At 70.9% G+C, this 57,671-nt stretch carries 47 protein-coding genes and 1 pseudogene (2 of these 48 only partly in view); 25 read left to right on the top strand and 23 right to left on the bottom strand.

Annotated elements, in window-relative coordinates; all coding sequences use genetic code 11:
- On the top strand, positions 1 to 801 hold the end of the coding sequence (locus tag ACQEU8_RS08870) for an MFS transporter (RefSeq protein ID WP_433098608.1). It extends 891 nt beyond the left edge of the window; 801 of the gene's 1,692 nt are visible here — the last part of the coding sequence; the start codon falls outside the window, past its left edge; its stop codon occupies positions 799 to 801.
- 44 nt (positions 802 to 845) lie between these two features.
- Here ACQEU8_RS08870 and ACQEU8_RS08865 read toward each other — a convergent pair whose 3' ends face one another.
- The 4 genes from ACQEU8_RS08865 to ACQEU8_RS08850 all read right to left on the bottom strand — a co-directional run bounded on the left by ACQEU8_RS08865 (position 846) and on the right by ACQEU8_RS08850 (position 8,464).
- Positions 846 to 2,333, bottom strand: a complete 1,488-nt coding sequence (locus ACQEU8_RS08865; RefSeq protein ID WP_433098605.1) for an amino acid permease — start codon at positions 2,331 to 2,333, stop codon at positions 846 to 848.
- 87 nt (positions 2,334 to 2,420) lie between these two features.
- The gene (locus tag ACQEU8_RS08860; protein WP_433098603.1) at positions 2,421 to 3,770 is read right to left on the bottom strand and encodes a diaminopimelate decarboxylase; all 1,350 of its coding nucleotides are present in this window, start codon (positions 3,768 to 3,770) and stop codon (positions 2,421 to 2,423) included.
- 222 nt (positions 3,771 to 3,992) lie between these two features.
- Entirely contained in the window at positions 3,993 to 5,765 is a 1,773-nt protein-coding gene (locus ACQEU8_RS08855; protein WP_433098601.1) for a PucR family transcriptional regulator, read from the bottom strand.
- A 71-nt stretch (positions 5,766 to 5,836) separates the two neighbouring features.
- Positions 5,837 to 8,464: a SpoIIE family protein phosphatase gene (locus tag ACQEU8_RS08850; protein WP_433102243.1), complete on the bottom strand. Its 2,628-nt coding sequence runs from the start codon at positions 8,462 to 8,464 to the stop codon at positions 5,837 to 5,839.
- 382 nt (positions 8,465 to 8,846) lie between these two features.
- On the opposite strand from ACQEU8_RS08850, the gene yhfZ reads away from it, so the two are divergent.
- The 10 genes and pseudogenes from yhfZ to ACQEU8_RS08800 all read left to right on the top strand — a co-directional run bounded on the left by yhfZ (position 8,847) and on the right by ACQEU8_RS08800 (position 19,034).
- Positions 8,847 to 9,791, top strand: a complete 945-nt coding sequence (gene yhfZ / locus ACQEU8_RS08845; protein WP_433098599.1) for a GntR family transcriptional regulator YhfZ — start codon at positions 8,847 to 8,849, stop codon at positions 9,789 to 9,791.
- 109 nt (positions 9,792 to 9,900) lie between these two features.
- Positions 9,901 to 10,275: a PRD domain-containing protein gene (locus ACQEU8_RS08840; RefSeq protein WP_433098597.1), complete on the top strand. Its 375-nt coding sequence runs from the start codon at positions 9,901 to 9,903 to the stop codon at positions 10,273 to 10,275.
- Between the two features lie 118 nt (positions 10,276 to 10,393).
- Positions 10,394 to 10,750 carry a DUF2620 domain-containing protein gene (locus ACQEU8_RS08835; RefSeq protein WP_433098595.1) on the top strand — a complete coding sequence of 119 codons (357 nt, stop codon included), beginning with the start codon at positions 10,394 to 10,396 and terminating at the stop codon, positions 10,748 to 10,750.
- Positions 10,751 to 10,792: 42 nt separating this feature from the next.
- The gene (locus ACQEU8_RS08830; RefSeq protein WP_433098593.1) at positions 10,793 to 12,160 is read left to right on the top strand and encodes a YhfT family protein; all 1,368 of its coding nucleotides are present in this window, start codon (positions 10,793 to 10,795) and stop codon (positions 12,158 to 12,160) included.
- A gap of 117 nt (positions 12,161 to 12,277) precedes the next feature.
- Positions 12,278 to 13,279, top strand: a complete 1,002-nt coding sequence (locus ACQEU8_RS08825; protein ID WP_433098591.1) for a phosphotriesterase family protein — start codon at positions 12,278 to 12,280, stop codon at positions 13,277 to 13,279.
- Between the two features lies 1 nt (position 13,280).
- Positions 13,281 to 14,432, top strand: a pseudogene (locus ACQEU8_RS08820) (aminotransferase class V-fold PLP-dependent enzyme); the annotation flags it as partial.
- Positions 14,433 to 14,709: 277 nt separating this feature from the next.
- A complete protein-coding gene (locus ACQEU8_RS08815) occupies positions 14,710 to 15,873 on the top strand; it encodes an alanine racemase (RefSeq protein WP_433098589.1) in 1,164 nt (387 codons plus the stop codon).
- A gap of 186 nt (positions 15,874 to 16,059) precedes the next feature.
- Positions 16,060 to 17,331, top strand: coding sequence for a phosphopentomutase (locus ACQEU8_RS08810; RefSeq protein ID WP_433098587.1), 1,272 nt, complete (start codon positions 16,060 to 16,062; stop codon positions 17,329 to 17,331).
- A 176-nt stretch (positions 17,332 to 17,507) separates the two neighbouring features.
- Positions 17,508 to 18,332 carry an aldo/keto reductase gene (locus ACQEU8_RS08805; RefSeq protein ID WP_433102241.1) on the top strand — a complete coding sequence of 275 codons (825 nt, stop codon included), beginning with the start codon at positions 17,508 to 17,510 and terminating at the stop codon, positions 18,330 to 18,332.
- 105 nt (positions 18,333 to 18,437) lie between these two features.
- Entirely contained in the window at positions 18,438 to 19,034 is a 597-nt protein-coding gene (locus ACQEU8_RS08800) for a DUF4291 domain-containing protein (protein ID WP_433098585.1), read from the top strand.
- A 120-nt stretch (positions 19,035 to 19,154) separates the two neighbouring features.
- On the opposite strand, the gene ACQEU8_RS08795 is transcribed toward ACQEU8_RS08800, so the two are convergent.
- From ACQEU8_RS08795 to ACQEU8_RS08755, 9 genes are all read right to left on the bottom strand, one after another.
- Positions 19,155 to 20,111, bottom strand: coding sequence for an MASE1 domain-containing protein (locus tag ACQEU8_RS08795; protein WP_433098583.1), 957 nt, complete (start codon positions 20,109 to 20,111; stop codon positions 19,155 to 19,157).
- A gap of 113 nt (positions 20,112 to 20,224) precedes the next feature.
- Entirely contained in the window at positions 20,225 to 21,097 is an 873-nt protein-coding gene (locus ACQEU8_RS08790; RefSeq protein WP_433098581.1) for a PP2C family protein-serine/threonine phosphatase, read from the bottom strand.
- A 152-nt stretch (positions 21,098 to 21,249) separates the two neighbouring features.
- Complete coding sequence (locus tag ACQEU8_RS08785; RefSeq protein WP_433098579.1) at positions 21,250 to 21,648, bottom strand: hypothetical protein; 399 nt, start codon at positions 21,646 to 21,648, stop codon at positions 21,250 to 21,252.
- A 144-nt stretch (positions 21,649 to 21,792) separates the two neighbouring features.
- Positions 21,793 to 23,271: an amino acid permease gene (locus tag ACQEU8_RS08780; protein ID WP_433098577.1), complete on the bottom strand. Its 1,479-nt coding sequence runs from the start codon at positions 23,269 to 23,271 to the stop codon at positions 21,793 to 21,795.
- A gap of 190 nt (positions 23,272 to 23,461) precedes the next feature.
- Positions 23,462 to 24,484 carry an ornithine carbamoyltransferase gene (gene argF, locus ACQEU8_RS08775; RefSeq protein ID WP_433098575.1) on the bottom strand — a complete coding sequence of 341 codons (1,023 nt, stop codon included), beginning with the start codon at positions 24,482 to 24,484 and terminating at the stop codon, positions 23,462 to 23,464.
- Between the two features lie 60 nt (positions 24,485 to 24,544).
- Positions 24,545 to 25,798 carry an arginine deiminase gene (locus ACQEU8_RS08770; RefSeq protein WP_433098573.1) on the bottom strand — a complete coding sequence of 418 codons (1,254 nt, stop codon included), beginning with the start codon at positions 25,796 to 25,798 and terminating at the stop codon, positions 24,545 to 24,547.
- 67 nt (positions 25,799 to 25,865) lie between these two features.
- Positions 25,866 to 26,810, bottom strand: a complete 945-nt coding sequence (gene mmuM / locus ACQEU8_RS08765; RefSeq protein ID WP_433098571.1) for a homocysteine S-methyltransferase — start codon at positions 26,808 to 26,810, stop codon at positions 25,866 to 25,868.
- Entirely contained in the window at positions 26,807 to 27,730 is a 924-nt protein-coding gene (locus ACQEU8_RS08760) for an LLM class F420-dependent oxidoreductase (protein ID WP_433098569.1), read from the bottom strand. The genes mmuM and ACQEU8_RS08760 overlap by 4 nt, the downstream gene beginning before the upstream one ends.
- A 91-nt stretch (positions 27,731 to 27,821) precedes the next feature.
- Positions 27,822 to 28,418 carry a TetR/AcrR family transcriptional regulator gene (locus ACQEU8_RS08755; protein ID WP_433098567.1) on the bottom strand — a complete coding sequence of 199 codons (597 nt, stop codon included), beginning with the start codon at positions 28,416 to 28,418 and terminating at the stop codon, positions 27,822 to 27,824.
- Positions 28,419 to 28,502: 84 nt separating this feature from the next.
- Here ACQEU8_RS08755 and ACQEU8_RS08750 point away from each other — a divergent pair, with 84 nt between their 5' ends.
- The gene (locus tag ACQEU8_RS08750) at positions 28,503 to 28,907 is read left to right on the top strand and encodes a nuclear transport factor 2 family protein (protein ID WP_433098565.1); all 405 of its coding nucleotides are present in this window, start codon (positions 28,503 to 28,505) and stop codon (positions 28,905 to 28,907) included.
- Positions 28,908 to 29,025: 118 nt separating this feature from the next.
- Here the strand turns inward: ACQEU8_RS08750 and ACQEU8_RS08745 are convergent, their stop codons facing one another.
- The 3 genes from ACQEU8_RS08745 to ACQEU8_RS08735 all read right to left on the bottom strand — a co-directional run bounded on the left by ACQEU8_RS08745 (position 29,026) and on the right by ACQEU8_RS08735 (position 31,212).
- Positions 29,026 to 29,481 (bottom strand): DUF6099 family protein, encoded by a 456-nt coding sequence (locus tag ACQEU8_RS08745; RefSeq protein ID WP_433098563.1) that lies wholly within the window; start codon positions 29,479 to 29,481, stop codon positions 29,026 to 29,028.
- A 103-nt stretch (positions 29,482 to 29,584) separates the two neighbouring features.
- Positions 29,585 to 29,959, bottom strand: coding sequence for a nucleotide pyrophosphohydrolase (locus tag ACQEU8_RS08740; protein WP_433098561.1), 375 nt, complete (start codon positions 29,957 to 29,959; stop codon positions 29,585 to 29,587).
- A complete protein-coding gene (locus tag ACQEU8_RS08735) occupies positions 29,956 to 31,212 on the bottom strand; it encodes an AAA family ATPase (RefSeq protein ID WP_433098559.1) in 1,257 nt (418 codons plus the stop codon). The genes ACQEU8_RS08740 and ACQEU8_RS08735 overlap by 4 nt, the downstream gene beginning before the upstream one ends.
- 262 nt (positions 31,213 to 31,474) lie before the next feature.
- Here ACQEU8_RS08735 and ACQEU8_RS08730 point away from each other — a divergent pair, with 262 nt between their 5' ends.
- The 4 genes from ACQEU8_RS08730 (at position 31,475) to ACQEU8_RS08715 (ending at position 35,843) form a co-directional block, all read left to right on the top strand.
- Positions 31,475 to 32,302 (top strand): enoyl-CoA hydratase family protein, encoded by an 828-nt coding sequence (locus ACQEU8_RS08730; protein WP_433098557.1) that lies wholly within the window; start codon positions 31,475 to 31,477, stop codon positions 32,300 to 32,302.
- A gap of 7 nt (positions 32,303 to 32,309) precedes the next feature.
- Positions 32,310 to 34,658, top strand: coding sequence for a bifunctional salicylyl-CoA 5-hydroxylase/oxidoreductase (locus tag ACQEU8_RS08725; RefSeq protein ID WP_433098555.1), 2,349 nt, complete (start codon positions 32,310 to 32,312; stop codon positions 34,656 to 34,658).
- Between the two features lie 170 nt (positions 34,659 to 34,828).
- Positions 34,829 to 35,584, top strand: coding sequence for a hypothetical protein (locus ACQEU8_RS08720; protein ID WP_433098553.1), 756 nt, complete (start codon positions 34,829 to 34,831; stop codon positions 35,582 to 35,584).
- 31 nt (positions 35,585 to 35,615) lie between these two features.
- Positions 35,616 to 35,843, top strand: a complete 228-nt coding sequence (locus ACQEU8_RS08715; protein ID WP_433098551.1) for a DUF3099 domain-containing protein — start codon at positions 35,616 to 35,618, stop codon at positions 35,841 to 35,843.
- 118 nt (positions 35,844 to 35,961) lie between these two features.
- On the opposite strand, the gene ACQEU8_RS08710 is transcribed toward ACQEU8_RS08715, so the two are convergent.
- Positions 35,962 to 36,774 carry a PaaX family transcriptional regulator gene (locus tag ACQEU8_RS08710; protein ID WP_433102239.1) on the bottom strand — a complete coding sequence of 271 codons (813 nt, stop codon included), beginning with the start codon at positions 36,772 to 36,774 and terminating at the stop codon, positions 35,962 to 35,964.
- 114 nt (positions 36,775 to 36,888) lie between these two features.
- Positions 36,889 to 38,682, bottom strand: a complete 1,794-nt coding sequence (locus tag ACQEU8_RS08705; RefSeq protein ID WP_433098549.1) for an AMP-binding protein — start codon at positions 38,680 to 38,682, stop codon at positions 36,889 to 36,891.
- Between the two features lie 188 nt (positions 38,683 to 38,870).
- On the opposite strand from ACQEU8_RS08705, the gene ACQEU8_RS08700 reads away from it, so the two are divergent.
- From ACQEU8_RS08700 to ACQEU8_RS08685, 4 genes are all read left to right on the top strand, one after another.
- On the top strand, positions 38,871 to 40,130 hold the full coding sequence (locus ACQEU8_RS08700) for an acyl-CoA dehydrogenase family protein (RefSeq protein WP_433098547.1): 1,260 nt from the start codon (positions 38,871 to 38,873) through the stop codon (positions 40,128 to 40,130).
- Positions 40,127 to 40,555, top strand: coding sequence for a RidA family protein (locus ACQEU8_RS08695; RefSeq protein WP_433098545.1), 429 nt, complete (start codon positions 40,127 to 40,129; stop codon positions 40,553 to 40,555). The genes ACQEU8_RS08700 and ACQEU8_RS08695 overlap by 4 nt, the downstream gene beginning before the upstream one ends.
- A 196-nt stretch (positions 40,556 to 40,751) precedes the next feature.
- The gene (locus ACQEU8_RS08690; RefSeq protein ID WP_433098543.1) at positions 40,752 to 41,909 is read left to right on the top strand and encodes an NAD(P)/FAD-dependent oxidoreductase; all 1,158 of its coding nucleotides are present in this window, start codon (positions 40,752 to 40,754) and stop codon (positions 41,907 to 41,909) included.
- 110 nt (positions 41,910 to 42,019) lie between these two features.
- A complete protein-coding gene (locus tag ACQEU8_RS08685; protein WP_433098541.1) occupies positions 42,020 to 42,313 on the top strand; it encodes a hypothetical protein in 294 nt (97 codons plus the stop codon).
- 90 nt (positions 42,314 to 42,403) lie between these two features.
- Here the strand turns inward: ACQEU8_RS08685 and ACQEU8_RS08680 are convergent, their stop codons facing one another.
- A complete protein-coding gene (locus ACQEU8_RS08680; RefSeq protein ID WP_433098539.1) occupies positions 42,404 to 43,933 on the bottom strand; it encodes a helix-turn-helix domain-containing protein in 1,530 nt (509 codons plus the stop codon).
- Between the two features lie 624 nt (positions 43,934 to 44,557).
- On the opposite strand from ACQEU8_RS08680, the gene acnA reads away from it, so the two are divergent.
- Positions 44,558 to 47,278, top strand: a complete 2,721-nt coding sequence (gene acnA / locus ACQEU8_RS08675) for an aconitate hydratase AcnA (RefSeq protein ID WP_433098537.1) — start codon at positions 44,558 to 44,560, stop codon at positions 47,276 to 47,278.
- A gap of 66 nt (positions 47,279 to 47,344) precedes the next feature.
- Here the strand turns inward: acnA and ACQEU8_RS08670 are convergent, their stop codons facing one another.
- From ACQEU8_RS08670 to ACQEU8_RS08655, 4 genes are all read right to left on the bottom strand, one after another.
- Positions 47,345 to 47,953 carry a hypothetical protein gene (locus tag ACQEU8_RS08670; RefSeq protein ID WP_433098535.1) on the bottom strand — a complete coding sequence of 203 codons (609 nt, stop codon included), beginning with the start codon at positions 47,951 to 47,953 and terminating at the stop codon, positions 47,345 to 47,347.
- Positions 47,916 to 50,156: a hypothetical protein gene (locus ACQEU8_RS08665; protein WP_433098533.1), complete on the bottom strand. Its 2,241-nt coding sequence runs from the start codon at positions 50,154 to 50,156 to the stop codon at positions 47,916 to 47,918. Before ACQEU8_RS08665 ends, ACQEU8_RS08670 begins: the two co-directional genes overlap by 38 nt.
- 9 nt (positions 50,157 to 50,165) lie before the next feature.
- Positions 50,166 to 50,591, bottom strand: coding sequence for a hypothetical protein (locus tag ACQEU8_RS08660; RefSeq protein ID WP_433098532.1), 426 nt, complete (start codon positions 50,589 to 50,591; stop codon positions 50,166 to 50,168).
- Positions 50,592 to 50,950: 359 nt separating this feature from the next.
- On the bottom strand, positions 50,951 to 54,364 hold the full coding sequence (locus ACQEU8_RS08655) for a GH92 family glycosyl hydrolase (RefSeq protein WP_433098531.1): 3,414 nt from the start codon (positions 54,362 to 54,364) through the stop codon (positions 50,951 to 50,953).
- Between the two features lie 203 nt (positions 54,365 to 54,567).
- Here ACQEU8_RS08655 and ACQEU8_RS08650 point away from each other — a divergent pair, with 203 nt between their 5' ends.
- From ACQEU8_RS08650 to ACQEU8_RS08635, 4 genes are all read left to right on the top strand, one after another.
- Complete coding sequence (locus ACQEU8_RS08650; protein WP_280634732.1) at positions 54,568 to 54,702, top strand: hypothetical protein; 135 nt, start codon at positions 54,568 to 54,570, stop codon at positions 54,700 to 54,702.
- Between the two features lie 26 nt (positions 54,703 to 54,728).
- Positions 54,729 to 56,153: an N-acetylglucosamine/diacetylchitobiose ABC transporter substrate-binding protein gene (gene ngcE, locus ACQEU8_RS08645; RefSeq protein WP_433098529.1), complete on the top strand. Its 1,425-nt coding sequence runs from the start codon at positions 54,729 to 54,731 to the stop codon at positions 56,151 to 56,153.
- Between the two features lie 116 nt (positions 56,154 to 56,269).
- On the top strand, positions 56,270 to 57,277 hold the full coding sequence (locus tag ACQEU8_RS08640) for a carbohydrate ABC transporter permease (protein WP_433098527.1): 1,008 nt from the start codon (positions 56,270 to 56,272) through the stop codon (positions 57,275 to 57,277).
- Positions 57,278 to 57,295: 18 nt separating this feature from the next.
- A protein-coding gene (locus tag ACQEU8_RS08635) for a carbohydrate ABC transporter permease (protein WP_433098525.1) crosses the window boundary here: on the top strand, positions 57,296 to 57,671 show its 5' portion. Its footprint extends 590 nt past the window's final position; the window shows 376 of its 966 coding nt (coding positions 1-376); it begins with the start codon at positions 57,296 to 57,298; its stop codon lies beyond the right edge, outside the window.

The raw sequence follows: 57,671 nt of genomic DNA, 5'->3' as shown, positions 1-57,671 counted from the left end.
TTCTTCGCGGTCGTCTTCCATCTGACGTACTACTTCCAGAGCGTCCAGGGGAAGAGCGCTCTCACCGCGGCGGTCGGGCTGCTGCCGCTGACCGCTGCCGTCGCCCTCGCCGCGCCGCTCGCCGGCTGGGTGATGGAACAGCTCGGCCTGAAGGGCACGCTGATCCTGGGTCCGGTGCTGTTCCTCGGTGCCCTGGTTCTCTTCCTGCGGATCGACGCGGACACCTGCGGGTGGCAGCTGGCCACGCCGCTGGTACTCACCGGGCTCGGTGCGGGCTTTCTGCTGGTGGCCGCCGTACGGACGATCGTCGGCAACGCCCCGGTGGCGCGGGCCGGTGTCGCTTCCGGCATACAGCAGTCCATGCAGCAACTGGGCGGCACCCTTGGCGTCGCACTGTTCGGCAGCCTGCTCGGCTCGTCGGTGAACGCGAACTTCCCCGCCGCGCTCCGCGCCGAGCTCGACGGTCAGGGCCGCGCCGCTGCCGCGCTCGCCGGCAACGACAGCGTCCGCGAGTCCGTCGCCCTCGGCTTCCCGTTCTCGGCCAGGGACACCGTCGAGGAGCAACTCTCCACCGTCGCACGGCAGAAGGGCGACGCCATGAGCACCGACCGGCTCGACCACCTGGCCGACACGGTGACCCGGGTGGCACACCACACCTTCATCGACGGCATGCATCTGGTCTTCACCGTCTCAGCAGTCACCGCGGTCCTCGCGGGCCTGCTCGCCCTGCTGGTCCGCGACACCGAGCCGCAGCGTGAGCAGCCGGCCGCGGCGCCGGGGAACACTTCGCGGATCTCGTAGCGCGGGACCCGGGCGACGGCCTGGCCCACGGCGGCGGCGTGCGTTCAGCTCCCCGGAGGGTGGTCCGCTCCGCGTGCTGCCGCCATCGCCGTCACCCGGTGCCGTACGGCGTACCAGCCCGCCCACAGCGCGGCCGCGATCAGCGGCAGGCACGCCACCGTCCAGCTGCCGATGTCCCCGTCGGAGGCCATCAGCACCACGACGAGCAGCAGGAAGGCGAGCGTCAGATACGAGGTGAACGGTGCGCCCGGAAGGTGGAAGCCGCCGTCCGGGATCCGGCCCTGCCGCACCCGGCGGCGCAGCGCGAGCTGGCACAGCACGATCATCGCCCAGGTGCCGATCATCGTGATGGCGGAGAAGTTCAGGACGATGGAGAACGCACGCTCGGGAACGACGTAGTTGAGGGCGATGCCGAGCAGATAGCAGGCCGCGGTGAGCAGGATGCCGCCGAACGGTACCTGACGGCGGTTCATCTTCGTCGTGAAGTGCGGAGCCGATCCGGCGAGCCCCATGGAGCGAAGGGTGCGCCCTGTCGAGTACAGCCCGGAGTTGCAGCTGGAGAGCGCGGCGGTCAGCACCACGAAGTTCATGATCTGGTCGGCGCCGGGGACGCCGATGCGGCTCATCAGGGTCACGAAAGGCGACTCGTCACCGCTGTAGGCGCTCCAGGGCAGCAGCAGGACGAGCAGCAGTACGGAGCCCACATAGAAGACGACGATGCGCCAGGAGACCGAGTTGATGGCCTTCGGGATGACCGTGCGGGGGTTCTTCGTCTCGCCCGCCGTGATGCCGACCATCTCGATCGCCGCGTACGAGAAGACCACGCCCTGGACGACCACCAGAGCCGCCACGAATCCGTGCGGCAGCATCCCGCCGTGCTCGGTGATCAGTTGCGGCCCGCCCGGATGGCCCTGCACGGGATGGCGGACGGCCAGCAGCCAGCAGCCCACGGCCAGGAACGCGATGATCGCGGCGACCTTGATGAGCGCGAACCAGAACTCGAACTCACCGAACCAGCGCACCGAGATCAGGTTCGCGCCCAGCACCACCAGCAGGGCGAACAGGGCCAGCGTCCACTGCGGGACGGCACGCAGGGCGCTCCAGTAGTGCAGATAGACGGCCACCGCGGTGATCTCCGCGATGCCGCTGCAGATCCAGTGCAGGAAGTACACCCACCCCGCGACAAAGGCGGCCTTCTCGCCGCCGAGCAGCTCCCGTGAGTACGAGACGAACGAGCCGGACGTCGGCCGGTGCATCACCAACTGGCCCATGGCGCGGGCGATGAAGAAGGCGAACAGGCCCGTCACCGCGAACACGACGACCAGGGAGGGCCCAGCGGAGTGCAGCCGTTCGCCCGCACCGAGGAACAGACCGGTGCCGATCGCGCCGCCCACAGCGATCATTTGGACCTGTCTGTTGCGCAGGCCCGACGCATAGCCGTCCTCGCGCACCAGAGGCCCTTCGGCGGGTGCGGGGTGTACGGGGGACTCGGTGGTCACCCCGTCCCCGCGGGTGTCGGCTCCGTGCGCCATGCGTTGGTCGTCTCCGTGGATCGGGGCACACCGAAGCCCCGGCACGCCGGTGGGCGCACTGGGGTGTGGGTGTGCCTGATGGACAGGTCAGTAGTGGGTGGCTCCGGCAGTCAGCGCACCGCTCTGTGCGGCGCCACTGTCCGCCAGTACCTCCTCGATCCGCTGCGCGGGCCGCACCAGTGAGAAGCGGGTGCGCCCGTCAGCGGTGCGCCAGAAGCCGTGTACCGCGGGCCTGGGCAGGCTGTTGTACTGGAAGGGCGTGGAGAAGTAGTAGGCGCCCGTGTCCCACAGGGCCACCACATTGCCGGGTGCCAGCTCGGGCAGTGGCCGCTCGCGGGCCACCAGGTCCCCGGCGAAGCAGCACGGTCCCGCCACGTCCTGCACCACCTCCGGCGTGCTCTTGGGCGCGCCCTTCGCGTCGAAGGCACCCACCCGCAGCGGCCACGACTCGGGCGCGAACGCGGTACGGGTCGCCACGTGCGCTCCCGCGTGGGTGACGGCGATACGCCGGCCGCCCGCGGACTTGGTGTACTCCACCACGGCCGCGATGAAGCCCTGTTTGGCCAGCAGCGACCGGCCGAACTCGGTGACGACGGTGTACCGCCCGTCGAACAGCCCCGGCACGGTACGGCGCAGCAGTTGGGCGTACGCGTCGAAGGACGGCTCGGTCTCGTCGCCGGCGAAGTTCACCGGCAGGCCGCCGCCGATGTCGAGGGTGTCGATCTGCTGTCGGCCCGCCGCACGGTTGATCCGTTCGGCCAGCTCGAAGACGACCCGTACCGACTCGGCCATCAGCTGCAGCGGTACACCCTGCGAGCCGGTGTGGGTGTGCAGCCGGGTCAGCCAGGGACGGGCCAGACAGTTGTCGACGACCCACTGTTCGACGCCCTCGTCGCGCAGTGCGATCCCGAACTTCGAGGTGGCGGTCGCGGTGCTCATCGCGTCGATGGCGCCGGTGCCCACCTGTGGGTTGATCCGCAGGCCGAGCGGTGCGCCAGGACCCTGCCCCGCGGCGGCGCGCTCGGCGACCAGCGCGTCGAGACGGGCCAGCTCCTGCGGGTTGTCGGCGTTGACGGCGACGCCGGTCTCCAGCGCGTCGCGCAGTTCGGCCACGGTCTTGGCGGGGGAGTCGAAGACGGTCCGCGCTGCCGGGACACCCGCCGCGCGGGCGAGCGCCAGTTCACCGGGGCTCGCCACCTCGCAGCCGATCCCCTCGGCGGCCAGCAGCTCCAGTACGGGCACCAGTGCGCCCGCCTTGACGGCGAAGGTGTGCAGCACGGGGGAGGGGCCGGCGAACGCGGCGTGCAGCTGCCGGGCGGTCTCCCGGATGCCCTGCACGTCCAGCAGGGCGACGACCGGGGCCTCGGGGCCGAGCAGCCCTTCGCGGACCGCTGCGACGATCGCGTCCCTACTGCGTGCCACAGCGTCCAGCACCACGTGCGGCTCCCTTCTCGTGCGGCGGTCCGGCGGAAACGGGACCTGTAGAACCCGTCCACTCTGCGCTGTGGGCTGGTGCCCTGTCTGCGGTGGATGGGCCGAACCTGCGGCCGATGGGATGGGGCCCGGCACAACAGGCCGGTGGTGTACGGGCCGGTGTTGTCCTGTCGCACCACACCGTAGGCGGGACAGTGGTGCGACAGGACAACACCGGCGGGCGGGTCACACGGCCGGCCTGCCGGGATGTGGTCCTGCCGGGTAGGCGCCCGCAGCACGCAGCCCCAGCTCCGCCAGCAGGCGCACGTCCGGGTCGTCGAGGTCGAGCCCGAAGTGGCTGCGCAGTCTGCGCAGCCGGTAGCGCAGGGTGTTGGGGTGGACGCCCAGCTGCCGCGCGGTGCCCGCCACGTCCCCGAACCGGCTGAGATAGGCGGCCAGGGTCTGTGCCAGGTCGGTGCGGTGCTGCTCGTCGTGCGCCAGTAGTTCCCGCACCGGCCCGTCCACCTGTGGTGTCAGCTCGGCCACCGCCCGTACCGCCCGCAGCGCGTCCAGCGCCGCCCGTACGTCCGTCTCGTCGGCGACCTCCGGCGGTCCAGCGCCCGCGTCCCGGCCGTCCCCGTACGACCGCTCACGCAGCACCTGGAGGACGAGGTGGGCGGCCGTACGCGACTGTGGTGCCTGTGCCGGTCCCGGCCGGGGTGCGCCGATCGCCACCAGCGGGTGGGCGCCTGCCTCGTGCACCGCGGCCGCCAGCTGGAGCGCCAGCCTCCGGGCGTGCACCGGTGCCGCGGTCAGCTCCTCGTCCGGGAGGGGCAGCAGTACGTCCAGCCGGTCGTCGACGCGCAGCGTGTACCCGGCCGGCTGGTGTGCGGTCACCTGGAGCGCGGCCAGCCGCAGCGCCCTGTCGCGGGCCGCTCCGGCGTCACGGTCGGCCGGTGCGCTCCCGCCGGTGGTGACGGACAGGACGACGCAGGGCGTGTCAGGGGTGAACCCGAGCGTCGCGGCGGCGGCGCGCGTCTCCCCGGTGCCGTCCAGCAGCGCCCGCACCGCCCGTCTGCGGCGGGCGGAGCCGTTCTGGGTGCGCAGCCGGTGGTGCAGCAGATGCGGGGCTGCCGTACGAGCCGCCTCCCGCAGCGCCTGCCGGGCCTCGGGCCGCAGCGGGCTGCCGTCGGCCGCCGCCCAGATCGAGCCGAGCACCTCGTCGCCCGCTCGCACCGCGATCGCCAGCCGCTCGGAGAACCGTTCCTCGGCGGGACGGTGCACCACATCGTCCGTCGACCACAGGGTCCGCAGAAATCCGCTGGCGGCCAGCTCGGCCAGCCGCCATCTGGGCACCTGCTGGCCGAGGATCGTCTGCCTGCGCAGCGGGTCGGCGCCGTGCTCTGTGGGGGAGAAGGCCAGCACCCGCGAGTCCGGGTCCTCGATCGTGATGGCCCCGCCGACCAGTTCGGAGAAGGCCCGCGCCAGCGCGGACAGGTCGCCCAGCGGCACATCGGTGGGCGATTCGCCGCCCAGCGGTCCGCCGCCGTGGGCGAGCCCCGTACGCAGCATGCCGATCAGCTCGGTCCACTCGATCCACGGCGCTCTGGTCAGCAGCGCCGTGGAGGTCTCCTCGGCGACCTCCAGCAGCCGCCGGGTCGGTCCGCTCGCCCCGCGCCGTACGACGACGGCCACGGCGCCCGCCCGCGCGGCGGACCGCAGCACCAGCGGGGCGACGTCGGAGGAGTCGTCCACCCCGGCCGCGAGAAGCACCTGCCCGTGCGCGGCGAAGATCTCCCCCGCGTCGAACACCCCCACCCCGCGCACCGGGACGCCGGTACCGCGCGGCGCCTTCACCAGCTCCAGCGCCTCGCCCGCGCCGGTCGCCAGCAGGCTCGCCAGGGTGGGCGATGCCGGTGGCACCGGGGAGCCGGCGGGGGCCGGGGACCCCTGGGGCGCCCGGTGCGGCTCGTGCGCCGCGGGGGCGTGCGGGTCGTGCGGCGGGGTGAAGCCAGACATGACTCAAGTGTGGCCCAGCAGCCGCGAGCGGCCAGGCGGCGGTCCGGGGGCACGGGTGAGCCGGAGCGGTGTCACAGTGGCTCGTCCCACTGGTCGAGGAGACCGGCGGTGTCCTGCTCGCCGCCGGTCGCCTCGTACAGGTTCTGCTCGGTCCACATCACCTTGCCGTGCGGCGTGTAGCGGGTCCCCCAGCGCTCGGCGAGCTGCGCGACGAGGAAGAGACCGCGCCCGCCCTCCTCGGTGGCGGCGGCGCGGCGCAGATGGGGCGAGGTGCTGCTGCCGTCGGAGACCTCGCAGGTGAGGCAGGACTGGTACAGCAGCCGGACCCGGATGGGCTCGCTGCCGTAGCGGATGGCGTTGGTGACCAGCTCGCTGAGGATGAGCTCGGAGGTGAAGGACATCTCCTCCAGCCCCCACTCGGCCAGCTTCCGGGAGACCCGGGCACGCATCGGGGCGACGGCGCCGGAGTCGGCGGGCACGTCCCACTGTGCGACCCGCTCGGGGTCGAGCACCCGGGCGCGGGCCACCAGCAGGGCGACGTCATCGCTGGGTTCGGTGGGCAGCAGTGCGTCGAGAACCGCCCGGCAGGTGTCCTCAGGGCGTCTGCCGGGGTGCCCGGTCAGTGCCTCGTGCAGCAGGGCGAGACCGTCGTCGATGTCGCGTTCGCGGTCCTCCACGAGACCGTCCGTGAACAGTACGAGCTGACTGTCGGGGTGCAGCCGCAGCTCGGCCGTCTCGAACGGTGCGCCGCCCAGTCCGAGCGGCAGCCCGACGGGCACGTCCGGGTACTGCACAGTGCCGTCCGGCAGCACCAGTGCGGGCCCCGGGTGGCCTGCCCTGGCGATGGTGCAGCGGCCGGAGACGGCGTCGTAGATGGCGTACAGACAGGTGGCTCCGGTGACTGTCGCGCCGTTGCCCTCGGCCGCCTGGTCCTGGTCGATCCTGTCGACCAGTTCGTCCAGGTGCGCCAGCAGCTCTTCGGGGGCCAGGTCCAGGGAGGAGAAATTGAGCACTGCTGTGCGCAGTCGGCCCATCGTCGCCGCCGCATGCAGCCCGTGGCCCACCACGTCGCCCACCACCAGCGCCACCCGTGCGCCGGGCAGCGGGATGACGTCGAACCAGTCGCCGCCCACCCCGGCCCTGGTGGGCCGGTAGCGTGACGCCACCTCCAGGGCGTCCTGTTCGGGCAGACCGCGTGGCAGCAGACTGCGCTGGAGGGTGACCGCCATCGCGTTCTCACGGGTGTAGCGGCGGGCGTTGTCGATGCTGACCGCGGCGCGTGCCGTCAGCTCCTCGGCGAAGGCCAGATCCTCCTCGCCGAAGGGCTCGCTCTGGTCGGTGCGCCAGAAGTCGACGGTGCCCAGCACCACACCGCGGGCCCGCAGCGGGGTGCTGATCAGTGAGCGGATGCCGTACTCCAGAGCCCGCCGGCCGTGTGCGGGATACTGCGCCAGCCAGTCGTGCGCCTCGCGCAGATCGGGGTGCAGGAGTGCCTGCCCGCTGTCCACCACCTCCGCCTCGCCCGGCATGGTCTCGACAGTGCGGACGACCTCGCCGACAGGGAGGAGGGGCGCGTCGTCGCGGACGCCGCTCACCGCGATACGGCGCAGTTCGGTGCGCGCGGCTGTCGGCTCCTCACCGCGCAGTACGGGGTCCAGCAGTTCCACAGTGGCGAATTCGGCGAACCGGGGCACGGCCACCTCGGTCAGTTCCTCGGCTGTACGCACCACGTCGAGCGTGGTGCCGACCCGCACCCCGGCCTCGTACAGCAGACGCAGCCGCTCCCGTGCGCCCTCCGCGCGGCCCTCCAGGGCGTGCAGTTCGGTGGTGTCCCGCAGGGTGGCCACCCGGCCCGGCGCGCCCTCCTCGCCGCGGGTGGTGCGGACGTTGACAGCCAGCAGCCTGCCCTTGGCCAGATGCACCTCGTCCGTTGCGGTGCGGCCCGACGCCAGCAGCCCCGCCATGCCCACGCCCAGGCCCACCTGGTCGACGTATCGTCCCTCCGCGTCCTCGGGCAGCTCCAGCAGCCGCCGGGCCTCGTTGTTGACGAGCACCAGCCGTCCTGTGTCGTCGAGGATGAGCACGCCCTCCCGGACGGCGTGCAGCACCGCGTCATGGTGCTCGTACATGCGGGTCATCTCTTCCGGCCCCAGGCCGTGGGTCTGGCGCCGCAGTCGCCTGCTCACCAGTGCGGAGCTGCCCGAGGCGAGGGCGAGTGCGCCGGCGGCCGACATGAGCAGGACGGGCAGTTGCTTCTTCACCCCCTCGTTCACCCGCGACACCGTGACCCCCGTGGAGACCAGCCCGGCGAGGGTGCCGTCGTGCCGGACGACGGGGACGGCGGAGTTCACCGTCAGACCCGGTGCCGCCTGGAGAGTCTCGGTGGTGGAGCGGCCCTCGCGGGCCTCCCGGACGGCCTCCTTGTACGGCCCGTCGACGCGCTTGCCGATCAGGCCGGGTTCCGGCGCCGTGACCCTGATCCCGTTCGGCTTCCAGACGACGACATAGGAGATGTCGGTCCTCTTCCGCAGCGCCTCCGCACGTGGCTGGAGCTTCGCGGTCGGGTCGCGCACGTCCAGGTTCTTCACCACATCAGGTGACTGTGCGAAGGCCGTGGCCACGGCGAGGGCTTCCTTGCGGGCCTGGCGGGTGCTTTCCCACCGGGCGTGCAGGACGAAGGCCACCACCACGGCGATCATGAGCAGCACGATGACCGCCACCTGGAGGACGAATACCTCTCCGGCGACGGTGCGGGGGGCGAAGGGGAGCCGGAAGCGGCGCGCGCGGGGCGGCAGTTCCTCGACGTCCGGGGACCCGTCGGGAGGCGGGGCGCTCCCGGCGCCCGGGCCCTGGCGGGAGCGCGCGGATGCGGGCGGCACTCGGCGGTGCCGTTCACGCCGAGCCGACAGGCGCCCGAAGAGTCCGCGCATGAACCTTTTCTAGCAGTTCCCGGTATGGCGAGCCTCCGCCGACTCGTGCGGCCGCGCACCCGGAGAAGGGGTTCGCGGCCGGAGAAAGAGGGCTTGGCGGCCGGCGGAAAGGGGCTTGTCAAGAATCCAGGATTCTGTTTACTGTTCCCTCGTGAATGGTTACGACGAGCGATTCCTGACCCGCAACGGCCTGGCGGCCCGTCAGCTCGCGCTCCTCCTGCTGGAGTACGAGCCGGAGACGCGGCTGCCCCGGGTGCGGGACTTCGCCGAGGAGTTGGGGTGCGGCAACGGCACGGTGCAGGCCGCGCTGCGGCTGCTCGAGGAGGCCGGCGCGATCCAGACCGCCGCGCGCGGCCATCTGGGCACCTTCCTCGTCAGCTCGGACCGCTCGGTCCTGTGGCGGCTCTCCGGGCTGGGCACGCTGCTCGCCGCGATGCCATTGCCCTACTCCCGCCGCTACGAGGGCCTGGCCACCGGTCTGCGCGCCGCGTTCGACGATGCCGGGACGCCGTTCGCCATCACCTTCATGCGCGGCGCGGGCAGCCGGGCCACGGCGCTGCTGGAGGGCAAGGCCGATCTGGTCGTCCTCTCCCGCTTCGCCGCCGACCGGTTGATCGAGGAGTATCCGGAGGACCTGTCGCTGGTGGTCGATCTCGGTCCCACCACCTACGTCGGGGCCCACGGGGTGCTGCTGCGCGAAGGCGGCTCGCTGGAGGCGCCGGGGCTGCGCGTCGCGGTCGACCACGCCTCGGAGGACCAGCGGATGCTCGCCGAGCGGGCGTTCGCGGAGCGGGACGACGTCGAGTGGATCGAGTGCTCGTACATGCAGCTGCCCGATCTGCTGGCGCAGAACAAGGCGGACGCCACCGTCTGGAACCTGGACGAGGTGCAGGGCCGGATCGACGCGGGCTTCGATGTGCTGCCGCTCGGTGACGAGATAACGCGAGATCTGTCCCTGCGGAACTCCAGCGCGGCGGTCATCGGCAGAGCCGAGAGCGTGGCCGCCCTGCACGCCATACGGGACGCCATCGACCCCGATCGGGTGACGGAGCTTCAGTCCGAAGTCGTACGAGGAGACCGGATGCCCTCGTACTGACCGACGCCGGCCCCGCCGTCCCCCAGGGCCCCGCGCACGGCCCGAATGGCCGGGCTCGGGCCGTGAGAATCCAGAATCCCGATTTCTGTCGCCCATCGAGGAGGATGGCGTGGACGACCAGCTCGCACTCCGTATCCAGCTCTTCCGCGAGGGCGGCCAAGTCCGGCCCGAAGTGGTCGACTTCGTCACAGCCGAGCTGTCCACGCTCGCCGACGAAGGTGCCCCGGTCACCGAGGAGACGGCGGGCATGCTGACGAGCCATCTGATGATGGCCCTCACCCGGCTGCTCGACGGCGAGTCCATAGAGAAGTTCCAGACCGACGAGCAGATCGCCGCGGAGCTGGCCGGTCATCCGGCGGCCGTCGAGCGCGCCCGCCGTGCCGCGGCCCGCGCCGAGGCGGAGCTCGGCGCCACGCTGCCCGACTCCGAGATCAATTTCCTGGCCCTGCATCTGGCCCTGCTCGCCCAGCGCGTGTCCGGCTGACCCTGCGGACGCCCGACGCCCCCCGACGCCACCCACTCACCGCCCCCCACTCCCGCCCCGGCACACCGGCCCGGCCGCCAACCACCGGGCCCCGCAGCACAGATGAGAGGCACCAGCCATGACGAAGATCCTCACCGGCGGAGTCGGCAAGAGCGAGGTCGCGAACGCCGTCAAGGCGCTCGGTCTCGACGGCGTCGAGGTCGCGGTCTCCAGCGACATGGACGCGGCGATGAAGCTCCGCTCCGGCCAGGCCGACTACTTCCTCGGCACCTGCCACACCGGCGCCGGCGCCTCCCTCGGCGTCCTCGTCGGCCTCATGGGGCAGCCCGCCTGCCACACCTTCGGCCGCTCGGTGCCCACCGAGGACGAGGTCGCCGCGCTGCTCGCCGACGGCAAGAAGGTCTTCGGCTTCTCCATGGACCAGATCGACACCATCGCCCCCCTGCTCGCCCGCGCCGTCGCCGCGCGTGCCTGACCGGGTTCCGGCACACATCCCGGGCGTGAAGGAGCGACCCCCATGAGTACCGTGAGCACCGCCGGCAACCAACTGGCCGCGACCGCCGCACTGGATTTCTCGCTGCCCCAGCAGCTGACCGTGATCCTCCTGTGCGCGCTGACCGCGTTCATCTCGCACATGGCGCTGGCCGTCTTCAACGACGGAGTGCGCCCGTTCATGCTGGACTTCATCCACGGGCGGACCACCCGCTCGGCCACCACGGCGGTCTCCTTCGGACTGTCCGCCGGTTTCATCTTCGGACTCGGCGCACCGATGGCGCTCTCCTCCGGCGTCCTCAACCCCTGGCTGCTCTTCCTGCCCACCGACATCCTGGGCCTGCTGGCGCCGAAGAAGTGGCTCGCGCCGCTGCTGGGCGCGGGCTGGGGCGCGGTGGTCGTCTTCGGTCTCAACGGTGCCAACGAGGTGGCACATGACCTGCCCGTCGACTTCCTGACGGCCATGCAGCAGATGTCGACGCCCATCCTCTTCCTGTTCACGCTGTTCCCGGTGCTGGCCATCACCAAGCAGTTCGGGCGCGCCTGGGGCGCGGTGGCGGGCGTCGTCGAACTCGCCCTCGTCGTCATGACGATGAAGCTGTGGCCCGACATGTTCGCGGGAGCCCTGGCCATGGCCGTCGGGGTGCTGCTGCTGATCGGTCTCGCCGTACGCCGCGACCTGGTGCAGCGCAAGGCGGACCGCGAGGCGGAGGCCGTGTCTCAGGCCGCTGCCCAGGATCCGTCCGGGGACGATCCGATGGCCTCGCTCTTCAGCACCAGCGCCGCCCGGCTGCGCCGCCATCTGCCGCTGTTCATGGTGCTCGGCGCGGGAATCTGCATGCTCGCGCAGATGCACATATTCGGCGGCGGTGAAGCCACCAGCTTTCTGATAGCCAAGGACCATATCTCCGAGGCCGCGCAGGTCGACTTCTACCGTTTCTTCGGCTTCCTCCCGCTGATCGCGACGACGGCGCTCGCCTCGGGCGCCTACGGCATCGTCGGCTTCACGGTCGTCTACCCGATCGGCTATCTGCTGCCGAACCCGGTGCTGGCGGCAGTGGTCGGAGCGGCCGTTTTCGCCCTTGAGGTCCTGGCGCTGTCCTCCATCGGCAAGCTCCTCGGCAAACTGCCCAGCGTCCGCGACTCGTCCGAACACCTGCGCAACGCCATCTCCGAGAGCCTCCTCCTGGCCATCCTCTTCGGCTCGCTGATGGCGGCCAACGCGATGGGCGCCGGGCTCGGCATCCTCGTCGTGGGCGGGCTCTATCTGCTCAACGAGGCGATGGGACGCCCCGTCGTCCGGATGGCGGCGGCACCCGCCGCCGTGCTCGTCGGTGGCGTCCTGCTCAACGTCCTCTACTGGCTCGATCTGTTCACCCCCGTCAAGGGCTGAGCCCGCCAGGTTCGGTCCCCGGTCAAGGGCTGAGCCCGCCAGGGTCGGTCCCTGCCCATCAGGTTGAGGCCGCGCTGCCACCTGCCACCAGGAAGGCCCACCATGAGAAGGCCCACCATGAGTTGGAGCACCCCCCACGGCACCACCCCCCATGGCGCCGAGCCGCTGCTGCACACCGTCGCGGGACCGCTGTCGGCCACGGCCGTGAGCGGGCCCGCCCTCGCTCATGAGCATCTGGTCCTCGACCTGGACCTCAAGGGCGACGGCGCCGCCGTCCTCGACGCGCGGCGGCACGGTCCGGCGGTCAGCAGGGAACTGTCCGAGCTGCGCGAGGAGTTCGGGCTCTCCTTGGTCATCGAGCTGACCTGCCGGGGCATGGGCCGCGATCCGCTCACGCTCGCCAGGATCGCGGAGGAGAGCGGGGTCGCCGTCGTCGCCGCGAGCGGGTGGTACTACGAGCCGTTCCACCCGGCGGCGGACCTTGCGGGCGCCACCGTCGACCGGCTCGCCGCCACCCTGGAGCGGGAGATCCGCGAAGGGCTCGCCGGCCCCGACGGGGCGCCGACCGGGTTCCGCCCCGGTGTGCTCGGCGAGGTGGGCAGCCACGGGGAGGTGCCCAGCGAGCCGGAGTCCCGCGTGCTGCGGGCCGCGGCGCGCGCGGCCCTCGCCACCGGGCTGTCCGTGGCCACCCACGCCCAGCTCGGCCACGGCGGGCTCGCCCAGCTCGATCTGCTGACCGGCGCGGGCCTGGCCCCGCACCGGATCTGCGTCGGGCACCAGGACCTCCTCACCGCTCCGGCCGTGCACCGGCGGCTCGCCGAGGCGGGCGCGTACGTCGCGTTCGACACCGTCGGCAAGGAGAGTTACCAGAGCGACGACGTACGACTGCGGCTGCTCCTCGCGCTGCTGGAGGCCGGGCACGCCGACCGGGCGCTGCTCAGCTGCGACATCTCCCGGCACGGCTATCTGCGCACCGAGGGCGGCCAGGGCTACGGCCATCTGTTCCGCTCCTTCCTCCCCGCCGCCCGTGCCGCGGGTGTGGACGAGGACCTGATCGATCTGATGACCCGGCGCAATCCGCTGCGCTTCCTGACCGGCGCGAGTCTGGAGGAGATCTGAGATGGCAGCAGCCACCCCGCCGACACCGTCGCGGCCGGCCGGCTCCCGTCCGGTGCCCCCGCCGCTGCCCCGTACGTTCCCGCTGGCCACCGTCCCCGTGGAGGAGGCGGTCACCCGGCAGTTCCGGCTGCTGGAAGCCACCGCCGCGCACTTCGCCGGGCAGGAGCTGTTCGCCGCCGACGCCGGTGTGGTGCCCGGGCTGGGGCGGCCGCGGACCACCGCCCGGGTCGAGGCGGTGCTGGCCGAGTACTTCGGTGCGGAGGCCGCGGCGCTCGTGCAGGGCGCCGGCACGGGCGCGATCCGCGCCGCGCTGAGTGCCGCCGTCGGGCCGGGCGAGCCGCTGCTCATCCACGGGGCGCCCGTCTACCGCACCACCGCGGTCACCCTGCGCGGGCTGGGCGTCGAAACGGTGGAGGCCGACTTCAACGACCCCGAGGCACTGCGGGCCGCGCTCGCCTCCGGCCGCTTCCGGTGGGCGTATGTGCAGCACAGCCGGCAGCGACTCGCCGACTCCTACGATCCCGCCGAGGTTGTGGCCGCCTGCCGGCAGGCCGGCGTCCGTACGCTCGTCGACGACAACTACGCCGTCTTCCGGGTGCCCGCCTCCGGGGTCGAACTGGGCGCGGACGCCTCCTGCTTCTCGCTGTTCAAACTGCACGGCCCGGAAGGCGTCGGCGCCGTTGTCGGCGCTGCCGACCTGATCGCCCGCGTACATGCCGACAACTACTCGGGCGGCGGCCAGGTCCAGGGCCACCAGGCGCTCGACGCGCTGCGTGCCCTCACCCATGTCCCGGTGATGTGGGCCGTCCAGTCCCGCGTCGGCACCGAGGTCGCCGAGCGCCTCGCCGCCGGTGAGGTGCCCGGAGTCGCGGATGTACGCATCGCCAACGCGCAGGACAGATGCCTGCTCGTCCAGTTGGACACACCGGTCGCCGCTCAACTCCCCGATGTGGCGGCCCGGTTCGGTGCGGCACCGTATCCGGTGGGCTCCAACTCCCGCTACGAGATCGCGCCCCTCTTCTACCGCATGTCCAGCTCCGCCCTGGACGACGCACCGCAGCTCACTGACTGGGTGATCCGCATCAACCCGATGCGAGCGGGCGCCGACCTCGTCCTCGAAATCCTGCACCGCTCCCTTGCCACACTGGCCGACCAGCCTGCCACCGGCGGCCAGGCCTCGGCTGGCCATCGCACGGGGATACAACCCGCAGTCGACCAGGCCGCCGGCGAACGGTCCGGAGCCGGGCAGCCCGCCGCCGCGCAGACCGAGGCTGGCCATCGCACCGCCGCCCAACCCGCAGCCGGCCAGGCCACCGTCGCCCAACCCGCCGCCGGGCAACCGGCCGACGAAGCACCCCACAACGCACCACCGGAAGCACCGCACAAAGCCCCACCGCACGAAGCAAAGAAGCACCGCACTAAGGACTGACGTGTTCCTCGACAGCCTCCTCGCCCGCAATCCGGGGCTCGCCGATACCGCGGCGGACCTTCATCGGCGTGGCGAGATCCCACCCGACACCTACGTCATGGACCTGGACGCCGTCGCGGAGAACGCCGCCCTCCTCGCGGGCGAGGCCGAACGGCTCGGTCTGTCGCTGTGGTTCGTCGTCAAGCAGTTCGGCCGCAATCCGGAGCTGATCCGCGCCGTGGCCCGCGCCATCCCCTCCTTCGCCGCCATCGACCCCGCCGAGGCCCGTACGCTGCGCGCGGCGGGGGCCCGGGCCGGAAACCTCGGCCACCTCGTACAGATCCCGCATCGGGTGCTGCCCGAGATGCTCGGCTGGCGGCCGGAGGCCGTCACGGTCTTCGATCTGGCCAACGCACGTGCCGTCTCGGCGGCGGCCCAGCGGCTCGGCTTCGTCCAGGACGTACTGGTGCGGCTGGAGGGCCCGGACGGCTCGGTCTACCCGGGGCAGGAAGGCGGCGTCCCGCTGTCCGCGCTGGACGCGTTCGCCGAGGAGGCGGAGCGGCTGCCGGGTATCAGGATCGCGGGCGTCACCGCGTTCCCCTGCGTGCTGTGCGATCCGAAGACCGGCGCCCCGACCCCCACGCCCTCCTTCGACCTCGCCCTCAAGGCCCGCGAACTGCTCGCCGCACGCGGACATCAGGACCTCAAGCTCAGCGCCCCCAGCGCCACCTCCATGGCCAGCCTGCCGCTGCTCGCCCGGCTCGGTGCCACCCACGGCGAGCCCGGCCATGCCCTGACCGGCACCACTCCGCTGCACGCGCTCGACGCCGACCAGCCCGAGCGGCCCGCGTATGTGTACGTGACGGAGGTGGCGCACACGCTGGCCGACGGCCGCCCGGCGGTGTTCGGCGGCGGGTTCTACCCCCGCGCCCACATCACCTCCGCGCTGTTGCCCCGCACCGGCCGCCGCCTGCCCGTGCAGGGCGCGCCCGCGCAGAACATCGACTACTACCGGCTGCTGGCCGCGCCCGAGACGGACGGCCAGGTGCGGGTCGGTGACACGGCACTGCTGGCGTTCCGTACGCAGGTCTTCGTGACCCGCTCCACGGTCGCGGTGGTGGCCGGCCTCTCGTCCGGAACACCACGGCTGACCGGCCTGTACGACGCACAGGGGAGGGCGCTGTGACAGCGGACGCGTACGAGGTGGCTGGGGGAGCGTGCGACGGGGTGCGCACCGTCATCGCCGTCGTCGACTACGACGCAGACGGGAGGGCGCTGTGACAGCAGATACGTACGAGGTGGCCGGGGAAGCGTGCGACGGGGCGCGCACCGTAATCGTCGTCGTCGGCCACGACGCACACGGGAGGGCGCTGTGACAGCGGATGCGTATGAGGTGGCCGGGGGAGCGTGCGACGGGGCGCGTACCGTCATCGTCGTCGTCGACGGGTTCGGCATCGGTGCCATGCCGGACGCCGGGGCGCTGCGCCCCGGCGACGCTGCCGCCGACACCTGCGGCCATGTGCTCGACCACGCCCGCGAGGCGCTCGGACGGCCGTTGCGGCTGCCCATGTTCGGGGCGCTGGGCCTCGGTCTGGTCCACCCGCACCCCGACCTCGCCCGCGGCACCCGGTTGCCGGTCGCGGCGGGGCGGGCCGCGCTCGGCTACCCCGGCGCCGACACGTTCGCGGGTCACCAGACGATGATGGGCGCGGACTTCAGCCAGGTGACCGTCGCCCGCCTCGGCGACCACCTGGAGGAGGTCGGCGGGGCGCTGCGGGCGGCGGGCCACCGGGTCGAACTCCTCGACAGCAGACCGCTGCTGCTGGTCGACGGCAGCGTGCTGGTGCACGACAACCTCGAGGCGGACCCGGGCATCAACTGGAACGCCTCGGCTCGGCTGGACGACCTCGGCTTCGACGGCATCCTCGGCGTCGCCCGTACGGTACGCGCGGTGGCGCCGGTCGCCCGGGTCATCGCGGTCGGCGGCCACGCGGACGGCCCACTGCGCGGGTTCGTCCGCGACGGCGACGACGGAACGGTGGGCCTGGACACCCCGGCGAGCGGCTTCTACCGCAACGGTGGCCTCCGGGTGCAGCACCTGGGCGCGGAGCTGGACCACACCCGTCAGCTTCCCGAACTGGCGGCGCGGGCCGGGATCCCGGTGACGCTCGTCGGCAAGGCCGCCGACATCCTGGCGTGCGAGACAGCCGTCCGCCGCCCGGCGGTGCCCACCGCCGACGTCCTCGCCCACACCGTGGAGGCGGTCCGCGCGCCTGGCGAGGCGCTGGTCGTCGCCAATGTGCAGGAGAGCGATCTGGCGGGCCATCAGCGGGATCCGGAGCGGTACGCACGCATCCTGGAGCAGGTCGACGCCGGCCTGGCCGCGCTGGTCGCGCTGCTGGACCGGCCCGGCGACCGCCTGGTCGTCACCGGGGACCACGGCAACGATCCGACGATCGGGCACGCCTATCACACCCGCGAGTACGTGCCGGTGCTCATCCACCGTCCCGGCGTACCCGGGGTGGAGCTGCTGCCGGACGCCGACAGCCTGGCCGACGTGGGGGCCACGGCAGCAGCGGCACTGGGGCTCGACCCCGCGGACCTCGCCAGCGGGAGGCGGATACCGGAGCGCGCGGCGGCCTGAGCGATCATGGGTGCGCAGCCTCGGAGTCTCCGGGCCTCGTGGGAACCGCCGGCACCGCCGGCACCGCCGGCACCGCCGGCACCGCCGGCACCGCCGGCACCGCCGGCACCGCCGGCACCGCCGGCACCGCCGGAACCGTCGGCCGCACCGCCGCCAAGGAAAGGACCGCGAACGTCGTGCGCACAGTGAACCTTCCCTCCGGTACGCCCGTCCCCGCCCTCGGCCAGGGCACCTGGCACATGGGCGACGACCCCTCCCGGCGCGCCCAGGAGCTGGACGCCCTGCGTACCGGCATCGACCTGGGCATGACGCTGATCGACACGGCGGAGATGTACGGCAGCGGCGCCGCCGAGGAGTTGGTCGGCGAGGCCGTCAAGGGGCGCAGGGAGGAAGTGTTCCTCGTCAGCAAGGTGCTGCCGTCCCACGCCGACCGGCGCGGCACCGTCGAAGCCTGCCGTGCCAGCCTGCGCCGCCTGGGCACCGACCGTATCGACCTGTATCTGCTGCACTGGCGCGGCGGCGTCCCGCTGGCGGAGACCGTCGAGGCGCTGGAAGGGCTGGTCCGCGAGGGCGACATCCGCTTCTGGGGGGTGAGCAACCTCGACACCGACGACCTCGCCGATCTGCCCGAGGGGGCGGTGCCCGCCACCGACCAGATCCTCTACAACCTCACCCGGCGCGGCCCCGAGTTCGATCTGCTGCCCCGCTGCCGAGAGTTGTCGGTGCCCCTGATGGCGTACTCGCCCGTTGAGCAGGGCCGGCTGCTGGACCACCCCGCGCTGCGCACGGTCGCCGACGCACACGGTGCCACCCCCGCGCAGGTGGCGCTGGCCTGGGTGCTGCGGCACGACGATGTCATCGCGATCCCCAAGGCATCCTCACGCGGTCACGTCGAGGAGAACCGGGCGGCAGCCGAGCTGCGCCTCACCGAGGAGGACCTCGCCGCGCTGGACGAGGCGTTCCCGCCGCCGACCCGCAAGCGGCCGCTGGAGCTCCTCTGACGGGTCGTACGACGCGAGCCCGCGACAAGCCGCGCGCCGCCCGCGCCGCTCGGGTCGCCGTAATTCGCTGGCCAAGGCCGGTGCGCTGCGGCGACCCTGGGCGCCGTGTCAGAGCAACCCAAGTACGAGATACGCGCCGCGCATACGGCGTCCACAGTCACCGTCTACCAGGCGTACGCGCCGCGACTCGGCCTGCCCGCCGTCCGCGACGGGCGGTTCCCCGCGGCCTGGAAGCGGGATCGGATGACTTGGATCAAGCCGTCCTTCCTGTGGATGATGTACCGCTGCGGGTGGGCCACCAAGCCGGACCAGGAGACCGTCCTCGCCGTCGAGATCACCCGCGAGGGCTTCGAGTGGGCGCTGCGCCATGCCTGCCTGTCGCACTACGACGCCGCCCGGCACGCCGATCAGGCTGCGTGGAAGCGGCAGTTGCGGCAGTCGCCGGCCCGGGTCCAGTGGGACCCCGAACGCGACCTGCACTTGCGCCCGCTGCCGTACCGCTCCCTCCAGCTCGGCCTGGCGGGCGAGGCGGCGCGCCGGTACGCCGACGAGTGGACGGTCTCCCTCACCGACGTCACCCCGCTCGCCCATCAGATACACGCCGCCGTACGGGACGGTGACCTGGACGCGGCCCACGCCCTGCTGCCCGCCGAACCGCCCTACCCGGCAGGCCCCGACCTCATCGGCCACCTGGCCGCCTGAGCGCAGGGGGACGGGGTCTGCGCCCCGTCAGGGGCGCGGGGAACTGCGCGAGCAACCACAGCGCACCCGCAGCCCGCAAGCGCCAGCAGGGGCACCCCCTCCGGAACAACGGCGAGGGGCCTACCCCTGCCGCTGTCCCGTACGCCCTCCCGCAGGGAAGGAGCGAGGCCCCCGCCCCTGCGGGGCCAGCACCTCGACCATCTCGGCGAGATCATCACAAGCGGCGGCGATCCTCCGATGCGTATTCCGCTTCTCGGCGGTGACAGCGGCCAGCAACAGCGTCGTCAGCGCAGCGGTCCCGTTGAGCGCCTGCAGCGTGATCATGTCCGTGATCAGATCCTGCCGCGCGAACACCCCGCTCCGCTCGGTGGCGGCCCCGGTCGCGGCGACCGCGAGGATGGTCGTACTCACCGCGCACCCCAGCAGTTGGAACCGCAGCGCCGCCCACACCAGCAGCGGAAAGACCAGGAATAGCAGATCGATCGGGGACCGGGTCACCAGGATGGCCAGCGTGGTGGTCGCCGCGCCCAGCCCCAGCGCCTCGGCGGCCTGCATCCAGCTGCGCGGCCGGCCCAGCTTGGGCAGGGACAGCAGCAGCGGCGTGACGACCAGTACGCCGACCGCGTCACCGGCCCACCACGCCGACCAGACCGGCCAGAAGTCGTGCGGCCCGAGGTGGTCGCCCGCGACCAGCATCAGGCAGCCCATGGTCGCGCTCACCAGCATGCCGAGGAACGCTCCGAGGAAGACCAGGCTCACCCCGTCCCGGAGCCGGTCGACCTGCTCACGGAACCCCACGCGGTGCAGCAGAAAGCACGCGACGAGGGGCGCGAGGGTGCTGCCCGCCACGGATCCCGCCGCCGTCCAGCTCAGCGGCCCCATGTTCAGCAGCACCAGCAGGGAACCGAGCGCCACCCCGGGCCATACCCGCAGCCCGAAGTAGAGCAGTCCGGCGACGGCGATACCGGTCGGCGGCCAGAACGGGGTGACGACCGCGCCCTCGACCGTCACCTTCCACACCAGGCCGAGCCGCCCGCCCGCGTAGTAGCACAGGGCGAGAACGACGAGGCGCAGCACGTACGCAGCGAACAGACGCCCTCTGGCGCTGCCGGGCAGTGGCCCGGCCGGGGGAGGGGAGGGCTCCAGTGTCCGGTCCGCCGGCGTCTCGCTGGGTGGTGCCACATCGTTCATCAGACAACGCCGGACGCCGCGTCGGAGGTCTGACACGCCTCCGGCCCGTCATAGCTGAGCACCAGGACGGCCGCGTCGTCGGTGTGGCCGGTCTGCTCCGCCACTTCCATGACGCGGTCCGCGAGCACTTCGGGGTCCTCGCGGACGCCGTCCCGCAGCACCCGCGCCACCTGGGCCAGCCCCTCCTCCAGCGGGAACCGCGGCCCCTCCACGACCCCGTCGGTCAGCAGCGCCAGCGCGCCGGGCAGGGTGAATCGGTACTCGGTGACGGTGTACGTCTGGCCCTCCATGACGGCCAGCGGCAGGCCGATCTCCTCCGGAGGGTGGTCGACGACTCCGCACACCCCGTCGGCCCGTGCCCATACGGCGCCGGTGTGCCCGGCACGTGCGGTGTGCACGCTCCAGGTGTACGGGTCGAAGCGCAGGAAGACGCAGGTGGCGAAGAGCGGATTGTCGGTCGCCGCGAGCAGCTCGTTGGCGGTGTGCAGGATCTCGCCCGGGTCAGTGGTGCCCATGGCGGCCACCGCGCGCAGCGCGATCCGCACCTGGCCCATATACGCGGCGGCTTCCACGTCGTGCCCCTGCACATCGCCCACGGAGAAGCCGAGCGTTCCGTCGGAGAGCCGGAACCCGTCGTACCAGTCGCCCCCGATGTCCAGGCCGTTGCGTGCCGGCGCGTAGCGGGCCGCGACGCGCAGCCCCGGCGCGGTCGGCAGGGTGGAGGGCAGCATTCCGCGTTGCAGGGCCTCGGCCAGTTCGACCCGGGCGCGCTGGACCTCGACCTCCTCCCGGACCCTGGCGGTGAGCCGTCCGAGCTGCGAGAGCAGATCGTCGGCGCTCGCCGGCCGCGCATGACGGTGCCGACCACCCATGCCCCGAGCCTAGCCCCGGCCCCGCACACCCGCCCGGCGAGCGCGTACGAACGGATACGAGCGGAAAGGGGCACTGCGACGCCTATGGAGCTGCGACGGCTGCGGAGCTGCGACGCCTACGGAGACGAACGGCCGCGGGCGCGTACGGCACGTCAGCTCGCCGCGGACACGCCCCCGTCCGCGCTCCCGCTCCGGCCGGTGCACAGCGCCGCCACCGACAGCGCGCCCCAGCCGACCGAGACGGCCACCGCCTTGGCGCGGGCCCTACGGGGGAGCGTGACGCCCAGCAGCACCGCGTCGCCCAGGTCCGCCGCGATCCGCAGCCAGGCCGCGGTCGTCAGCGCCGGGCCTTCCGGGGCAAGGACGAGGGCGAGTCCACAGGCCGCGTCCCGCCAGGCCAGCGGGCGCAGCGAGGTGCGGGTGGCCGCGGCGGTCCGGCCGTTCTCGTCCACCAGTCCGGAGGGCTTCGCCAGCAGTTGGGGCCAGGCCGCGACGGCGGCTCCATAGCCGGCCGTCGCCGCACCCACGGCTCGCAGCAGTCCCACACGCATCGCACTCTCCGCTCGTCCGGTCCCCGGTGGTGCTGTCGGGGAACCGTACCGAGATCCGGGCTCAGTGCCCCGAAGGGGCGCGGGGAACTGCGCGGTCAACCACAAACCACCCGCAGCCCGCCCACTCCAGGCAGCGGCACCCACTTACCGGACCAATGGAGGGGCCCCCGCCAAGGCCCCGGCACCAGCATCGCCCCCGGCATCGGCATCGGCGTCGCCCCCTGCAAGGGCCAGCCGCGACCGCCGCCGCCCGTACACCGAGTACACCAGTGCCCCGATCACCAGAAAGACCCCGAACTGGATCCAGGTCACCAACGGCAGACCGCACATCAGATACAGGCAGAAGGCCACTCCCAGCAGCGGCGCCACCGGGTAGAACGGCACCCGGAACCTGCGCTGGAGCCCGGGATGCGACCGCCGCAGGGCGATAACGCAGACGTTCACCACGGCCATGACCGCCAGCGTGCCGATCACCGTCATGTCCAGCACCACGTCCAGCGGCACCACGGCGGCCGGGACGGCGAAGACAACGGCGACGATCCAGGTGTTGGCGACCGGCGTCGAGGTCTTCGGCGAGATCCGCTCGAACACCCGTGGCACCAGCCCGTCCCGGGACATCGACATCAGGATCCGCGTCTGGCCGTACATCACCGCCAGCACCACCGAGGCGATGGCCACCACGGCGCCCAGCGCGATCACGGTCGAGCCGAAGGCCGAGCCGGTGGCGTGGTCGACGATCAGCGAGAGCGCGGCGGGCTTGCCGCCGACCTGCTCCCAGGGCATGGCGCCGATCGCCGCCACCGACACCAGGCAGTAGAGCAGCGCCACGCAGCCGATGGTCACCAGGATGGCCAGCGGAATGTTCCTGCGCGGGTTCTTGACCTCCTCACCAGCGGTGGAGATCGCGTCGAAGCCGATGAAGGAGAAGAAGGCCAGCGAGGCGCCGGCGCCGATGCCACCGATGCCCTCGGGTGCGAAGGGCGACAGATGCCCCGCGTCGTAGGCGGTGAAGGCGACGGCACAGAACAGCACCAGGATCCCGACCTTGATCACCGCCATCACGGCCGTGGCCCGCGCGCTCTCCCGCACCCCGCGCACCAGCAGCACCGCGGCGAGCAGCATCACGATCACGGCGGGCACATTGACGACGCCGCCGTGCCCCGGCGCCTCGGCGAGGGCGGCCGGGATACGCAGGCCGACGGTGTTCTCCAGCAGCTCGTTGAGGTACTGCCCCCACCCGATGGCGACCGCGGAGACGGAGACCCCGTACTCCAGCAGCAGGCACCAGCCCACCAGGAACGCCGCGCGCTCCCCGAGGGAGGCGTAGGTGTAGGAGTACGAGCTGCCCGAGACCGGGATGGCGCCGCCCAGCTCCGCGAAGGAGAAGGCGGTGAACACGCAGGTCACCGCGGCCAGGAGGAACGAGATCAGTACGGCGGGTCCGGCCTCCGCAACGGTGTCGGACAGGCCGACGAAGATGCCGGTGCCGACGATCGCGCCGATGCCGAAGCACACCAGCTGGAACGGGCCGAGAGTGCGCTTGAGGCCGTGTCCCTCCAGATCGGCGCCGGATTCGGCGACCAGCAGATCGGGGGACTTCAGACGCAGGCCGGTGCGGGGCATGGGACTTCCAGGGCGGTGCTGGGTGTGCACGGGGTGGTGTGCACACGCGGACGTGCACAAGGGAAGGGCCCGGGCGGTGGCCCGGACCCTTCGAGGCTGGATCCCATCGTAACGGCCGAGAATGCATGATCCCGCGTCTCAACGTATGACTATGCACACACGCTGACGGTGCACACACCGGCGTACGGCCTCAGTCCAGGGGTGCCCCCAGCGTCGCCACGAGCACGGCCTTGATCGTGTGCAGCCGGTTCTCTGCCTCGTCGAAGACGACCGAGTGCTCCGACTCGAACACCTCGTCGGTGACCTCCAGCGAGGTCAGCCCGTGCTGCTCGTGGATCTCCCTGCCCACCGCCGTGCCCAGGTCGTGGAAGGCGGGCAGGCAGTGCAGAAAGCGCACTTGTGGGTTCCGGGTGGCCCGCAGCACGTCCATGGTCACCGCGTACGGCCGCAGCAGCGCGATCCGCTCGGCCCAGACCTCCTTGGGTTCGCCCATCGAGACCCATACGTCGGTGGCCAGGAAGTCCGCGTCACGCACGCCCTCCGCCACGTCCTCGGTCAGCGTGATCCGCGCCCCGGTCTGCTCGGCCAGCTGCCGTGCCCGGGCGGTCACCGACTCCTCGGGCCACAGCGAGCGCGGTGCCACGATGCGTACGTCCATGCCCAGCAGCGCGCCCGTGACCAGGTAGGAGTTGCCCATGTTGTTGCGCGCGTCGCCCAGATACGCGTACGAGAGCTCGCCCGGCGCCCGGCCAGGGGCGCCCGGAGCGTGCTCGATCATGGTGAGAACGTCGGCGAGCATCTGGGTGGGGTGCCACTCGTCGGTCAGCCCGTTGTAGACGGGCACTCCGGCGTACGCGGCCAACTCCTCGACGATCTCCTGTCCGCTGCCGCGGTACTGGATCCCGTCGAACATCCGGCCGAGCACCCGCGCGGTGTCCTTCACGGACTCCTTCACACCCAGGTGCGAGCCGGCCGGGTCGAGGTAGGTGGTGTGCGCGCCCTGGTCGGCGGCGGCGACCTCGAACGCGCAGCGCGTACGGGTGGAGGACTTCTCGAAGAGCAGCGCGATGTTGCGCCCGCGCAGCCGCGGGCGCTCGGTGCCCGCCCGCTTCTCGGCCTTCAGTTCCGCCGCGAGGGAGACCAGACCGCGGAACTCGTCCGGCGTGAAGTCCAGCTCCTTGAGGAAGTGGCGGCCTGTGAGGTCTGCTGCCATGAGGGCTCCTAGCTCGCGCTTGACGGATGAGTCCGCAATTATATACGGCTAACCGAATGCCTATGCGACCGGATCGCGCTCCACCGGGCAGCTCATACAGCGCGGCCCCCCGCGCCCCCGCCCCAGCTCGCCGCCCGGAATCTCAACCACCTCGATGCCCTGCCGCCGCAGATGGGTGTTGGTCGTCACGTTCCGGTCGTAGGCCAGGACGACCCCGGGCTCGACGGCCAGCACGTTGCACCCGTCGTCCCACTGCTCCCGTTCCGCCGAGCGCACATCCTGGGTCGGCGTCAGCACCCGGATCCGGTCCAGCCCGAGCGCGGCGGCGATGGCGCGGTGCATATGTTCGGGGGCGTGGTCGGAGACCTTCAGCTCCGTGCCGCCCGAGCCCGGCTCGATCGTGTACGAGCGGAGCATGCCCAGCCCCTCGTACTGAGTGAAGGTCTCCCCGTCGACCATCGTCATGACCGTGTCCAGGTGCATGAACGCGCGGCGCTTGGGCATGTCCAGCGCCACGATCGAGTGCGCCGACCCTTGTTCGAACAGCCCGTGGGCCAGCGTCTCCACGGCCTGCGGTGTGGTCCGTTCGCTCATCCCGACCAGCACCGCGCCGTTGCCCAGGACCAGCACGTCGCCGCCCTCGATCGTGGCGGGGTACGCCGACTGGCCGCCCGCCCAGGTGTGGAAGCCGCCGCCGGCTCCGCCCGCGCCCGCTCCGGGGCCGGCGAACAGCGGATGGTGCCGGTAGATCGCTTCGAAATGGACGGTCTCGCGCTGCCGCGCCGGCCACCGCATCGCGGTGATGCACACCCCGTCGTAGACCCAGGCGGAGGTGTCACGGGTGAAGATGTGGTTCGGCAGCGGGGCGAGCAGGAAGTCGTCCCGCTCCATCACATGGAAGCGCACGGAGGCCGGTTCGGCGCAGCGGTCCAGATACTCCCGCTTGGTCATGCCCCCGATCAGCGCCTCGGCCAGCTCCGCCGTCGGCAGCCGGTCGAAGGAGTCCCGCAGATGGTCGGTGGCCAGCAGGCCGTACTCCTTCTCGTCGAAGACCCGGTCCAGGACGAGAGCGCGGGCCGCCGGCACCTCCAGCACCTCCGCCAGCAGCTCGCCGAACAGATGGACCTCGACGCCGAGTTCGCGCAGCGTGCCCGCGAACGCGTCGTGCTCCTCGACGGCCCGGCGCACCCACAGCACATCGTCGAACAGGAGGTCGTTCTTGTTGGTGGGGGTGAGCCTCTTCAGTTCGAGCCCCGGCCGGTGCACGATGACGCGGCGCAGCCGCCCGGTTTCGGAGTCGACACGGAATCCCATGTATTCATCCTCGCGGAGCACCGGTCGCTTCGCGAGATGCCCGCGTTTCCGGGGAGGGGCCCCGTACTCACTCGGTCCGGCGCAGTACGTCCCCTATCGCGGCGATGTCCTCCGGGCCCACCCGGCAGCAGCCGCCGACCAGCCGGGCCCCCCGCGCCACCCACTCCGCGGCGAGCGGCGCCGCGAACGAGGGCGCGCCCGTCCAGACCGCGCGCCCGGCGTCCCAGCCCTCGCCACTGTTCGGGTAGGCGACGAGCGGTACCCCGGGGCACGCGTTCGCGGCCACCTCCAGCGCCGCGGTGACCTCGTCCGCCGCACAGCAGTTGACGCCGACCGCGAGCACCTGCGGGTTCCCAGCGGCGACGGCGAAGGCGTCCGCCAGCGGCTGCCCCGCCCTGGTCTCCCCGCCCGCCACCGTGTAACTCAGCCACACCGGCACCCCGCAGCCGTCCGCGGCCCGCAGCAGTGCCTCGGCCTCCACCACGTCCGGCACCGTCTCCAGCGCGAGCACATCCGGCTCCGCCGCGACCAGCGCCTCGATCCGCGGCCGGTGGAAGGCGACCAGCTCCTCGACGGTCACCCCGTACCGGCCCCGGTACTCGCTGCCGTCGGCGAGCACGGCACCGTACGGGCCGACCGACGCCGCGACCCACACGGTCTCGTCCGGCACACCGCGCGCCGCCGCCCGGGCCAGCTCCACGCTGCGCCGGAACAGCGCCGCGGCCTCGGCCCGCGTCGCCCCGCGCCGCCCGAAGCCCTCGAAGGAGGCCTGATAGCTGGCGGTGATCAGCACCCGGGCTCCGGCACGTACGTACGCGGCGTGCGCGGCCTCGATCTCCTGCGGTGCGGCGCCCAGCAGCCGGGCCGACCACAGCTCGTCGCTGAGATCGTTGCCCTGCGCCTCCAACTGGTTGGAGAGCCCACCGTCCAGCAGCACGGGACCGGGAGCACCTCCCGGCCGGAGGCTGGGGGAGAGCGCCCGGGCGAGCGGGAGCGCGGCGTCGCGGGTCACGACAGCTTGGCCTTCACCTGGTCGGCGATCAGCGCCAGGTGGTCCAGGTCGCTCAGATCGAGGATCTGGAGATAGATACGGGAGCTGCCCAGCTCGCCGTAGCGGCCGATCTTGTCGACGACCTCCTCGGGCGTGCCCGCCAGGCCGTTCTCCTTCAGCTCGGCAACCTCACGCCCGATGGCCGCCGCCCGCCGGGCCACCTCGGCGTCGTCCTTGCCGACGCAGGCCACCAGCGCGTTCGAGTACACCAGCTCCGAGGCGCTGCGGCCATGCTCCTCGGCGGCGGCCCGTACCCGGTCGAACTGGCGCTCGCTGTCGGCGAGCGAGCCGAACGGCACATTGAACTCGTCCGCGTACCGGGCCGCGAGACGCGGCGTGCGCTTGGCGCCGAAACCGCCGACGACGACCGGGATACGCTCCTGGTGCGGCTTGGGCAGCGCGGGGCAGTCCTTGAGCTGGTAGTAGGTGCCCTCGTAGTCGAACTTCTCGCCGACCGGCGTCTCCCACAGCCCGGTGATGATCGCCAGCTGCTCCTCCAGCCGGCCGAACTTCTCCTTGGGGAACGGGATGCCGTAGGCGGTGTGCTCGGCCTCGTACCAGCCGGAGCCCAGACCGAAGTCGACCCGTCCGCCGGACATCGCGTCCACCTGCGCGACCTGGATCGCCAGCGTCCCAGGCAGCCGGAAGGTCCCCGCGGTCATCAGGGTGCCCAGCCGGATCCGGCTCGTCTCGCGGGCCAGCCCGGCCAGGGTGATCCAGGCGTCGGTGGGGCCGGGCAGTCCGTCGGAGTCGCCCATGACCAGATAGTGGTCCGAGCGGTAGAAGGCGTCGAAGCCGAGATCCTCGGTGGCCTTCGCCACCTTCAGAAGGGTGTCGTAGTCGGCCCCCTGCTGGGGCTCGGTGAAGATTCGCAGTCGCATGCACCCCATCTTGCCGCGAACGTTTCGCGGCCAACGTCCGGGCCGCCACCGTCGCCCTTGCCGCCGGACCCGCCTGCCCCAGCCGGGCCCCTCAATCCGCGCGCAGCAAACGGCGCAGGCTCGTGTGGAGGAGCTCCCTCGCTTGCTGGTCGGTGAGGTGGCCGGCTTCCGTCTCGGTGGTGGCGGCATGGGCCAGGGCGATGGTGGCGGTGACCAGCCATTCGGTGGGCAGCCGGTCGTCGAACTCGCCGTCCGCTTGGCCGCGCTGGATGACGCGCTCCAGCAACTCGGCGACGGGGACATGGCGCTCCGCGTCCTCGCGGACGCTCGCGGGCAGTGCGCCGAGCCGCCGGACGAGGGCCGGGTACTCGCCGGCGACCTGCGCACTGGCATCGAGCAGCCGCAGCAGCGCCTCCGCCGCCGGCCCGGAGTCCGGGTCCGCGGCAGCCATGGCGGCGACGGCCCGCTCGGTGAGCCGGTCGAGGACGGCGGTCAGCAGTTGCTCGCGGGAGGGGAAGTGGGCGTAGACGGTCTGCCGGGTCACACCTGCCGCGCTGGCGACGGCTTCGACGCTGGCCTCGGGGCGCTCGTTCAGCAGCCGGATCGCGGCGTCGAGGATCGACGCCCTGCTGCGGCGGGCGTCGGCACGGCGGTTGCGGGCCTGGGGGCGGACGGGTGAGGGAGTCATCTCTTACATCTTGTCAGAGTTGCCGATGGCTCATATCGTGCAACTCTTACAGCCTGTCAAACTTCCACCGGAAGCCGAGGCCTCATGAGCCCCTTCGACAGCACCGATCCGCAGCGCTTCATCGCCGACTTCCTCACGGGATTCCACGGCGAGCTCCTGCACAGCGACGAGGACGCCGGGGTCATCGTCGACCGCTATCACACCCCGGACATCGTCCAGATCGCCGACGGCCACCGGATGGACCGTCAGAAACTCATCGAGCACACCCGGCCGGTCCGCAAGCGCCGGCCCGAGCTCCGGGTGACGGTCCAGGAGGCGCTCGCAGCCGACGACCGGCTCGCCGCCCGGTACACGATGCACGTACGGGATCCGAAGCGGGAACTGGTCATCGAAGTCTGCTTCTTCGGCCGGTTCGCCCCCGACGGGCGCCTGCGGCAAGCCCAGATGCTGACCCGTACCGTCCCGTCGGAAACCGAGGCCGCCGCCTGAGCGCTCATGGAGCCGCGGCCATACGGTCCCGCGGCATGACCTCCGGCCATTGCGCGGGCGCCGTCACCGAGTAGCCGCCCGCCGTAGGGGGTCCGGCGGCAGGACGCCCCCGGCCTGCTCATGCCAGGCTGCCGCGTTCGCGCATGGACAGTGTGCGCAGGATCGAGGCGATCCGGTCGCCGGACTCGTCGGCGGCGTCGATGGCTTCCATGCACTGCCAGTACAGCGCCTCGTCCTCCGCCGTGACGGCGACGCCCACCAGGGCGACCCCCGCCTCGCCCAGGAGGGCGCCCAAGTCGTCCAGCGTGCGCCGGGGATCCTCTATCTCGGAGAGCTGCGCGGCCCGCACGGCGCCCGCACGCAGCGCCGGGTTCCTGGATCCGTTGGCTCTGCCGCCCACCTCGCTCAGCCCCAGCGCCTCCGACCGCACGGCCGGAGGACCGCTGACCGCGAGATGGCTGCCCACCGCCGCGGCGAGCGCCTGGGCCTGCCATGCCTCGGCAAGAATGTCGGACACGTCCGCGCTGAGCGCGAGGGCCTGGCGCGTGGCGGCGATGAGCCGTACAGCATCCATCTGCCTACCCCTCACTGGTCGTTACCCAGCGTGACTGTGAATGGTCAGCTCCGCCAGGAGGTTTCGGAAATCCGTGGATAAAAGGCTCGTGTGAATAAGTTCGTCACTCCATAGAGTGACCGGTTCCGGGCTTCGGGAAACGCGTTTCGTTCCTCTCGATCTTTGCTTCCAACGCCGCGAGGGGGTCGACACCCACCACATGAGCGAACTGGAGGAGGTATGCAAGGACATCGGCGACTTCGTCCTCGACCCGCGCGGCCGACTCCGGGTCCGCCATCACCCGGGCCGACTGCTCCGGCGTCAACCACTGGAAGATCTCCACCAGTTCGGCCGCCTCCACGCTCAGCGCCGCGGCCAGGTTCTTGGGGGTGTGGTACTGCCCCCAGTCCCGTGCCTCCGCGAACCGCGCGAGCCGGCGCTGGAGCCCCGCGACCGTACGGGGGTTCTTGTCGTCTGTGTCGTCGTGCTGCTCGTTCACCTCGCAAGGTCTATCAGGGTCACTCCCTCCGTCCGCGCAGCCGCCCGCGCCAGCGCACCACCGGCCGGACCGGTCGCCAGCAGCCGTACGTGGCCCCGCTGCGCCATCCGGCCCGCCAGCGTCAGCAGTTGACCCGTCTGCCGTCCGTCCAGTGCCTGGTCCAGGCCGTCCGCCAGTACCGTCAGCGCCTGCCGTGCCGCCGGGACCTCGTGCACCGTGTCAACCGACAGCACCCCCGGGCCGGTTAGCAGGACCAGCGCCAGCGCCGCGAACCGCAACTCGCCCCCGCCCAGCCACTCCAGCGGGGTGGCGGGCAGCGCTTCGCCCCGCTCCAGTACGCCGCGCACCAGGCTGTTTCCGGTCATTCCGGCCAGTGCGCCGCTCCCGGCGGGCTCGGCCCGCAGCTCCGTGACCGGCCCCGCGCAGCCCTCCCGGACCACGGCCAGCAGCGCGGCATGCCGGGTGGCGCACTCGGCGCGCGTACGACGCAGCACATCGGCGAGGTTGGCGCAGTCACCGCGCAGCCTCCCGTCCTGCGCCGCGACGGGCTCGCGCATCCGCGCGGGCACCGGATCGCAGGGGAACACCGAACGCAGGGCGACCACGACCTGCTCGGCGGCCTCCAGCAGTGTGCGGTCCTCCGTGGTCGTCCCCGCCATCCGCAGGGGCAGCAGCGGGAGGGCCAGCCGGTCGTCGGGGAAGGGCTTGCGCAGTGCCCGGCTTGCGCCCGCCACATGACGGGTGGCGGTAACGGAGCGCCGTGCGGGATCCAGCAATGCCGTGGCCAGCAGAGTCTCCCCGGGCTCGCGGGACAACCGCTCACCGACGACCCGTAGTTCGGGTTCAGCCTGTACGGCGACGTCGAAGCGCAGGTGCCCTGCCGGCCCCCTCACGGCGCAGCCGAGCCGGAAGCCGCGCCGCCCCTGCCGGTCGGCTCTGGCGCTCTGCGGGACGTAGGGGGAGGGGCCCTCGGGTGCGGCGGTCCGCAGGCGGAACACCTCGCCGAGCGGGTTGCCCTGGCCGAGCCTCGCCAGCGCTTCGTACGCCTCCAGGACGGTCGACTTGCCACTGCCGCTCGGCCCCGTCACCACCGTGACGGGGCCGAGCGGGATGGTGCGGGCGCGCAGTGAGCGGAAGGCGGACACGTGCAGCGCGCTGACGGCGGTGGTCCGGACGGCTTGTCCGGGGCCGTCGAGTGTGACTGTGGGGCCGGCCGGAGTGGCTGCTCCGCCCGCGTGCTGTAACGCTCCCATGCCGGTGACCGTACGCACGCCTCGCAGCGGCGAACCGTTCCCGCATGGGCGTGCTCCCCCGATCGGATGACGAGCCGACTGTCGGGCAGTTGGGGCGGGAATCGCTGCCGGCCGCTCTTCTCCGTATCGGCTCTCTGTATCGCGCGATCGTGACGGCAGTCATATACGGGTGATACTTTCGCTGGGTGGCGGCCCGCCCCGTGGACGGTTTGCGGCGGGCGGTCTGCGGTTTGCCGACGGAGCGAGCGACGGAGGCTGCGGGATGAGCCCGTTCACCGGATCAGCGCAGCGCACCGAGGAGTGGCGGCATCTGCGGGTCGCCGAGGAGGACGGGGTCACCAGCGTCACGCTCGCGCGGCCCGCGAAGTTGAACGCGCTGACCTTCGAGGCGTACGCCGACCTGCGCGATCTGCTCGCCGAACTGTCGCACCGCGGCCGTACCCGCGCGCTGGTGCTGGCGGGGGAGGGGCGCGGCTTCTGCTCGGGCGGCGACGTGGACGAGATCATCGGCGCCACCCTGGGCATGGACACCGCCCGGCTGCTGGACTTCAACCGGATGACCGGGCAGGTCGTACGCGCCCTGCGCGAGGCACCGTTCCCCGTGGTGGCCGCCGTGCACGGAGCGGCGGCGGGCGCCGGCGCGGTGCTGGCGCTGGCCGCGGACTTCCGGGTGGCCGACCCCACCGCCCGGTTCACCTTCCTGTTCACCAAGGTCGGGCTGTCCGGCGGCGACATGGGCGCCGCCTATCTGCTGCCCCGCGTCGTCGGCCTCGGCCACGCCACCCGCATCCTGATGCTGGGCGAGCCCGTCCGGGCGCCCGAGGCCGAACGCATCGGACTTCTCAGCCAGTTGGTGGAGGAGGGCGGAACCGCGCAGGCCGCGCAGGCCCTCGCCCGGCGGCTCGCCGACGGCCCGGCGCTCGCCCACGCGCAGACCAAGGCGCTGCTCACCGCCGAGCTGGACCTCCCGCTGTCCGGCGCGGTGGAACTGGACGCCGCCACCCAGGCGCTGCTGATGCACGGCGAGGACTACAAGGAGTTCCACGCCGCCTTCACCGAGAAGCGGCCGCCCACCTGGCGGGGCCGGTGAGGCAGCCGTGACGGGCGTGACTCCTGCGGCCCGTCCGCTGCGCGTCGCGGTCATCGGCGGCGGACCCGGCGGGCTGTACGCCGCGGTGCTGCTCAAGCGGCTCGACCCGGCGCGGGAGGTCACCGTCTACGAACGTGACGCGCCCGGCGACACGTTCGGCTTCGGCGTCGTGCTGTCCGACGAGACTGTTGGCGGTATCGAGAACGCCGATCCCGACGTCTTCGCCGCCCTCGGCACGCACATGGTGCGGTGGGACGCGATCGAGGTCGTCCGCGGCGGCCGCACCCTCACCTCCACCGGTCACGGCTTCGCAGCGCTCGGCCGGCGCACACTGCTGTCGGTGCTGTACGCGCGGTGCCGCGAGCTCGGCGTCGCGCTGCGCTTCCGTACCGAGGCGCCCCCGGCGGCTGAACTGGCGCTGCACCACGATCTGGTGATCGCCGCGGACGGGGTGCACAGCGCCACCCGCACCGCGCACGCCGATGTCTTCCGGCCCACCCTCACCACCCACCGCTGCCGCTACATCTGGCTCGCCGCCGACTTCGCGCTCGACGCCTTCCGCTTCGAGATCGCCGAAACCCCGCACGGCCTCCTCCAACTGCACGCCTACCCCTATGCCCGCCCGTCACCCGACCACCACCCCTCATCGAGGCCCTTCGGGCCGCAGTTTTCGACCGGTGCCTCCACCACCGTCGTCGAGGCCCGCGAAGAGGTGTGGCGGGCCGCGGGGCTGGACCGGCTGGACGACCGGGCACTGGCCGAGCGGTGCGCCGAACTGTTCCCCGTGACGCTGGGCGGGCGGACCCTGCGGGGCAACCGCTCGCAGTGGACGGCGTTCCGCACCGTCGTCAACGAGCGCTGGTCGCACGAGAACATCGTGCTGCTGGGAGACGCCGCGCACACCGCGCACTTCTCCATCGGCTCGGGCACCAAGCTCGCCGTCGAGGACGCCCTGGCGCTCGCCGCCTGCCTGCGCGAGCAGCCCGATCCGGCCGCCGCGCTTGCCGCGTACGAGGCCGAGCGCAAGCCCGTCGTACGGTCCACCCAGCGTGCCGCGCACGCCAGCCTGACCTGGTTCGAGGAGCTGGCCGGCTACACCGGGCAGCCGCCGTACCGGTTCGCCTTCAACCTGCTCACCCGCAGCCGCCGCGTCACCCACGCCAATCTGCGGCTGCGCGACGCCGCGTTCGTCGCGGCGACGGAACGGGAGGCGGGGATACGCGCCGGCACCCCGCCCATGTTCACCCCGTTCCAACTGCGCCGGCTGAGACTGCGCAACCGGGTCGTCGTCTCCCCGATGGACATGTACAAGTCCGAGCACGGCGTGCCCGGCGACTTCCACCTCGTCCACCTGGGCGCGCGGGCGCTGGGCGGGGCCGGGCTGACCATGACCGAGATGGTGTGCGTCTCCGAGCGGGGCCGCATCACACCGGGGTGTGCGGGACTGTGGAACGACGAGCAGGAAGCGGCCTGGCGGCGCGTCACCGACTTCGTGCACCAGCAGTCGCCGACCGCCGCGCTCGGGCTCCAACTCGGGCACTCCGGGCGCAAGGGCTCCACCCGGCTCATGTGGGAGGGCATCGACGAGCCGCTTCCCGAGGGCAACTGGCCGCTGGTCGCCGCCTCCCCGCTGCCCTACCGCCCCGGCGTCAGCCAGACCCCGCAGGAGCTGACGCCCGCCCAAATGGCCGCGATACGGGACGGGTTCACCGCCGCCGCCCGCCGGGGCGCCCGTGCGGGCTTCGACCTGCTGGAGCTGCACTGCGCGCACGGCTATCTGCTCTCCGGCTTCCTCTCCCCGCTGACCAACCAGCGCACCGACGGCTACGGCGGCTCGCTGTCCGCACGGCTGCGCTATCCGTTGGAGGTGTTCGACGCGGTGCGCGAGGTGTGGCCCGCCGAACGCCCCATGACCGTACGGATATCCGCCACCGACTGGGCCCCGGGCGGCACCACAGGGGACGACGCGGTGCGGATCGCCGCGGCCTTCGCCGAGCACGGCGCGGACGCGATCGACGTCTCCACCGGACAGGTCGTCGCCCATGAACGCCCGGACTTCGGCCGCTCGTACCAGACCCCGTACGCGGACCGTATCCGCAATCTGCTGGGCGTCCCCGTCATCGCCGTCGGCGCCGTCTCGTCCTGGGACGACGTCAACTCGCTCGTGCTGGCGGGCCGCGCCGATCTGTGCGCGCTGGCCCGGCCGCATCTGTACGACCCGCACTGGACGCTGCACGCGGCGGCCGAGCAGGAGTACGAGGGGCCGGGCGCGCCGTGGCCCGAGCCGTACCAGGCGGGCAGTCGCAGGCCCCCCACCGGTCGGACCGATGCCCCGAAGCCCCGGCTGGCACTCTGACACCGTGACACATACCGTATGGTATGTAGTGATCCCCAGGTCGTGGGGCCCGGCGCGGGTCTAGGCTGAGCGGTCTCGTTCGCGATCCCCGGCCTCCGGGTGGAAGGCTCCCCGGGGGGCGAACGGGCGAGCCAGCGCGGACACCGCCGAGAGCCGGAAAGGGGATCAATGTGCCCGCTCTGAACCAGGCCGAACTGGTGCTGGTCCACAGTCCGCTGACCGGAGACCTCGTCTGGCAGCCGGTCGCCGACGCGCTGCGCGCACGAGGCCGCACGGTCAGCGTTCCCTCCCTCACCGGTGTCTTCGACGGCGAAGGCCCGTACTACCCGAAGCTGCTGGACGCCGCCGCCGGCCGGCCGGCCGCGCCCTCCGACGAAGCCACCGCCCTTCCGGTCGTGCTGGTGGGCCACAGCGGCGCCGGCCCGCTGCTGCCCGCGCTCCGCGAGCGCCTCACCCGGGGGCAGCATTCGCCGCGCACTGTCGTCGGCACGGTCTACGCGGACGCGCAGTGGCCGCACCCCGGGCAGAGCTGGCTGGCGGCGGCCCCACCCCAGCTCGCCGAGCAGCTGCGCGAACTGGCCCAGGACGGTGCGCTGCCGCCCTGGGACGCCTGGTTTCCCGAGCAGGTACTGATCGAGGAGCTGCCCGACCCGGCGCTGCGCGAGCGGTTCCGCGCGGGCATCCCACGACTGCCCCTCGCCTACTTCGAGGAGCCTGCGCCGGACGCAGCGCTGGACCCGGACCATGCCAGGACGGCCTATCTGCGGCTGAGCCCCGGCTACGAGGAGACCGCGATACGTGCCGAGGCCATCGGCCACCGCGTGCTGCGGCGCACCTCGCACCATCTGAGCCCGCTCACCGACCCGGAGTCCACCGCGGACGCGCTGGAGAAACTGGCCCTGCGCTTCACCGGACGCTCCGACTGACGGGCCCGGGCCGCCGCCGTACGGTGGAGATATGTACGCACGGAGGCGGCGGCGCTATTTCACGCTGATGGCCATCTGCCTGGTGCTGTTCATCAGCGCTTGGGCGTTCGTGCGGCTGTGGTCGGTCCCCGCCGCCATCGGGATGTGCGTCGTCGCCATGGTCCTCCCGCCCCTCGCCGTGATCGTCGGCAACCGCCGGGAACCCGACGACCACTGGTGGGACGAACCACCACCCCCATCGGACCGGCACAGCAGCTGAGGGGGACGCACCCCGAAGGGGCGCGGGGAACGGCGCGACCAGCCACAACGGACGGGCAGCCCGCGAGCGACGGCCAGGGGCACCCCCTCACCGGAATACCGGAGGGTGGGGCACCCCCTCAGCGAGGGAGCCCCTCCCCGTACACCTCGCGTACATACGCGTACCCCGCGTCACGCAACATCTCGTGCAGCGCAAAGAACACCTCCGCCGAGCGCTGCCCCGGCCACCGCCGGGGCAGCAACGCCGACGGCAACCCCGGATCCGCATACGGCAGCCGCCGCCAGGCATCCAGCGCGAACAGATAGTCGCGATACGCCGCCTGCGCGGGCACCCTGCTCCGCCGCGACCAGCGGCGCAGAACCGGCTCGTGCTCCGCGAGGAAGGCCCGGTGGCCCTCCGCGACGGACTCCAGATCCCACCAGCGCGCCACGGCCTCCGCGGTCGGGGTGAAACCGGTGTGACTGCCGAGGAACAGATCGACGTACGGCGCCAGTTCCAGCCGGTCGAGCGCGTGCCGCGTCTCCTCCTCCAGATGCGAGGGCGCGATCCACACCCCAGGTGCGGCGTTGCCGAATCCGAGCCGGGCCAGCCGGGAGCGCAGCACATGCCGCCGGTCGCGTTCGCTCTCCGGAACGGAGAAGACGGCGAGCAGCCAGTTGCCGTCCGGCTCGGGGCGGCTGTAGATGCGGCGGTCGCCGTCGGCGAGGAGCTGCGCGGCATCCGGTGAGGGGCGGTACCCGGCCGACTTGCTGCCCGGCTTGTCCGCCGTCAGCAGCCCGCGCCGCTTGAGCCGGGACACCGCCGAGCGGACCGACGGCGCGTCGACGCCCATGGTGCCGAGCAGCCGGATGAGCACGGCGACCGGCACGGTGCCTGCCACGCTGCCCTCGCTCTCCAGCTCGCGCCCGTAGGCGCCGTAGAAGGTGAGGATGAGGGAGCCGGGCGAGGGCTTGCGGAGCTGGGGTGCTCCTGGGGGCTGGGCGGCTCCGGGGGCCGGTGCGGCCTCGCCGAGCTGCGGAAACACGTTCTGAACCACGCTGCAACTCTAGGGCTGCTGCCCGCTCGCCCCGCCGCCCGGCTCCCGCTCCGGCCGCTGCTCCCGCAGCCGGTAGCGCTGGAGCTTCCCGGTGGGCGTACGCGGCAGCGCGGTGGTGAAGACGAACCGGCGCGGGCACTTGTACGGGGCCAGTTCCGCCTTGGCGAACCGTCGCAGCCGCTCGGCCGTACCGCTGTCGGACGGCACACCGGGGGCGGGAACCACATGCGCGACCACCAACTGCCCCCGGTGCTCGTCGGGAGCGCCCACTACGGCGACCTCGCACACGTCCGGGTGACGCAGCAGCACCTCCTCGACCTCGGGTCCCGAGATGTTGTAGCCGGCCGAGATGATCATGTCGTCGGCGCGTGCGACGAAGCGGAAGTAGCCCTCCGTGTCGCGTACATAGGTGTCGCCGGTGAGGTTCCACCCGTCGCGTACGTAGCTGCGTTGCCGCTCGTCGGCCAGATAGCGGCAGCCGACCGGGCCGCGCACGGCCAGCAGCCCCGGGGTGCCGTCCGGCACCGGCACCAGCGCCCCCTCCGCGTCCTGGGTGACGATTCGCGCCCGGTAGCCGGGGACCGGAACTCCGGTACGGCCGGGCCGGATCGCCTCGTCGGCGGCGGAGATGAAGATGTGCAGCAGCTCGGTGGCGCCGATCCCGTCGATGATCCGCAGCCCCGTACGCGCGTACCAGGACTCCCAGGTGGCGGCGGGCAGATGCTCGCCGGCCGAGACACAGCGGCGCAGCGACGACAGATCGTACGGGGCGGGGCCGGGGTTCCCCAGCAGGGCCAGCATCGCCCGGTAGGCGGTCGGCGCCGTGAACAGCACCGAGACCCGGTGCGCCGCGATCGCCTCCAACGTCCCGGCCGCGCCGCTCCACTGCTCCAGAAGCGCCGAGGCACCCACCCGCAGCGGGAACACCACCAGCCCGCCCAGCCCGAAGGTGAAGCCCAGCGCCGGAGTGCCCGCGAACACGTCGTCGGCGTGCGGACGCAGCACCCTCGCGGCGAACGTGTCCGCGATGGCCAGCACATCCCGGTGGAAGTGGGCACAGCCCTTGGGCTTGCCTGTGGTGCCGGAGGTGAAGGCGATCAGTGCCACATCATCTGCCGCCGTGGCGACCGCCTCGAACCGGTCCGGCTTGGTGGCGGCCAGCCGCAGTATGTCGTCCTGGTCTCCTCCGGCCTCCGGCCGGGTGTGGGTGGCCCCGGAGGTGACCTGTGGTCCGCCCCCGACGTCGAACAGCCCGGTGCGCAGGCCAGGTATCGCTGCCCTGGCCAGCTCGTCGGCCGCCCGCGCGTCGCACAGCGCGTGGGAGATCCGGGCCAGTCGGCAGATGGTGGCCAGCTCGCCCGCCCGGTGCGCCGCGAGCACCGTCACCGCCACGGCGCCCGCCTTCATCACCGCCAGCCAGCAGGCGGCCAGCTCAGGACTGGTCGGCCCACGCAGCAGCACCCGGTTGCCCGGCACCACACCCATCTCGTCGGTCAGTACGTGCGCCAGCCGGTCGACGGTGCTTCGCAGTTCGCCGTACGACCAGGTGCGCCGTGGCGCGGGGGCCGCGGGTCGCTCCCCGTCGGGCGTCTCCCGTCCGGGTGCGGTCAGCCCGCCGGAGTGGAAGACGGGCCGGTCGGCGCCCAGCCGCTCGATGGTCCGGTCCAGCAGTTCGGCGCCGCAGTTGAGGTGCGCGGGATAGTCCAGTGCCGGGTCGTCCAGCAGCAGCACCGGCCACTGGTCCGGCGGCGGCAGATGGTCCCGTGCGAAGGTGTCGACGTGCGCGGACGGAGTCGGAATCATGACCGGTCTACCCCCTCGCGGGCGGCCTTCCGAACGCCGGCCGGCAGGCGCTGGGCTGCCGGCGATGTGGTGCGGCGAGTGGCGTAGAGCGTAACGCCTTGGTGACGGCAGTCAACAGTACGCGATAGACAAGAGGGTGGCGGTCCGCGTGTGTGGGCCGCACCGGGCCACGGCCGAGGGGAGCCGCCATGACCACCACCCCGCCACCGACGTCCTCGTTCGCGCTCACTCCCGAACAGCGCGCGTGGTGCGCCCGGCTGCGTGCGCTGGGCGCCGAACGGCTCGCACCGATGGCCGCAGGGGGCGAGGCGGGACGGGTCGACCGGCCACTGCTCCGCGAGCTCGGCGAACTCGGGCTGCTGGCCCGGGTGGTGCCCGGCGCGGCACCGTGGCGCCGCGTCAGCGCGCTCGATCTGTGCCTGCTGCGCGAGTCGCTCGCCTACTCCTGCCCGGAGGCCGAGACCGCCCTCGCCCTCCAGGGACTCGGCGCCGGGCCCGTCGCCGACGCCGGGACGGACACGCAACGGGCCCGCTGGTTGCCGGACGTGGCCGCGGGGCGGGCCGTGCCGGCTTTCGCGCTGAGCGAGCCGGACGCGGGCAGCGACGCCGCCGCGCTGAAGCTCCGGGCCGAACCGGACGGCGGCAGCGGCAGCCCGGACGGCTGGCGGCTGACCGGTACCAAGACGTGGATCTCCAACGCGCCCTGGGCCGACTTCTACACCGTCTTCGCCCGCACCGGTGAGGCACCCGGCTCCCGCGGAGTGACCGCGTTCCTCATTCCCGCCGACCGTCCCGGGCTGACCGGCGAGCCGCTCGACATGCTCGCGCCGCACGCGCTCGGCACCCTCGCCTTCGACGGTGTGCCCGTCACCCGGGCTGATCTCCTCGGCGAGCCGGGCGGCGGCTTCCGGGTGGCCATGCGCACCCTCAACCTCTTCCGGCCCAGCGTGGGCGCTTTCGCCGTCGGCATGGCACAGGCCGCACTGGACGCCTCGCTCACGCACGCCGATCAGCGGCCCGCGTTCGGCGGCGTCCTGCGCGATCTGCAGTCCGTCGCACACCAGTTGGCGGAAATGGCGACCCGCACGGAGGCGGCGCGGCTGCTGGTGTACGCGGCGGCGTGCGCGTACGACAGTGGTGGCGGGGCCGGTGAGGGGGCTCGGGGCGGCGACGGGTCCCGGGGCGGCGATGGGGCTCGGGGCGGCAGCGACGGGGCCGGCGGCGGCGATGTGGTGCGGCGTGCCGCCATGGCCAAGCTGCTGGCGACCGAGACCGCGCAGTACGTCGTCGACGCCGCCGTCCAGATCCACGGAGCCGCCGCCCTCCAGCGCGGCCACCTCCTCGAACGCCTCTACCGCGAGGTGCGGGCACCCCGTATCTACGAGGGCGCCAGCGAGGTGCAGCGCTCCCTGATCGCCAAGGAGCTGTACCGGGAGCCGCACTCATGAGCACGAGTCCCGAACCCCCCGCGGAGAGCGCCCTGCGCCGGGTCAACCCCGCCCACCTCTCCCCGCCGCGCGGCTTCTCGCACGCGGTGACGGCCACCGGCTCCCGGCTGGTCTTCCTCGCGGGCCAGACGGCACTGGACAGCGTCGGCCGGATCGCCGCCCACACCCTCCCCGGCCAGTTCCGCACGGCCCTCACCAACCTGCTGACCGCCCTCGCCGAGTGCGGCGGTGACCCGTCCCAACTGGCCCGGGTCACCGTCTATACGACCGACGTGCGTGGCTACCGCGCACATGCGCCGGAACTCGGCCGCATTTGGCGTGAGTTGGCGGGGAGGGACTACCCCGCGATGGCGGTCGTGGGAGCCGTCCGTCTCTGGGACGAGGCAGCCATGGTCGAGCTGGACGGCATCGCGGTGCTGCCGTAGCTGTCCGGGGAGCACGCGCCCCGTCAGGGGCGCGGGGAACTGCGCGACAAGCCACAACGCAAGCCGCAGCCCCCGGACGACGGCCAGGGGCACCCCCTCAGCGCTCGCGACGTCTCCGGCGGCACCTCGCGCAGGGGCGCCAACAAGGGCGGCGCGGCGTACCTTTGATGTTGGCGCGGCGAGTCGAGGAGGCAGCGTGCGGATTGTCGTCGTAGGCGCCGGAATCGTCGGCGCCGCCGCGGCGTACGAACTGGTGCGTGCGGGTGCCGAGGCCATCCTGGTCGACGCCGCGCACGAGGGCCGCGCCACCGCTGCCGGCGCGGGCATCATCTGCCCCTGGTCCGGGGCGACAGCCCACCCGCTCGCCGCCGCCGGCGCCGGGCACTACCCGGAACTGCTGGCGGCCCTCGCCGAGGACGGTGCGCACGAGGTCGGCTACCGCAAGGTGGGCGCCCTCCTGCTGCTCCCGCCGGACGAGGCGAGCGCCGAGCAGCTGAAGGCCCGGGTGACAGCGCGTGCCGCGGCCGATCCGCACGCGGGCCGGGTCACCACCGTCGACGCTGCCGAGGCCCGGCGGCTGTTCCCGGCCCTCGGCAACGGGAGCGGCGGCTTCCAGGGCACGGCCCTGCACCTGGCCGGAGCCGCCCGGCTGGACGGCCGCCGGATGCGCGCGGCCCTCGTCGCGGCAGCCGAACGGCGCGGGCTGCGCACGGTCGGCGGTACGGCGAGCATCGAGGCCCGCGGCGGCCGGGTGCGCGGTGTGCGGGTGGCCGGCGAACTGATCGGGGCCGATGCCGTGGTGGCCGCGGCCGGCGCCTGGTCGCCGGGGCTGCTCGGACCTGCCGGGGTGCGCCTCGATGTCGTACCGCAGCGCGGCCAGATCGTGCACCTGCGGCTGCCCGGCTCCGACACCGCGCACTGGCCGGTCGTCCTCCCGGGCACCGGCCACTATCTGCTCACCTTCGACGACTCCCGCGTCGTCGTCGGCGCCACCCGCGAGCAGGGCAGCGGCTTCGACCACCGGGTGACGGCGGCCGGCCTCGCCGAAGTCCTGGACCACGCCCTCGCGGTGGCACCCGGCCTCGCTTCGGCCACTCATCTGGAGACCAGGGTCGGCTTCCGCCCGGTGAGCCCGCACGGCCGGCCGCTGCTGGGCACCGTCCCCGCCCTCGAGGGCCTGGTCGTCGCGAACGGGCTCGGTGCCGAAGGCCTGACGGCCGGTCCGTACGCGGGAGCGGTCGCCGCCCGCCTCGCCCTCGGCCGCGAGCCGGGGCTCGACCTGACGCCGTACGACCCTTCCCTGGCCCCCGGCCCGGAAGGCCCGGAAATGCCCTCGGCACCGCCCGGGCCTTGAGGCGGCCGCCGGTCACCCCCTTGGTCGCCGTCCTGTGGCGCCGCGATCACCTGCGGGAGACGGTGGGAGCACCGGTGTTCCGGATCCCCCACCCGCGAGGAGAACGCACGATGCGCATGCTGCTGAAGGCCAGGCTGGACACGGACAAGGGCAACGAGCTGATCGAGAGCGGCCGGATGGGGGATGTACTCAACTCCATCATCCAGCAACTTCAGCCCGAGGCCGCGTACTTCCACCCCGAGCGGGGACGCCGGTGCTGTCTGCTGGTCTTCGACCTGGCGGACCCGTCGCAGATCCCGCCCACGGCCGAACCGTTCTTCACCCAGATGGGCGCCGAGCTGGAGATGACGCCCGTGATGAACCTGGAGGACGTCCAGCGCGGCATGGCCGCCCTCAAGGGCTGAAAGGGCTGACGCGGAGGATCGTGTCGGCGCGCTCCGCCCCTGCTGCAGGGGAGGAGCGCGCCGGTGTGCCCGGGTGATGAATGTCTGCGGTCAGATGTCCCGGAACGTCTCGATCTGGGCGCCGACTTCGTTGAGGCGCTCGGCGAGATCCTCGTAGCCGCGGTTGATGACGTAAACGTTCCGCAGTACGGAGGTGCCCTCCGCCGCGAGCATGGCCAGCAGCACCACGACGGCCGGGCGCAGCGCCGGAGGGCACATCATCTCGGCGGCCCGCCAGCGCGTGGGGCCCTCGACGAGTACCCGGTGCGGGTCGAGCAGCTGGAGCCTGCCGCCGAGCCGGTTGAGGTCGGTGAGGTAGATGGCGCGGTTGTCGTAGACCCAGTCGTGGATGAGGGTCTTGCCCTGCGCCGAGGCGGCGATCGCGGCGAAGAACGGGACGTTGTCGATGTTCAGGCCGGGGAACGGCATCGGGTGGATCTTGTCGATGGGCGCCTCCAGCTTGGAGGGCCGCACAGTCAGATCCGTCAGCCGGGTGCGCCCGTTGTCGGCCGCGTACTCCGCGCTGCGGTCGAAGTCGAGGCCCATCTCCTCCAGCACCGCCAGCTCGATCTCCATGAACTCGGCCGGCACCCGGCGCACCGTCAGCTCCGACTCGGTGACGACAGCGGCGGCGACCAGGCTCATCGCCTCGACCGGGTCCTCGGAGGGCGAGTAGTCCACGTCCGTGTCGATGACGGGCACGCCGTGCACCGTCAGCGTCGTCGAGCCGATGCCCTCGACCCGTACGCCCAGCTGCTCCAGGAAGAAGCACAGGTCCTGGACCATGTAGTTGGACGAGGCGTTGCGGATGACCGTGACACCGTCGTGCCGGGCGGCGGCCAGCAGCGCGTTCTCGGTGACGGTGTCCCCGCGCTCGGTCAGCACGATCGGCCGCTTGGGGGCGACGCCCGTCTCCACCTCGGCGTGGTAGATGCCCTCGGTCGCGGTGACCGCCAGGCCGAAGTGGCGCAGCGCGCTCATATGCGGTTCGACCGTGCGGGTGCCCAGGTCGCAGCCGCCCGCGTACGGGATGCGGAAGCGCTCCATCCGGTGCAGCAGCGGGCCGAGGAACATGATGATGCTCCGAGTCCGGCGTGCCGCCTCCTCGTCGATGGAGTCCAGATCCAGTTCGGCGGGCGGCACGATCTCCAGGTCGGCGCCGCCGTTGATCCACCGGGTGCGTACCCCGATGGAGGAGAGGACCTCCAGGATCCGGTAGACCTCCTCGATGCGGGCGACCCGACGCAGCACGGTACGGCCGGAGTTGAGCAGCGAGGCGCACAGCAGTGCCACGCACGCGTTCTTGCTCGTCTTGACGTCGATGCTGCCGGACAGCTGCCGACCGCCCACCACGCGCAGGTGCATCGGGCCCGAGTAGCCCAGCGACACGATCTCGCTGTCCAACGCCTCGGAGATACGGGCAATCATCTCAAGGCTGATGTTCTGGTTCCCGCGCTCGATCCTGTTGACGGCGCTCTGGCTGGTTCCGAGCGCTTCCGCGAGTTGGGACTGCGTCCAGCCCCGGTGCTGACGGGCATCGCGGATCAACTGGCCGATACGTGCGAGGTAGTCGTCGGTCATGGAGAAAACCGTATCTCAGATTTGAGATAGTCACGCACTCGGGGGTCCTGAGGCGCGTGTGACCCCTGAGCAACCGCCCGAATGCCCCAGTCAACTTGCGCACACGCCGGATCCGGGGCAGCGGGCGTACGGGCCGCCCGGCGCCCGGCGCGCGGAGCCCGCAGCGACGCGTACCAACCGGTCGGTGTCGGCACACCCCCGCGCACCCCGCCAGCCGGCGTCGGCACACCCGCGTACCCGCCAGCCGCCGTCGCCACACCCCCACGTCCCGGCGGCACGCATCCGCGCGTACCCCGCCGCCCGGCGTCGGCGCACCCGCGTGCCCGCCGCCCGCCGTCGGCGCACCCCCACGCCCCGGCGGCCCGCATCCGCGCACACGCGCGTACCCCGGCGTGCCGTGTCGGCGCACCGCGCATCGGGCACCCGGGGGCAGCGCATGACCGCCGGGCGGTCGTGTACTAGAGTTATCTCGACATCGAGATAACTGGCGACGGCATACGTCGCGGTCGCTGTCGCAGGGCGAGAACGGGTTGGTAAGGATTGGTAAGGCTTACCTAACTTGATTGTCCCGCTCACCATAGCGCACCGGCGGCCGATGCACTCAAGGCACTGAAGGAGACTGTCGTGTCGGCGAACAGCTTCGACGCCCGCAGCACGCTGCAGGTGGGCGACGAGTCGTACGAAATCTTCAAGCTGGACAAAGTAGAGGGTTCCGCCCGGCTCCCGTACAGCCTGAAGGTCCTGCTGGAGAATCTGCTCCGCACCGAAGACGGCGCGAACATCACCGCCGACCACATCCGCGCGCTCGGCAACTGGGATCCCAACGCGAAGCCGAGCGAGGAGATCCAGTTCACCCCGGCCCGGGTGATCATGCAGGACTTCACCGGCGTGCCCTGCGTCGTGGACCTGGCGACCATGCGTGAGGCCGTCAAGGAGCTGGGCGGCGACGCCGACCGCATCAACCCGCTCGCCCCGGCCGAGCTGGTCATCGACCACTCCGTCATCGCCGACACCTTCGGCACCTCGGACGCGTTCAAGAAGAACGTCGAGCTGGAGTACGGCCGCAACCGCGAGCGCTACCAGTTCCTGCGCTGGGGCCAGACCGCCTTCGACGAGTTCAAGGTCGTCCCGCCCGGCACCGGCATCGTGCACCAGGTCAACATCGAGCACCTGGCCCGTACCGTCATGGTCCGGAACGGGCAGGCCTACCCCGACACCCTGGTCGGCACCGACTCGCACACCACCATGGTCAACGGCCTCGGCGTCCTGGGCTGGGGCGTCGGCGGCATCGAGGCGGAGGCCGCGATGCTGGGCCAGCCCGTCTCGATGCTCATCCCGCGGGTCGTCGGCTTCAAGCTCACCGGCGAACTGCCCACCGGCACCACCGCCACCGACCTGGTGCTCACCATCACCGAGATGCTGCGCAAGCATGGCGTCGTCGGCAAGTTCGTGGAGTTCTACGGTGAGGGCGTCGGCGCCGTGCCGCTGGCCAACCGCGCCACGATCGGCAACATGTCGCCGGAGTTCGGCTCCACCGCGGCGATCTTCCCGATCGATGAGGAGACCATCAACTACCTCAAGCTGACCGGCCGCAGCGCCGAGCAGCTCGCGCTGGTCGAGTCGTACGCCAAGGAACAGGGCCTGTGGCACGACCCGGCCCAGGAGCCCGAGTACAGCGAGTACCTGGAGCTGGACCTGGCCACCGTCGTCCCCTCGATCGCCGGTCCGAAGCGCCCGCAGGACCGCATCGCGCTCGCCGACGCCGCGCACAAGTTCGGCGAGGACGTCGTCAACTACGTCTCCGAGGCCGACACCGACGAGGCGGGCAAGGAGTCCTTCCCGGCCTCCGACGCACCGGCCGTCTCCAACGGCGTGCCCAGCAAGCCGGTCCAGGTCACAGGGCCTGACGGTGCTACCTACGAGATCGACCACGGTGCCGTCGCCGTCGCCGCCATCACCTCCTGCACCAACACCTCCAACCCGTACGTCATGGTCGGCGCCGCGCTGCTGGCCAAGAAGGCGGTGGAGAAGGGCCTGACCCGCAAGCCCTGGGTCAAGACCACCCTGGCCCCCGGCTCCCAGGTCGTCATGGACTACTACGACCGGGCAGGGCTCACCCCCTACCTGGACAAGCTGGGCTTCAACCTCGTCGGCTACGGCTGCACCACCTGCATCGGCAACTCCGGGCCGCTGCCGGAGGAGGTCTCCAAGGCCGTCAACGACAACGACCTGGCCGTCGTCTCCGTGCTGTCCGGCAACCGCAACTTCGAGGGCCGGATCAACCCGGACGTCAAGATGAACTACCTGGCGTCCCCGCCGCTGGTGGTCGCCTACGCCCTCGCCGGCTCGATGAAGGTCGACATCACCACCGACGCGCTCGGCACCGACCAGGACGGCAACCCGGTCCACCTGTCCGACCTGTGGCCGTCCGAGCAGGAGATCGAAGAGGTCGTCGCCTCCTGCATCGGCCAGGAGATGTTCACCAAGGACTACGCCGACGTCTTCGCCGGTGACGCCCAGTGGCAGGCGCTGCCGGTTCCCACCGGCAACACCTTCGAGTGGGACCCGCGGTCCACCTACGTGCGCAAGCCCCCGTACTTCGAGGGGATGGGCATGGACCCGGCCCCGGTCGAGGACATCTCCGGCGCCCGCGTACTGGCCAAGCTGGGCGACTCGGTCACCACCGACCACATCTCCCCGGCCGGTGCGATCAAGGCCGACACCCCGGCCGGCAAGTACCTGACCGAGCACGGTGTCGAGCGCCGCGACTTCAACAGCTACGGCTCCCGCCGCGGCAACCACGAGGTCATGATCCGCGGCACCTTCGCCAACATCCGGCTGCGCAACCAGATCGCGCCGGGCACCGAGGGCGGCTTCACCCGGGACTTCACCCAGGAAGGCGGCCCGGTCTCCTTCATCTACGACGCCTCGCAGAACTACCAGGCGCAGGGCACCCCGCTGGTCATCCTCGCGGGCAAGGAGTACGGCTCCGGCTCCTCCCGCGACTGGGCGGCCAAGGGCACCGCGCTGCTGGGCGTGCGCGCCGTCATCGCCGAGTCGTACGAGCGCATCCACCGCTCGAACCTGATCGGCATGGGCGTCCTCCCGCTCCAGTTCCCGGAGGGCGCCTCGGCCGACTCCCTGGGGCTGACCGGCGAGGAGGCCTTCACCATCACCGGCATCACCGCACTGAACGACGGTGACACCCCGGCCACGGTGAAGGTCAGCACCGACAGCGGCGTTGAGTTCGACGCGGTCGTCCGCATCGACACCCCCGGCGAGGCCGACTACTACCGCAACGGCGGCATCCTCCAGTACGTCCTGCGCTCGCTCATCCGCGACTGACACCTGGCGCCACCGCTCACACCACGACGGGCCGCACCCCGCAAGGGGCGCGGCCCGTCGTTCCGTCTACTTTGGGGCCTGACACGGAAGCTGCTTCTTCACCGCCTCGGAGAAGGGAACGATAAAGCGCTTCATGGCCTTCTTGCTCTCTTCCGGGTCTTCGGGCTCGTGCCGCGCTTCGACCTCGATCAGGTAGGTGTCGGCCGGTACCGTCTTGTGCTTCTCGCCGGGGGGAGTCCGCGTGCCGAGGCGCGCCTTCGGGTTGAGACACGGGAAATGAGATGCTGCTGCCCTTTCCCCGACGATGTGCTTCCCACCTTTGAGGCGAGTGGGGTCGTTGATATCGTAGCCGCGAATCTTCAAGTCCTTCCGCAGCACCCACGACCCGCTGATCTCCAACTCCTCTTCGCCGTCCACGCTCAATCTGCAGTCGAGGCCGACCTTATCTGTTGGACCTGGCGAGTCCTTCTCGCTGACCTCCTTTCCGCCTGGCAGGAAGGGCTCGACCTTCTCCGGATCCACCTTTGTGCCGCATAGACTGCTGGGCACCTGGTATTCCCGCTCCGGTTCACCGCACCCGGACACGAGCGCCAGAGCCAGCAGAGCAGCGGTGGCTATCTTCAGTGAGCTCGCCGCTTCAGTCCGAAGAGCGTCGCGCCTTATTATCGAAGGCATTTTCCCTGATCTTTTCACCGTGGTCGTATCCTTCGGTAACGTCTCGCGCAATGCCCCTGCTGAAGGTTGCCTGATCCACTCCTGGTGGATATCCCGCTTCTCGTACAGCCTGCTGGCCCCACCGCTCTGCCTCTTGCCGTGTATCGAAGGACACGGCTGCCCCGCTGGCCGCATCCTGTTCCAAAGTGTTCTTCTTGTGGCTTTCCACCACGGAGTCGACTACTCCTTCCGTGGCACCGGTGATCACCTCGCCGACGACAGGGAATCTTTCGGCCGCTGCTCCCAGCGGCACGCCGATAGCTTGTTTAGCCCATTCCCCGCGCTTTTCAACCGCTTCGTTGAACTCCTTTTCGGTCGCCTCCCCATCGACCTGAATAGCGTCGTGTCGAGCCGAGCCGAGTATTCCTTCGAGGGTGCCACCGTTGTAGGCGATTCCTCGGATGTTCGCGGCTGATTGCCCGTCGAACTTGTCGGGGTGGTGCACCACTTCGCGCATCAGCTCAGCCTGGTATCTCTGTGCGCCCAAGGTGGCTTCTGCGTGTCCTTCAGGGTGACGTCCGACAGCATCAAGAAAACGAGCGGTGGCTTCTTGCTTCAGGGGAACCGAATGTTCAACCAGGAACAGTCCCTCGTTGCTCCGTTTGCTTCCTGCTGCCATCGCCTGATTGATCTCGGGCATGTATTCTGCCGAGATTTTACCCATGCTGTCGCTGATGTCTCGGGAAACGAAATCGTGGTTATCATCCACGGCCTCGGTAATCCTGCGCACGATGTCTGCCCGCGCTGGTGTATGTTCCGGTGCGGCCTGCCCGGGGCGGTCGTACGGAGTGCCGATGGTGGCGGACTCAAGCGCATGTCCCAGGGCGTCCTTGCCGCCCAGCACCCGTTCACCTCGGACAGGGGAGGCACCGTCATTGTTCCAGTGGTAATCCTTGCTGGTCAGCTCACTCAGGTAGCTGTAGTCGATGGTTTTCCCCGGGTCGATCTTCCCGTTTTCGTCGTAACCATCGACTGGCTCATCGCTGGGGTCCTTCGAGAAGAACGCCTCGGAAGCCTCAGGGCTGTGCCCAAGTGCTTCCAACACGCTGGTCACGGGATCGTATCCGGAGTTCTTCTTCCCGTTCGGGTCGAGCCCGAACTGCATGTCGGGGCCGGAAGGGCTGTTCCAGTAGCCCTTGGGGTGGTCGTGCTGAAGTTGCACCACGTGCTCGGCGATGGGGGTGAGGAACTTCTTGTCGTAGTTTCCGTAACGAAGGATTCCTCCGAGGAGCTGATAGCCCTTGGGTTTGAAGCTGAGCCCGTCGATGTGGATGTCCTTCGCGCCGAGACGTCGGAACTCAGGCCCCCAGTTCAGATAACCCTTGTGGTCGGGGTCCGTCGCAGTGGCGAGAGTCGGTCCCAGGTACCGCTGGAGGTCCTGTACGGCGTTGAGGCGGGACTTCCCTGGATCCCCCGTGCCGTCGATGGACATTCTGGCGTAGTATTCGAGCGTCTCCTTCGGGCCCCCGAGTCCCTTGAAAAAGGTGTGACTGAAGGTCGGGTTGTCCTTGTTGTATTTAAGGAGCTCCGCCAGTTCGCGGATCTCCTTGTTGCTCGCCTCGGTACCCTTCTTGGCAATGGTCAAAGCCTGCTTGGCCTTGTATTTGTCGATCGGTCCGTTCTTCGCGAAGTTGTGGGGATCGTTGCCGTGGATCTGGGCGAGAATGCCCGCTGTGTAGGAGTCCCGGCTGTCTGCCCGAGCGACCAGGTCCGCCAGTTCTTCCCCGAGAATCTTGAGCTCCTTGCGTCTCTCCTCCGAGACAACCTCGTTCTGGTGGCCGGGCTGTGGCGGATACTTGCAGAGAATCTGCCCATCCTTGCCATCCGAGATCTCAATGCCCTTGCGTCGCGCGGCATCGACTTTTGTCTGCAACTCGTCCTGGACGGACTTCAGTGCGTCGTATGCGGCGCTCAACTCCTTGTGGAGGTCCCTGGCTTGGGTGTGGGCGTCTGTGACCTCATCCGCGATTGCCTTGACAAAGGGGCGAGTCACATCCGCGTTCACGCCGGCCCATCGGGCCTTGTTCGCCTTCTTGAGCATGCCACTGTGTGCTTCGGTGGCCGCGTCGTCCAGCTTGCCGACCATGGTGTCCCATTGGGCGATCGCCGACTTCAAGGGACCGAGGTCGACCTGGTAGACGCTCCGCCAGGTGAGTCGAGCCATGGTGATCCCTTACTTGATCCATTTGTAGATCGCCGAGGTGGAAGTCGGTTTCCCGTCTGGTGACTTCATGGAGGCGGCGATATCCGCGTCCTCCCTGGCGTGCGTCGCCTTGGTGTAATCCAGGTGGTTGGAGATGCGCGCGCAGCCCTGTTGCAGTGTCCTGCGCTGCGTGTCCCACATTTTCACCACCGTGCGCAGTGCCTTCCCCATCCGGAAGTCATGCTGGTCGAGTTCTCGCGCAGCTCGGTCAGTGGTGCTGTGACCAGAGCCGTCGAGCCCCTTGCCGTCAATGTCGGCGCACTTCTGGAGCTGGCGGTGCAGTTTGTAGGCGTCTTTACCCACGTCCCCCAGGTCGTCCTGGTGAACAGTGAGACCTGGGGTGTAGTTGCCATCCGGGGACTGTCGGTTCTCCGCGTTGTAGCCGTTGAGTCTCATGTGGGGAGAGGACTCCCTCTGGGCTCCGGACTTGAGACCCGCCCACTCCTCATCGAACGTCATTCGCCCCCCTGGTGCTCTGTGTCGGTTGTCGGTCAGCGGCAGTGGCTCGGCGGCGACCGCTCACCCTTTGTCATCCCCCGAGCAACGGATTGTAGGGGGTGCATGACCCGGTGAGGCGGGAGATCCACCGAAGGCTCCAGGGACGCACGCAAGTAGAGCGCGAGCATTCCGCACATCCTGTGGTCTCCAGGCGACGAGGTGCTCCGACGAGCAGGAACGAGCCGTACCGGAGGCTCAAGTCCCCTGACCGCGCAGTACGTACCTTGCCCGACACAGTGTCTGTCGCGCCTGAATGGTCAGTCCCTCCCCAGCAGTTCGAGCTCCGCGAGCCGACCTCCCGGTTTCGTCGGGACCAGGCGGTAGCTGGGGTAGCGGCCGGGGTGGGGGAGGGCGAAGACGCGGGTCTGTTTGTCCCAGCGGAAGGTCTCATCCGTGCGCCGGTCCAGCGTGTGCCAGCGCTTGCCGTCGCGGGAGCCCTCCAGCCGCCAGCTGCCGGGCGCCGTGCCCCGGTCCTCGGAGGTGAGGGTGTACGAGGTGACGCGGGTGCCCTTGCGCACGGTGACCGGGGCGTCGGTGAGCTCGGCGGCCGTGCCGGAGGTGTCGTCCAGCAGTGGGGAGTCACCGGGCTCGGTGACATCACCCTGGGGTGCGGGCACCTTGCCGTCCTTGGTCAGGGACGACGGCGCCGCGCCGCGGCCGGAGCCCCATTTCGACGGCTTCGGGCCCATGGCGAACTCCAGCGTGCCGCCGTCCGCCAGCAGTTCGTGCGGCAGCGCGGTGGAGTGCCACCGCTTGCCGTCGACCTTCAGCCCCTGGACGTAGACATTCTTGGCGCTGTTCTTCGGCGCCCTGATCACCAGATCACGGCCGCCCTCCAGATGGACGGTGGCCTTGGTGAACAGCGGGGAGCCGACCGCGTATTCGGGGGAGCCCATCACCAGCGGATAGAAGCCCAGCGCGCTGAAGACGTACCAGGCCGACATCTCCCCGTTGTCCTCGTCGCCCGGATAGCCCTGGCCGATCTCGCCGCCGACGTAGAGCCGGGAGAGTGCCTCGCGGACGGTGGCCTGCGTCTTCCACGGCTGCCCGGCCGCGTCGTACAGGTACGCGATGTGGTGCGAGGGCTGGTTGCTGTGCCCGTACATGCCCATCCGCACGTCGCGGGCCTCGGTCATCTCGTGGATGACGCTGCCGTAGCTGCCCGCGTACTTCTCCTCGCCCGTCTCCGGAGTGGCGAAGTAGCGGTCCAGTTTCTTGCCGAGGGAAGGGCGGCCGCCGTAGAGGTTGGCCAGGCCGCGGGTGTCCTGGGGCGCGGTGAAGGCGAAGTTCCAGCCGTTCGTCTCGGTGTAGTCGTAGCCCCACACCCGCGGGTCGTACGCACCGGGCGGCAGCCGCCAGGAGCCGTCGGCGGTACGGCCCTGGAAGAAGCCGGTCTTCTTGTCGAAGAGGTGGACGTAGTTCCGGGCGCGCTGGCGGAAGTAGCCGGACTCCTCCATGTACCGCTTCTTTCCGGTCTTCTCGTACAGCGCCTTGCCCATGTTCGCGATGCCGAAGTCGTTGAGGTAGCCCTCCAGCGCCCAGGACATGCCCTCCTTGGTGTCGGTGCTGGTGTAGCCGAGGAAGGGGGAGGTGGTCATGCCCTTGCGGCCAACGCCCGGGTCGGGCGGCGCGACGGTGGCGTTCTTGACGGCGGCGTCGTAGGCGGCTTCCGCGTCCAGGTCGACGCCTTTGAGGTACGCGTCCGCGAAGGCGACATCGGAGGAGGTGCCGGTCATCAGATCGGCGTAGCCGGGCGAGGACCAGCGCGAGATCCAGCCGCCGTCCTTGTACTGCTGCACGAAGCCGTCGGCCATCTTCCCCGCCTGCTTCGGTGACAGCAGCGCATATGCGGGCCAGGTGGTCCGGTAGGTGTCCCAGAAGCCGTTGTTGACGTACACCTCGCCGTCGACGATCTTCGACCCGGTCTCGGTGGGGGTATCGGGCTTCTCGGCGGGCGAGAAGGGGCTGGCGTACCGGGTCCGCCCGCCGGCCTTCTCGTGGCCCGCGTTGGGATAGAGGTAGAGCCGGTAGAGGTTGGAGTAGAGCGTGGTGAGCTGGTCGGAGGTGGCGCCCTCGACCTCGATGACGTCCAGCAGCTCGTCCCACCGCGTCTGCGCCCGCTGCTTCACCTGCGCGAAGGAGCGGTCGGCCGGGATCTCGGCGCGCAGATTGGCCTTCGCCTGGTCGACGCTGATCAGTGAGGTGGCAATCCGCATGGTGACGGTGCGGTCGCTGCCGGGGGCGAAGCGCAGATAGCCGGCGGCGTCCTTGCTGCCGCCGCCCGACAGCTTGCTGCCGCCGGTGACGGGTGCGTCGAACTCGGCGTGCACGAACATCCGGCTCGCGCCGGTCGATAGTTTGCTCTTCACCTCGGACCAGCCGCTGACCACGCCCTTGTCGGTGTCGAGTGTGAGCCCGGCGTTGTCGTCGACGTTGTCGAAGAGCAGGGCGGCGTTCTTGCCGGGGAAGGTGAAGCGCATCATCGCGGCGTGGTCGGTCGGAGTGATCTCGGCGCGCAGCCGGTTCTCGAACGTGACGCCGTAATAGTGCGGCCTGGCCGTCTCGTTGGAGTGCCGGAAGGGCAGGGCACGGGCGGTACGGGAAGCGTCCGGGGCGCCCTTCGCGGCCGACGGCATGACCTGGAACGTCTGCCGGTCGCCCATCCACGGGCTGGGCTGGTGGGCGGCGCTGAAGGCTTGCAGCGTCGGCAGGTTCTCGGCGTTGTTCTTCCGCGCGTACTCGTACAGCCAGTCCTTGGCGCCCGCATCGGTCACCGGCGTCCAGAAGTTGAAGCCGTGCGGCAACGCCGTGGCGGGAAAGTTGTTGCCGCGCGAGAAGCTGCCGCTGGAGTTGGTGCCCCGGGTGGTGACGACGTGGTCGGAGAGGTGCGCCTTGGCCTTGGACGGCTTGTCGGGGGCGATACGTACATCGTCCAGCCAGCCGTCGAAGGGGCGGGCGCCGCTCGCCGGGCCGGTGTGCGCGTCGTAGCCGAGCAGGACGCGGTCGACGGTCCGGCCCTCGGCGACGCGGCCGATCGCGGCCTGGACGTTGTTCCACTGGTTGACGTACAGCGTCTTGGCGGCACCCTGCGCGGCCGGGGTGAGCCGTGTGCCGTGCTGGTCGGTGGCGCGCAGTTCGCTGAGGTAACTGCCGTCGGTGAAGGCGAGGTCGACGGCGACGTGAGTGGCGGCGTACGAACGGTCGTCGCCGGTCATCCCGGGGAAGAGCCGGTAGGAGAGCACGGTGTCGCGGGTGACGGTCACATCGACGTCGAAGACCTTGTTGTACGCGTATCCGCGGCCCGGCGCGGTGTGTTCGCCCGCGTAGCGCAGCGCGTGGGTGCCGGTGAAGCCCGCGCGGGTCTTGGCGGTCGGGGACGACTCGGGCCCGGTGCCGGTGCGAGTGGCCAGCCCCGGCCTGCCGTCGGCGGTGACCCCGTCGGCGCGGGGCCTGCCGTCCGGTCCGGTCTCCACGGTGTCGCTCCAGTCGGGCGGTGGCGTGTCCGGCTCGAACGACGAGGCGAACCGGGTGGACCGCGGGCCCGAGCCGGGGTCGGGCGCCGCCGCGGCGTTGCCGGCCTGCACCGTGGAGGTGACGAGCAGCGCCAGGATCGCTGTGAGCGCGGACCGCCGGGCATGGTGACCGAACCGGGGCAGCGGGTTGCGGCGCACGCGGACCTCTCAACAGGGTCGACAACGTTGTCAGATTGTGATTTGCAGCGACAAGTAACGTACGTATGCCCCCTGGTGTCAAGTGAGTTGGAGATTTCCGAAGAAGGGGAAATCGGCACAGGTCTCAACTCGGGAAAGATGGCGGTCCGGACCGTTCTCGATCTTGCCCAGGTGGCGAAGAGTGGACTATACCTGTCCGCACCTTGAACGGTACCCGCGCGCGGGCGCCGTATCACTGGCGCACCATCCGCAAGATCCGCACCACCCAGCTTCAACTGACCCGCGGTGTCGGGCCCTTCGCCGGTGGCGAGTTGACGGGAGACCGGTACACCGCCTGAGTCCTGGAGAAGGCGAGGACTTGAGCATGGGAACCAACAGCGTCAACCGTCGCGATGTCGTCAAGGTCACCGCGGCCGGACTTCTCGCCGTGCCGGCCCTCGGCTCGCTGACGTCCTGCGCCACGGGCGGCGGTGACGACAACAAGGCCGAAAAAGGCAAGAAGTCGGCCAAGAATCCGCTCTCCGTCAAAGAGGACGCCGCTCTCGCGACGTATATCTTCAACGGCGGATACGACGACAAGTACGCGCGCTTCGTCAGCGACATGTACGAGAAGAAGTACCCCAAGGCGAAGGTCAACCAGAAAAAGACCGAGAAGATAGCCACTCAGACGCAGCCGCGGCTGGTGAAGGGCGACCCGCCGGACGTCATCAACAACTCCGGCGCCGACGACATGAACATCGCCAAGCTCGTCAAGAACAAACAGGTCACCGATGTGACCGAGCTGTTGGACGCGCCGAGCTGGGACGACCCGGACGTCAAGGTGCGCGACACCCTCGTCCCCGGCGTGGTCGAGATGGGGCAGTTCGGCAGCGACGCCTGCTACCAGCTCAACATCGCGCAGACCGTATACGGCGTCTGGTATTCGAGCAGAATGCTCCGCGAGGAGCTGGAGGTCGCCTACCCGACGACCTGGGACGAGATGCTCGACGTCTGCAAGAAGGCGAAGAAGAAGGGCATCCACGGCTGGACGTACGCGGGCGGCCACCCGCGCTACATGTTCTTCAGCATGTACGCGATGTTCGGCCAGGTCGGCGGCCGGAAGCAGCTCGAGGCCATGGACTATCTGGAGCCGAACGCCTGGAAGAGCGACGCGGTCAAGGCGGTGTTCGAGGCGTACGAGGAACTGCTGGCCAAGAAGTACGTACTGCTCGGATTCGACGGCGAGAAGGGCCATATCGAGTCGCAGACCGCCTGGACCAAGGGCAAGGCCGTCTTCATCCCCAACGGCTCCTGGGTGGAGAACGAGGCGAAGGACACCACGCCGAAGAACTTCGAGATGGCCGTCGGCGCCACGCCCTCGCTGGACAAGGGCGACGCCATGCCGTTCGGCACCCTCTACGCGCCGCCCGGCGAGCCCTTCATCATCCCGGAGAAGGCCACCAACCGGCAGGGCGGCCTGGAGTGGATGCGGATGATGTACAGCAAGAAGGCCGCGCGGAACTTCTTCCGTGAGGTCTCCTCCATGCCCGCCGTCAAGGGCGCCATCGACGGAATGCAGCTGCCGCCGGGAGTGGAGAGCTCGCAGCAGGCCGTCAAAGCCGCGGGCAAGAACGTCGTCATTCCGTTCTTCAAGGAATGGTATTCGGAGCTCTTCGACGACGATTTCAACAGCGTCGCGGGCAAGTTCATGATGGGCGAGATGTCGGTCAAGCAGGCCATGGACACCATGCAGAAGGCCGCCGACCGGGTGGCCAAGGACCCCGACGTCGACAAGATCAAGAAAGCCTGACCTTCAGCGGCAGCGGCAGCCCCGGGCCGGGAGACCGTCCGGCCCGGGGCGGGGGAGAGCGGAGCGGCGTGACGACAGACATACGGCCGGCCAGGAGCGGGCCCACGACACAGCGAATGGTCCCGTGGCGCAAACTGCCGCTGGGTCACAAACTGGCCTTCATCGCGGCGGTTCTGCTGCCGCCGCGATTCACCCCGGACCGCGTCCGCTACGACCGCAGATACCGCACGCTGGACAAATACCGTTTCATCGTCGGCTTTCTCGTGCTGCCGCTGGCCTTCTACGCGGTCTTCGTCATCTCCCCGTTCCTCCAGGCGATCTACTACTCGTTCACGGACTGGGCGGGCGGCGCCTCGGCGAACTTCGTCGGCGGCGACAACTACGTGAAGATGTGGAACGACCAGAAGTTCTGGGACTCCCTCGAAAGCAGTCTGCTGCTGATGGTGATCGTGCCACTGATCACCCTCGCACTCGGCATCTTCTTCGCCTACATGATCACCGCGGGTGGACGGCACCGCAGGGGAGAGGCCATCTCGGGGGTCTTCGGCTCCTCGTTCTACAAGGTCGTCTACTTCTTCCCGCAGGTGCTCTCCATCGCGCTGATCGCGGTCGTCTGGCAGCAGGTCTACAGCTCGCGCAGCGGTCTGCTGAACGGGGCGCTGGGTGCCGTGGGGCTGGACGGTCTCGAACAGCGCTGGCTGGGCGGCGACTACAAGCTGGCGCTGTTCGCCACGATGGCGGTGATCGCCTGGAGCTTCGTCGGCTTCTACGTGGTGCTGTTCTCGGCGGCGATGGGCGCCATCCCCAGGGACATCTACGAGGCGGCGCTGCTGGACGGCGCGGGGCGCGTCTCCACGTTCTTCCGGGTCACGCTGCCGCTGATCTGGGACACCGTGCGCACCGGCTGGATCTATATGGGCATCCAGGCCCTGGACGCCTTCGCCGTCGTGCTGATCATGGTGCCCAAGCACGCGCTGAAGGTCACCCCCGTCTACCTCTATGAGCGGTTCCGGGAAGGCCAGTTCGGCTACGCCACGGCCATCGGCGTGGTGCTCCTCGCACTGAGCATGATCTTCACGCTGATCGTGATGAGGATCGGGCGCCGTGACCAGATCGAGTACTGAGAAGCGGGAAGCGAAGCGATGAGTGCCGAACCGATGCCCACCGACGCCGCCACCGGCCAGCCGGCTGCCTCCACCGCGTCCCAGTCCGCGTCCGAGCCGCCCGCCGGCGGCCGGGCCACTCCGGACAAGCCCGGGACCAAGGGCCCCTGGCGCAGGGAGAGCGGCGCGCTGAATGTCTTCTCGCACGCCTTCCTGATCGCCTGGGTCGTCATGGCGGCCGGTCCGCTGGTCTGGGTGGCGCTGACGGCCTTTCGGCCCACGGCGGACTTCCTCAACGACCCGATGGGCCTGCCCAGCTCGATCCACTGGCAGAACTTCGCCAACGCCTGGACCGAGGCGAAGATCGGCCGGTACGCGTTCAACTCGCTGATCATCCTCGCGGGCTCGCTGACCG

The organism is Streptomyces sp. CA-250714, from assembly GCF_050936705.1.
Taxonomy (GTDB): Bacteria; Actinomycetota; Actinomycetes; order Streptomycetales; family Streptomycetaceae; genus Streptomyces.
Note: the sequence above shows the minus strand (reverse complement) of the source record. Positions and strands in the feature narration are given on the sequence as shown.

What these genes read in the sequence shown, in the direction of transcription:
- argF (WP_433098575.1), bottom strand. Translation starts at nt 24,484, where the DNA reads ATGGCAGCAGACCTCACAGGCCGCCACTTCCTCAAGGAGCTGGACTTC.
- ngcE (WP_433098529.1), top strand. Translation starts at nt 54,729, where the DNA reads ATGGGAACCAACAGCGTCAACCGTCGCGATGTCGTCAAGGTCACCGCG.
- ACQEU8_RS08830 (WP_433098593.1), top strand. Translation starts at nt 10,793, where the DNA reads ATGAGTACCGTGAGCACCGCCGGCAACCAACTGGCCGCGACCGCCGCA.
- ACQEU8_RS08745 (WP_433098563.1), bottom strand. Translation starts at nt 29,481, where the DNA reads ATGGATGCTGTACGGCTCATCGCCGCCACGCGCCAGGCCCTCGCGCTC.
- ACQEU8_RS08680 (WP_433098539.1), bottom strand. Translation starts at nt 43,933, where the DNA reads ATGACCGACGACTACCTCGCACGTATCGGCCAGTTGATCCGCGATGCC.
- ACQEU8_RS08790 (WP_433098581.1), bottom strand. Translation starts at nt 21,097, where the DNA reads ATGGGTGGTCGGCACCGTCATGCGCGGCCGGCGAGCGCCGACGATCTG.
- ACQEU8_RS08760 (WP_433098569.1), bottom strand. Translation starts at nt 27,730, where the DNA reads ATGCGACTGCGAATCTTCACCGAGCCCCAGCAGGGGGCCGACTACGAC.
- ACQEU8_RS08825 (WP_433098591.1), top strand. Translation starts at nt 12,278, where the DNA reads ATGAGTTGGAGCACCCCCCACGGCACCACCCCCCATGGCGCCGAGCCG.
- ACQEU8_RS08780 (WP_433098577.1), bottom strand. Translation starts at nt 23,271, where the DNA reads ATGCCCCGCACCGGCCTGCGTCTGAAGTCCCCCGATCTGCTGGTCGCC.
- ACQEU8_RS08700 (WP_433098547.1), top strand. Translation starts at nt 38,871, where the DNA reads ATGACCACCACCCCGCCACCGACGTCCTCGTTCGCGCTCACTCCCGAA.
- ACQEU8_RS08685 (WP_433098541.1), top strand. Translation starts at nt 42,020, where the DNA reads ATGCGCATGCTGCTGAAGGCCAGGCTGGACACGGACAAGGGCAACGAG.
- ACQEU8_RS08660 (WP_433098532.1), bottom strand. Translation starts at nt 50,591, where the DNA reads ATGAGACTCAACGGCTACAACGCGGAGAACCGACAGTCCCCGGATGGC.
- ACQEU8_RS08715 (WP_433098551.1), top strand. Translation starts at nt 35,616, where the DNA reads ATGTACGCACGGAGGCGGCGGCGCTATTTCACGCTGATGGCCATCTGC.
- ACQEU8_RS08730 (WP_433098557.1), top strand. Translation starts at nt 31,475, where the DNA reads ATGAGCCCGTTCACCGGATCAGCGCAGCGCACCGAGGAGTGGCGGCAT.
- ACQEU8_RS08665 (WP_433098533.1), bottom strand. Translation starts at nt 50,156, where the DNA reads ATGGCTCGACTCACCTGGCGGAGCGTCTACCAGGTCGACCTCGGTCCC.
- ACQEU8_RS08640 (WP_433098527.1), top strand. Translation starts at nt 56,270, where the DNA reads ATGGTCCCGTGGCGCAAACTGCCGCTGGGTCACAAACTGGCCTTCATC.
- ACQEU8_RS08695 (WP_433098545.1), top strand. Translation starts at nt 40,127, where the DNA reads ATGAGCACGAGTCCCGAACCCCCCGCGGAGAGCGCCCTGCGCCGGGTC.
- ACQEU8_RS08750 (WP_433098565.1), top strand. Translation starts at nt 28,503, where the DNA reads ATGAGCCCCTTCGACAGCACCGATCCGCAGCGCTTCATCGCCGACTTC.
- ACQEU8_RS08670 (WP_433098535.1), bottom strand. Translation starts at nt 47,953, where the DNA reads ATGCCTTCGATAATAAGGCGCGACGCTCTTCGGACTGAAGCGGCGAGC.
- ACQEU8_RS08705 (WP_433098549.1), bottom strand. Translation starts at nt 38,682, where the DNA reads ATGATTCCGACTCCGTCCGCGCACGTCGACACCTTCGCACGGGACCAT.
- ACQEU8_RS08835 (WP_433098595.1), top strand. Translation starts at nt 10,394, where the DNA reads ATGACGAAGATCCTCACCGGCGGAGTCGGCAAGAGCGAGGTCGCGAAC.
- ACQEU8_RS08755 (WP_433098567.1), bottom strand. Translation starts at nt 28,418, where the DNA reads ATGACTCCCTCACCCGTCCGCCCCCAGGCCCGCAACCGCCGTGCCGAC.
- ACQEU8_RS08770 (WP_433098573.1), bottom strand. Translation starts at nt 25,798, where the DNA reads ATGGGATTCCGTGTCGACTCCGAAACCGGGCGGCTGCGCCGCGTCATC.
- ACQEU8_RS08865 (WP_433098605.1), bottom strand. Translation starts at nt 2,333, where the DNA reads ATGGCGCACGGAGCCGACACCCGCGGGGACGGGGTGACCACCGAGTCC.
- ACQEU8_RS08785 (WP_433098579.1), bottom strand. Translation starts at nt 21,648, where the DNA reads ATGCGTGTGGGACTGCTGCGAGCCGTGGGTGCGGCGACGGCCGGCTAT.
- ACQEU8_RS08735 (WP_433098559.1), bottom strand. Translation starts at nt 31,212, where the DNA reads ATGGGAGCGTTACAGCACGCGGGCGGAGCAGCCACTCCGGCCGGCCCC.
- ACQEU8_RS08850 (WP_433102243.1), bottom strand. Translation starts at nt 8,464, where the DNA reads ATGATCGCCGTGGTGGTGGCCTTCGTCCTGCACGCCCGGTGGGAAAGC.
- ACQEU8_RS08855 (WP_433098601.1), bottom strand. Translation starts at nt 5,765, where the DNA reads ATGTCTGGCTTCACCCCGCCGCACGACCCGCACGCCCCCGCGGCGCAC.